This is a genomic window from Rhizobium sp. SYY.PMSO (assembly GCF_046840415.1).
In the GTDB taxonomy this organism is placed as follows: domain Bacteria; phylum Pseudomonadota; class Alphaproteobacteria; order Rhizobiales; family Rhizobiaceae; genus Rhizobium.
This window is the reverse complement of record NZ_CP177351.1, coordinates 1,469,698-1,527,368: the sequence shown is the minus strand read 5'-3', so window position 1 is coordinate 1,527,368 and position 57,671 is coordinate 1,469,698. Positions and strand designations below refer to the sequence as shown.

Annotated in this window: 45 protein-coding genes (2 of these 45 only partly in view); 25 read left to right on the top strand and 20 right to left on the bottom strand. The window is 60.7% G+C overall.

The annotated features are described in order from the left end of the window. The 6 genes in view from uxuA to ACJJVH_RS33585 are tightly spaced (at most 36 nt apart) and all read right to left on the bottom strand, a layout consistent with a single transcriptional unit that may run on beyond the window. Positions 1-518, bottom strand: partial view of a mannonate dehydratase gene (gene uxuA / locus ACJJVH_RS33610; RefSeq protein WP_112794603.1) — the 5' portion only. It extends 682 nt beyond the left edge of the window; only the first 518 of its 1,200 coding nucleotides appear in the window; it begins with the start codon at positions 516-518; its stop codon lies off the left edge, out of view. A 36-nt stretch (positions 519-554) separates the two neighbouring features. Beyond that, on the bottom strand, positions 555-1,280 hold the full coding sequence (locus tag ACJJVH_RS33605) for a cyclase family protein (protein ID WP_412066609.1): 726 nt from the start codon (positions 1,278-1,280) through the stop codon (positions 555-557). Position 1,281: 1 nt separating this feature from the next. After that, complete coding sequence (locus ACJJVH_RS33600; protein ID WP_113360154.1) at positions 1,282-2,217, bottom strand: ABC transporter permease; 936 nt, start codon at positions 2,215-2,217, stop codon at positions 1,282-1,284. After that, positions 2,214-3,179: an ABC transporter permease gene (locus ACJJVH_RS33595; protein WP_412066608.1), complete on the bottom strand. Its 966-nt coding sequence runs from the start codon at positions 3,177-3,179 to the stop codon at positions 2,214-2,216. The genes ACJJVH_RS33600 and ACJJVH_RS33595 overlap by 4 nt, the downstream gene beginning before the upstream one ends. Beyond that, entirely contained in the window at positions 3,172-4,632 is a 1,461-nt protein-coding gene (locus ACJJVH_RS33590; protein ID WP_113436973.1) for a sugar ABC transporter ATP-binding protein, read from the bottom strand. The genes ACJJVH_RS33595 and ACJJVH_RS33590 overlap by 8 nt, the downstream gene beginning before the upstream one ends. A gap of 10 nt (positions 4,633-4,642) precedes the next feature. Continuing rightward, positions 4,643-5,719 (bottom strand): ABC transporter substrate-binding protein, encoded by a 1,077-nt coding sequence (locus tag ACJJVH_RS33585; RefSeq protein WP_412066607.1) that lies wholly within the window; start codon positions 5,717-5,719, stop codon positions 4,643-4,645. A 286-nt stretch (positions 5,720-6,005) separates the two neighbouring features. Here ACJJVH_RS33585 and ACJJVH_RS33580 point away from each other — a divergent pair, with 286 nt between their 5' ends. Next, positions 6,006-6,680 carry a GntR family transcriptional regulator gene (locus ACJJVH_RS33580; protein WP_412066606.1) on the top strand — a complete coding sequence of 225 codons (675 nt, stop codon included), beginning with the start codon at positions 6,006-6,008 and terminating at the stop codon, positions 6,678-6,680. A 451-nt stretch (positions 6,681-7,131) separates the two neighbouring features. On the opposite strand, the gene ACJJVH_RS33575 is transcribed toward ACJJVH_RS33580, so the two are convergent. Further along, complete coding sequence (locus tag ACJJVH_RS33575; RefSeq protein ID WP_112794609.1) at positions 7,132-8,022, bottom strand: LysR substrate-binding domain-containing protein; 891 nt, start codon at positions 8,020-8,022, stop codon at positions 7,132-7,134. A gap of 135 nt (positions 8,023-8,157) precedes the next feature. Here ACJJVH_RS33575 and ACJJVH_RS33570 point away from each other — a divergent pair, with 135 nt between their 5' ends. From ACJJVH_RS33570 to fhuB, 12 genes are all read left to right on the top strand, one after another. Next, positions 8,158-9,708, top strand: a complete 1,551-nt coding sequence (locus tag ACJJVH_RS33570; RefSeq protein ID WP_412066605.1) for an ABC transporter substrate-binding protein — start codon at positions 8,158-8,160, stop codon at positions 9,706-9,708. A gap of 22 nt (positions 9,709-9,730) precedes the next feature. Beyond that, positions 9,731-10,612 (top strand): dihydrodipicolinate synthase family protein, encoded by an 882-nt coding sequence (locus ACJJVH_RS33565; RefSeq protein WP_112794611.1) that lies wholly within the window; start codon positions 9,731-9,733, stop codon positions 10,610-10,612. Positions 10,613-10,646: 34 nt separating this feature from the next. Beyond that, complete coding sequence (locus ACJJVH_RS33560; RefSeq protein WP_113360139.1) at positions 10,647-11,606, top strand: nucleoside hydrolase; 960 nt, start codon at positions 10,647-10,649, stop codon at positions 11,604-11,606. After that, positions 11,603-12,574: a nucleoside hydrolase gene (locus ACJJVH_RS33555; RefSeq protein ID WP_113360136.1), complete on the top strand. Its 972-nt coding sequence runs from the start codon at positions 11,603-11,605 to the stop codon at positions 12,572-12,574. The genes ACJJVH_RS33560 and ACJJVH_RS33555 overlap by 4 nt, the downstream gene beginning before the upstream one ends. Positions 12,575-12,578: 4 nt before the next feature. Next, a complete protein-coding gene (locus tag ACJJVH_RS33550) occupies positions 12,579-13,553 on the top strand; it encodes an ABC transporter permease (RefSeq protein WP_412066604.1) in 975 nt (324 codons plus the stop codon). Beyond that, positions 13,553-14,491, top strand: coding sequence for an ABC transporter permease (locus ACJJVH_RS33545; RefSeq protein ID WP_113360132.1), 939 nt, complete (start codon positions 13,553-13,555; stop codon positions 14,489-14,491). Before ACJJVH_RS33550 ends, ACJJVH_RS33545 begins: the two co-directional genes overlap by 1 nt. Before the next feature lie 3 nt (positions 14,492-14,494). Next, a complete protein-coding gene (locus ACJJVH_RS33540; protein WP_113360131.1) occupies positions 14,495-16,300 on the top strand; it encodes an ABC transporter ATP-binding protein in 1,806 nt (601 codons plus the stop codon). A 511-nt stretch (positions 16,301-16,811) separates the two neighbouring features. After that, a complete protein-coding gene (locus tag ACJJVH_RS33535) occupies positions 16,812-17,321 on the top strand; it encodes a sigma-70 family RNA polymerase sigma factor (protein ID WP_112794617.1) in 510 nt (169 codons plus the stop codon). A 76-nt stretch (positions 17,322-17,397) separates the two neighbouring features. Then, positions 17,398-18,345, top strand: coding sequence for a FecR domain-containing protein (locus ACJJVH_RS33530; protein ID WP_112794618.1), 948 nt, complete (start codon positions 17,398-17,400; stop codon positions 18,343-18,345). A gap of 177 nt (positions 18,346-18,522) precedes the next feature. After that, positions 18,523-20,907 carry a TonB-dependent siderophore receptor gene (locus ACJJVH_RS33525; protein ID WP_162751674.1) on the top strand — a complete coding sequence of 795 codons (2,385 nt, stop codon included), beginning with the start codon at positions 18,523-18,525 and terminating at the stop codon, positions 20,905-20,907. 155 nt (positions 20,908-21,062) lie between these two features. Then, positions 21,063-21,842, top strand: a complete 780-nt coding sequence (locus tag ACJJVH_RS33520; protein WP_162751675.1) for an ABC transporter substrate-binding protein — start codon at positions 21,063-21,065, stop codon at positions 21,840-21,842. A gap of 4 nt (positions 21,843-21,846) precedes the next feature. Continuing rightward, entirely contained in the window at positions 21,847-23,832 is a 1,986-nt protein-coding gene (gene fhuB / locus ACJJVH_RS33515; protein WP_113360126.1) for a Fe(3+)-hydroxamate ABC transporter permease FhuB, read from the top strand. Positions 23,833-24,150: 318 nt separating this feature from the next. Here fhuB and ACJJVH_RS33510 read toward each other — a convergent pair whose 3' ends face one another. Next, positions 24,151-24,477, bottom strand: coding sequence for a hypothetical protein (locus ACJJVH_RS33510; RefSeq protein WP_162751676.1), 327 nt, complete (start codon positions 24,475-24,477; stop codon positions 24,151-24,153). A 190-nt stretch (positions 24,478-24,667) separates the two neighbouring features. On the opposite strand from ACJJVH_RS33510, the gene ACJJVH_RS33505 reads away from it, so the two are divergent. From ACJJVH_RS33505 to ACJJVH_RS33450, 12 genes are all read left to right on the top strand, one after another. Beyond that, entirely contained in the window at positions 24,668-33,160 is an 8,493-nt protein-coding gene (locus ACJJVH_RS33505; protein WP_412066603.1) for a GH36-type glycosyl hydrolase domain-containing protein, read from the top strand. Between the two features lie 518 nt (positions 33,161-33,678). Continuing rightward, complete coding sequence (locus ACJJVH_RS33500; RefSeq protein WP_162746706.1) at positions 33,679-34,221, top strand: MarR family transcriptional regulator; 543 nt, start codon at positions 33,679-33,681, stop codon at positions 34,219-34,221. Next, positions 34,218-34,904, top strand: a complete 687-nt coding sequence (locus tag ACJJVH_RS33495) for an SDR family NAD(P)-dependent oxidoreductase (protein ID WP_113360123.1) — start codon at positions 34,218-34,220, stop codon at positions 34,902-34,904. Before ACJJVH_RS33500 ends, ACJJVH_RS33495 begins: the two co-directional genes overlap by 4 nt. 242 nt (positions 34,905-35,146) lie before the next feature. Further along, a complete protein-coding gene (locus ACJJVH_RS33490) occupies positions 35,147-36,802 on the top strand; it encodes a peptide ABC transporter substrate-binding protein (protein WP_412066602.1) in 1,656 nt (551 codons plus the stop codon). A gap of 61 nt (positions 36,803-36,863) precedes the next feature. Then, the gene (locus ACJJVH_RS33485; RefSeq protein WP_113360120.1) at positions 36,864-37,814 is read left to right on the top strand and encodes an ABC transporter permease; all 951 of its coding nucleotides are present in this window, start codon (positions 36,864-36,866) and stop codon (positions 37,812-37,814) included. Positions 37,815-37,824: 10 nt separating this feature from the next. Further along, positions 37,825-38,700 (top strand): ABC transporter permease, encoded by an 876-nt coding sequence (locus tag ACJJVH_RS33480; protein ID WP_112794627.1) that lies wholly within the window; start codon positions 37,825-37,827, stop codon positions 38,698-38,700. Continuing rightward, on the top strand, positions 38,697-40,367 hold the full coding sequence (locus ACJJVH_RS33475; protein WP_412066601.1) for an ABC transporter ATP-binding protein: 1,671 nt from the start codon (positions 38,697-38,699) through the stop codon (positions 40,365-40,367). The genes ACJJVH_RS33480 and ACJJVH_RS33475 overlap by 4 nt, the downstream gene beginning before the upstream one ends. Positions 40,368-40,441: 74 nt before the next feature. Then, complete coding sequence (gene solA / locus ACJJVH_RS33470; protein ID WP_412066600.1) at positions 40,442-41,608, top strand: N-methyl-L-tryptophan oxidase; 1,167 nt, start codon at positions 40,442-40,444, stop codon at positions 41,606-41,608. Between the two features lie 143 nt (positions 41,609-41,751). Beyond that, the gene (locus tag ACJJVH_RS33465) at positions 41,752-43,074 is read left to right on the top strand and encodes an NAD(P)/FAD-dependent oxidoreductase (RefSeq protein WP_412066599.1); all 1,323 of its coding nucleotides are present in this window, start codon (positions 41,752-41,754) and stop codon (positions 43,072-43,074) included. A 15-nt stretch (positions 43,075-43,089) separates the two neighbouring features. Beyond that, positions 43,090-43,437, top strand: coding sequence for a cupin domain-containing protein (locus ACJJVH_RS33460; protein ID WP_113384719.1), 348 nt, complete (start codon positions 43,090-43,092; stop codon positions 43,435-43,437). Positions 43,438-43,520: 83 nt separating this feature from the next. Further along, complete coding sequence (locus ACJJVH_RS33455) at positions 43,521-44,693, top strand: NAD(P)/FAD-dependent oxidoreductase (protein WP_412066598.1); 1,173 nt, start codon at positions 43,521-43,523, stop codon at positions 44,691-44,693. A gap of 63 nt (positions 44,694-44,756) precedes the next feature. Then, positions 44,757-46,088 carry an NAD(P)/FAD-dependent oxidoreductase gene (locus ACJJVH_RS33450; protein ID WP_113404581.1) on the top strand — a complete coding sequence of 444 codons (1,332 nt, stop codon included), beginning with the start codon at positions 44,757-44,759 and terminating at the stop codon, positions 46,086-46,088. A 186-nt stretch (positions 46,089-46,274) separates the two neighbouring features. Here ACJJVH_RS33450 and ACJJVH_RS33445 read toward each other — a convergent pair whose 3' ends face one another. The 12 genes from ACJJVH_RS33445 to ACJJVH_RS33390 form a co-directional block, all read right to left on the bottom strand. Beyond that, positions 46,275-47,186: an ABC transporter permease gene (locus ACJJVH_RS33445; RefSeq protein WP_412066597.1), complete on the bottom strand. Its 912-nt coding sequence runs from the start codon at positions 47,184-47,186 to the stop codon at positions 46,275-46,277. Beyond that, a complete protein-coding gene (locus ACJJVH_RS33440; protein ID WP_113384716.1) occupies positions 47,183-48,283 on the bottom strand; it encodes an ABC transporter permease in 1,101 nt (366 codons plus the stop codon). Before ACJJVH_RS33440 ends, ACJJVH_RS33445 begins: the two co-directional genes overlap by 4 nt. Then, positions 48,280-49,803, bottom strand: a complete 1,524-nt coding sequence (locus ACJJVH_RS33435; RefSeq protein ID WP_412066596.1) for an ABC transporter ATP-binding protein — start codon at positions 49,801-49,803, stop codon at positions 48,280-48,282. Before ACJJVH_RS33435 ends, ACJJVH_RS33440 begins: the two co-directional genes overlap by 4 nt. Before the next feature lie 7 nt (positions 49,804-49,810). Next, the gene (locus tag ACJJVH_RS33430; RefSeq protein ID WP_412066595.1) at positions 49,811-50,911 is read right to left on the bottom strand and encodes a BMP family ABC transporter substrate-binding protein; all 1,101 of its coding nucleotides are present in this window, start codon (positions 50,909-50,911) and stop codon (positions 49,811-49,813) included. 22 nt (positions 50,912-50,933) lie between these two features. After that, the gene (locus ACJJVH_RS33425) at positions 50,934-52,313 is read right to left on the bottom strand and encodes an amidohydrolase (protein WP_412066594.1); all 1,380 of its coding nucleotides are present in this window, start codon (positions 52,311-52,313) and stop codon (positions 50,934-50,936) included. 4 nt (positions 52,314-52,317) lie between these two features. Continuing rightward, positions 52,318-52,974, bottom strand: coding sequence for a glutathione S-transferase family protein (locus ACJJVH_RS33420; RefSeq protein WP_412066593.1), 657 nt, complete (start codon positions 52,972-52,974; stop codon positions 52,318-52,320). Continuing rightward, the gene (locus tag ACJJVH_RS33415; protein WP_112794639.1) at positions 52,971-53,816 is read right to left on the bottom strand and encodes an aromatic ring-hydroxylating oxygenase subunit alpha; all 846 of its coding nucleotides are present in this window, start codon (positions 53,814-53,816) and stop codon (positions 52,971-52,973) included. The genes ACJJVH_RS33420 and ACJJVH_RS33415 overlap by 4 nt, the downstream gene beginning before the upstream one ends. Then, positions 53,813-54,457: a Rieske 2Fe-2S domain-containing protein gene (locus tag ACJJVH_RS33410; protein WP_412066592.1), complete on the bottom strand. Its 645-nt coding sequence runs from the start codon at positions 54,455-54,457 to the stop codon at positions 53,813-53,815. Before ACJJVH_RS33410 ends, ACJJVH_RS33415 begins: the two co-directional genes overlap by 4 nt. Positions 54,458-54,594: 137 nt before the next feature. Beyond that, positions 54,595-54,879: an acylphosphatase gene (locus tag ACJJVH_RS33405; RefSeq protein ID WP_112794641.1), complete on the bottom strand. Its 285-nt coding sequence runs from the start codon at positions 54,877-54,879 to the stop codon at positions 54,595-54,597. Between the two features lie 498 nt (positions 54,880-55,377). Continuing rightward, complete coding sequence (locus ACJJVH_RS33400) at positions 55,378-56,205, bottom strand: shikimate dehydrogenase family protein (protein ID WP_112794642.1); 828 nt, start codon at positions 56,203-56,205, stop codon at positions 55,378-55,380. A gap of 312 nt (positions 56,206-56,517) precedes the next feature. Continuing rightward, complete coding sequence (locus ACJJVH_RS33395; protein ID WP_412066969.1) at positions 56,518-57,246, bottom strand: amino acid ABC transporter ATP-binding protein; 729 nt, start codon at positions 57,244-57,246, stop codon at positions 56,518-56,520. Positions 57,247-57,316: 70 nt separating this feature from the next. After that, positions 57,317-57,671, bottom strand: partial view of an amino acid ABC transporter permease gene (locus ACJJVH_RS33390; protein WP_112794645.1) — the 3' portion only. It continues 290 nt past the right edge of the window; 355 of the gene's 645 nt are visible here — the last part of the coding sequence; its start codon lies off the right edge, out of view — the gene reads right to left on this strand; it ends in the stop codon at positions 57,317-57,319.

Below are 57,671 nucleotides of genomic sequence, written 5' to 3'. Positions count from 1 at the left end.
AGATCTGCGATCTTTTCCTGCGTCATCGACGCAAAGCGTTCGCGGGCTAAATCGACGAGCTCGCCCGGGTAGTCTTCCACGGCCCGTTGCCGTTGCAGCACATGGAGATCGAAGGCGGCGAAGTCGACAAGGTCGAAGCGCATAGCGCGCGCGCCGCCCGGTGTCTCCCAGCGCAGTTCGGTGCGCGTCCAGTCGAGCACCGGCATGAAATTGTAGCAGACCGTTGAGATGCCGGCTCTGGCGAGCTGCCGGAGACTTTCCCTCCAGGCATCGACATGGGCTTTCCAGTCGCCGGTCATCGTCTTGATGCTTTCGGAGATGGGAATGCTTTCCACGAGCTCCCATTCCAGGCCGCCGGCACGAACCTCATCCTGGCGCTTGCGGATTTCCTCCATGGTCCAGGCCGTTCCGGTCGGCACATGGTGCAATGCGCTGACGATGCCCTGCGCGCCTGCCTGGGCTGCGTCGCGCACGCTCACCTTGTCGATCGGGCCGAACCACCGCCACATATGTCTCATCTGTCTTCCTCTTCTGGGCCAAGCATAGCCGCTGGCCTAAACGGGATTGTTCCGGCTGTCGGCGGCAAAGGCTGCGACAGCACGAAGGGGCGCCCCTGAACCGCTCGCTATCGGCAGGGGCAGCGTGATCAGGAAGGAAAAGGCGGGCAATTCGCCGAGCCTGGCGAAGTTCTCGCCGATCAGAACACCTGCGCCGAGCAGAAGCTTGTGCGCAGGGAAATCGACGCTTCCGAAGCAGTCGAGCGAAAGGCAGTCCGATCCCGCAATGCGGATCCCGCGCGCAAGCAGGTATTGGGTCGCCTCTCGCGACAGGCCGGGCCAGTCGCTCAGAAACTGCGGATGATCGTCCAATTCACTCCAGAAACGATCCCAGCCGAAATGAAAGAAGACCGCATCGCCGTTTTCGATGACGCCATGTGTTGCCTCGAAGACCTTGATCCGATCGACACCGACTGCCTCGTTCGGCGCACAGTCGCGCGCATCGATCTTGGCCATTCGGCCAAAGAATGTATGCAGGCTCACCGAATCGATCGCGCCGCCGCCGCGCACGAAATGCAGCGGCGCGTCGAAATGCGTGCCAGTATGCTCGCTCATGCCGATCGCATGATTGCAGGCGACATCACCGCGGTCATAGCTTTCAATGACTTCCTGGCAGAAGAAGGGGTGTGTCGGCCAGACCGGCATTGCCGGCGTCAGTCTATGCGTCAGATCCACGAGCGTCATGTCGCCGCCGAAGGTTCTGGCAAGGGTTGCGATATCCATCTCAGGCCGCCTTCGGCTGCGGCACCAGTGCGACGATCAGGATGATGAGCGCGCCGGTCAGGAGAAAGCGGACGCCCGCCTGCATCTGGAAGGTATTGAGCATCGTCGCCATCAGATTGAAGAACAGCGCGGCGCCCCAAATGCCGACCGCATTGGCCTGACCTCCGGCGACGCTCGTGCCGCCGAGGACAACGACGGCGATCGCTTCCAGCAGATAGGTGTCACCCATGTTGAGCGCCGCACCGCCGGAAAAGCCTGCCAGCAAGAACCCGGTAAGGGCGGCTGCGACGCCGCAGAACAGGTATGCCAGCAGTCGGACGCGGCGAACGGGAACGCCCGCAAGGCGCGCTGCCCGTTCACTCTGACCGACGGCGAGCAACCGTCGGCCCCAGACACTGCGGTGCAGTATGAGGGCAACCGCCACGGTCAGAAGGATGACCACGAGCGGCATGATCCTCAATCCGCCGATGGACCAGAAGGTGAAGGCTGACAGGGCCGCCGGAGGTTTCAGTGTCGCCTCTCCGCCAAGGTTGAAGGCAAGCGACTGGAAGACGAAGCTCCAGGCGAGCGTCGCAATGATCGGCGGCAGGCGGAGCAGCGTGATCGCAAGGAAGTTTGCCAGGCCCGCGAGGGCTCCGACGACCAGCGTGACGGCGAGGCCGGGCAGGATCATGTCGTTGCTGCCGTGCATGATCGACATTGAGAGATAGGCTGCCAGTGTCAGGACGGACGGCATCGACAGGTCGATATTGCCGGGACCCGAGGCGATGACCATCATCTGGCCTGTGCCGACAACGACACTGAAGGCCGCGAAGACAAGCGCCGAGGATAAAGTCGGCACGGCGCTTCCGAAGCCGGAATAGGCGATCGTCGCGATCCACATGACGAGGGCAACGATGAAGCCGTAGGTCCAGGGTTTCAGGGAAAGGCGGCTCATGATTTTTTCTCTGCAAGGAGGATTCGTCCGGCGAGCACGAGGAACAGGATGCCGCCCTGCGCGCCGATCTGCCATGTCGGCGGAACCTGCAGAAAGCTCAGCAAGGAGCCAGCCAACGCGAGCGTGAATGCACCGATCACGGTGCCTGCAGGCGAGACGATGCCGCCGGTGAACGAACCGCCTCCAAGAATGACGGCGCCGACGCCGAGCAAGGTGTAGGCGGGTGCGACATTCGGATCTCCCGAGGTCGTGAGACCGGTTAACGTGACGCCAGCGATAAGGCCCAGCAGGCCGGCGGCGGCATAGACGGTCGCGCGGATCATCTTGATCGACCAGCCTGCGCGCTGGATCGCACGGGGATTGCCGCCAGCGCCTCGCAAGATTGCGCCATAGGACGATCGGTTGATGATAATGTGACCGACCGCGGCCGCAAACGCGGCGAGAATGATGGGTAACGGCAGAACTGGCGGCTTCCAGGCCATGAAGCCAGTCAGCCAGGCGGGCGCCGAGCCGCCAGGTGCGGGCAGGATGATGATGGCGATGCCGAGCCATATGAACGACATGCCGAGGGTGACGATGATCGATGGCAGCTGGCGTAGGTGAATCAGGAGGCCGACAGCGGCATAGGCGATGATGCTTGCGATATAGATGGCGATCGCCAGAACGGGTGACGTGTCAAGGTAAAGCGCGGTCACACAGGTGACGAAGCCGACGAACGACCCGATCGAGAGGTCGATATCGCCGAGCATGATGACAAGCATCTGCGCGAGCGATGCAAACATCAGCGGCACGGCCAGCTTGAACAGAAGCATAAAGCCGAAGTAGCTCATCGCCGCTGGCCTGATCCAGAAGATCACCGCGAGCATCACGAGCAGGGCAACGGCCGGCAGGCCGACCTGCAAGGCCGGCGCCAGGCGCCTTCCGAGATCCCGGTTTCGTTGGGACATGGCGATGTCAGCCATTGGCGCCTCCGAAGGATGCTTCGAGGATACGGTTATGATCGATCTGATCGCCGGGAACTTCGGCCACCGCCCGCCCTTCTCGGAAGACATAAAGCCGATCGCAGTTCTTCAATTCCTCGAATTCCGTCGTATACCAGACAAAAGTACGGCCGCGGTCGGCTTCCTGGCGGATCAATTGGTAGACTTCCTGTTTGGTGCCAACGTCAACGCCGCGCATCGGATCATCGAGGAGGATGACCTCGGCATCCGACGCAAGCGCGCGTGCGAATAGGACCTTCTGCTGATTGCCGCCGCTGAGAGACAAGATGGGCGTGTCGATCGAGGGCGCCTTGACCTTGAGCCGACGAAACCAGGTCTCGGCGAGGTCCCGCGCCGAGGAACGTGACACGAAGCCTGCTCTTTGAAGTGCGTTGAGACTGCGAATCGTCAGGTTGTCGGCGATAGACCAGAGCGGCATGACGCCTTCGACACCGCGGTCACCGGCAACGAAGGCAACGGGCACTTTGCGCATTGCGCCATAAATGGCGCGAAGGCGCTCGCGCTGACCATGCCCGTCCAATCCGGCGAAGCCTATGACTTCGCCGGCCGATGCGTTGATCGGCTGTTCGGCGTCGTCTACGCCGGCGTGACTGACGACGAGCTTTTGCCGATCCCTGTCCTTTGCGGCCAGAGTGCGTTCGCTGTGGGTTTCGATGTTGCCCATCATGCCGACCAGGTCGGATCGCGTCAGGCCCGCGGCAGCGCGATCACCGACGATCGCGCCATCCATCATCACGACCACGCGGTCGCAGACGGTGAGGATTTCGTTCAGTCGATGGGTGATCAGGATACAGGCGATGTTTCGGGCGGCCGATGCCTTGATGAAGGCCAGCAGCTGCTCGGCGGGCTTGCTTCCGAGAGCGGAGGTCGGTTCGTCCAGGATGACGCAGCGAACCGTGTCGCCCGTCTCTGTGAACGCCCTTGCAATTTCGACCATCTGGCGCTCGCCGATCGAAAGATCAGCGATCTTGGCGTCGGCGTCTATACCGTGACCGGGGAAGATATCGTCGAGTGTGCGGGTGATAAGGCGGCGGGCCCGCTGCCGCCAGCCGAAGCCGCGCAGGCTGCGATGAATGATGCGCGTGTTTTCAGCGGCGGACAGGTTGGCACATAGCGACAGCTCCTGAAAGACGCAGCGCAATCCGCCAGCCTGTGCTTCGGTTGTTCCCCAGCGATCGACGGCGTGGCCATCATAGACGAAAATCCCCTCGGTGCGCTCGATCGCGCCCGAAAGAATATTCATCAGTGTCGATTTCCCTGCGCCGTTGTGGCCGACGAGACCGACCACTTCTCCGGCGGCAAGGGTGAAATCGACGCCGACAAGCGCGTGCACGGCGCCGAAGGTTTTCCGCACGCCGCGCGCCTCGATGACGAGGCTCGCGGCTACGCGGGCAGCTGCTTGGGAAGACAGCATTGCGATCGCCTTACTTTGGAGCGGGAACCACGGGCAGCGGTTGCTTGTTGACGTTCGCGTCGATGATCTTCGCGACAAGGCCCTGCGGGTAGTCGGCGTTGACGACACCGCCCTCGGGCGCAGCCCTCAGCCAGGCGTCCAGATCCGGCTGATGGATTTGAAGCAGCGGAACCTCGACGAATTTCGGCACTTTCTTGCCGGCCAGGATCTGCTGCGCGACCCAGAAGGCAACCTGCGAAACGGATGGCGTGGCGCCCAGCGAGAAGGTCTCGTAACCGCTCGCGTCGTGTTCCTGCTTCCACAGGGCAAGTTCGTCCTGGCGATTACCCATGATAATGATCGGCAGCTTGCGACCGGCTGCCTTGAAAGCCTGGGCGGCGCCATAGCCGTCGCCGCCCTGCGTCAGGACGGCATCGATCTGCGGCAGGGATGGAAGGATGCCGGAGACTTCCTTCTGCGCGACCGTCGCCGTCCACTGACCATAGACTTCACCGACCTTCTTGTAGCTGGGGTGATCCGCGAGCGCCTTCTTGACGCCCTCGTTGAGGCGTTTGTCGAAGCCGTCGCCCGCCATACCGCGGATTTCCAGAATGTTCGCCGGCTTGTCGCCCAGCTTGCCGGCAATGAAATCCAGTTCCGCTTTGGCATAGGAATCGAGATCGTAGTCGACGCGATATGCGCAGGGCTCGGTCACACCGCTAGCGAAGGCGACGACGACGATGCCGGCATTGCAGGCATCCTTGATTGCGCCGTTCAAGGCAGTATCGGAGCCGGCTAGCACGATGATCGCATCGTAGCCCTGGAGGATCAGGTTTTGAATCTGGGAAGCCTGTTCGGTAACAGAATTGTTCGAGCTGACGACTGCCGTGTCTGCGATCTTTCCATCGGCCTTGGCCTTGGCACCCATGCTTTCGAAGCTCTTGATCATCACCTGACGAAACGAATTACCGGCATAGGAATTTGAAAAGGCGATCTTCTTGCCGCTGGTGTCGCCGGTCGCGATGCCGTCCTGTGCTGCCGCAACGCCGGCCGTAATGGCGCTTGCCATAAACGCCGCGATCAGGGCCTTCATTCTTGAAGCTTGCATGTCCACTATCCTCCCAGGATATCCTTGAAATCGTTGTCGGCGATGGATGCGCTCGATCTGGTCGAATGCGCAACCCTCCCTCAAGGGCAGTGGATAGCTGCCTTCTATCGCCCGGTCGTTATTCATATACTACCATGGCAGTATGTCAACATAGGTGTGGATTGTTGCTCCGATTTATGCGATGCGATGGTCGAAAGAATAGATAGAGGGCGAGGCAATGGCCGGGAGACGACCGAACCAGATTAGCGGTGCAGGATCGACGGAGACCACTGCGGGATCGACCCAGATGCAGGCGATCAATCCCCGACAGCCGATCGCTGGACAGGTCTACGAGCGGCTGAGGCGCGCCATCACCACTTTGTCGATGCTGCCTTCGGAAGCGCTTAGCGAAAAGGAGCTGTCACTCCAGCTCGGAGTGAGCCGGACACCCGTTCGTGAGGCCTTGATCCGCCTCGCCGATGAAGGCCTGATCGACATCTTTCCACAGCGAGGTAGCTTCGTCGCACCGATCCGGCTGCGGGATGTCGAAGAAGCGCAGTTCATCCGCGAATCCCTTGAAGTTGCGGTGGCAAGGCGCCTGGCAGGTGGCTGCTCTCGACGGTTTCTCACGGAAATCAAGAGTAATCTCTACGACCAGGAAAAGGCGGTCAACGCCGAGGCTCTCGATCTCTTTCTGGAACTCGACGAGGCCTTTCATAAGAGCTTCTGTGAAGAGGCGGGGCTTTCGAAAAGCTGGCGTGTGATTCAGTCCGTGAAACTGCAGATGGACCGCGTTCGCTATCTCAGCCTTCCCGATCTCGGGCACCTGCGCGTTCTCCTCAATCAGCACCGCGCAATCGTCGATGCGGTAGAAGCGGGCGATTTGGAGCAAGCGGCTCACTCAATGGCTGCGCATCTCAGAGAAGTGCTTCGCACTGCGAAGACACTGAGCGAGCAACGGCGCGATCTCGTGGAAAACTGAGGGAGGGCAAACGCCGAAAAGAACTGTCGTTGACATTCTACCATGGTAGAGTTGCAATGCTTGGGCAGGGAAGCCGCTATCCGCCTTGCCGTCCGATTTCGAACTCTGCTTCTGGCAATGCGTGCATCCAGACCTTATTGCACAGCATGGCTTAAGGGCGATGAAGGTTATTCGCTGAGCAAACTTCATCTGAACTTGCGACAAGCGCTGGTCCGCGACGCATGAACCTGGTCCCACGGTGTGTCGGGTTGACGACGGGTTACGGGGCGCTCAGTCCTCTATTTGCAGTTTGATGTTATCTGATGTGGAACGAAATCGAACGCGCGGGCAATGCGTGTGCGGGATGAAGTTATACGCGAAGATGTATGAGGAGCAGGCTGCGCAAAGGGATGCCTGCCGACGGGTTTGGATGATAGGCTAAAGTCATTTTCGTTCGAGGCGGGACAGGGAGTTAGAGGGCGTCCGAGCGAACAAGCTCGCGCATCCGCTGGACGAGGTCGTCCAAAATCATGATCCGGTGGCTGCCGGATGGGCGGATTGCGAAATAGGATACTTCGATTTTCGGCTCGAAGGGGATCGCAACGATATCGGCGCCCGCCGATTGCAGGCTTGTGCGATCGACAATGCCCACGCCCATGCCAGCGGCGGCGAAATGGCAGCAATTGAGCATCGACGTTTCCATCGTGCTGGTCGGCTGGTGCTCTTGCCCCGAGAAAGCGCGATCCAGTGCCAGCCTGAGCGGAGAATTTCGTCCGGGGATCAGCACGCGCTCATCGATGAGGTCGGCGGGCCGTATGATATTTTTGGAGGCAAGCCTGTGCCCCGGCGCCATAGCGGCGACGGCATGGGAACTGTGCAGGGTCGCGGCATTCTTGTCGGCCATGCGCGGTGAGCCAAACACGAAGCCCAAATCGTAGCGGTTCTTGTCGACCATATCCCAGATGTGCCGGCTGTTTTCGACGTCAATGACAAGCGGAATATCGCGCCGGTTGCCAACGACATCGAGGATGGCTTGATGAAGATATGGCCGGACGAGCGACGTCACGCTTGCAATTCTGAGAACGGTATTCTTGTGCCGACGAATATCGTCGGCGGCCTGTGCGATCTGATCGAGGCCGAGATACAGCCGTTCGACTTCCCGGAAAAGCTGTGTCGCTTCGACCGTCGGCACGAGGCGGGCTCCCACCCGTTCGAACAGCGTGATCTCGAGGATTTCCTCCAGGTCGCGGATGAGACGGCTTACGGCGGGCTGCGTGACATTCAAGGCATCGGCTGCGGCCGTGATCCCCCCTGTCATCATGACGCTTCTGAAGGCTTCCACTTGTCTCGGTTTCAATCGCATCCCAATGCCCTTTCCATAACATTAGGGCATGGATCGAACACAAAATGCAATTTTTCTTTTTGAACCAGAGTGTTTAGTTGCAGAGAAAATCTGCTTGGAGAGTGCGGATTTCGCAAACGCCGGAGGAACACCAGCATGAAATTTCTAAAGGTCGCGGCTGTCTTGGCGGCATCCTTCCTTGTCCTGCCGCTCGCGAGCCGGGCCAGGGATCTGACAGTTGGTCTCGCAGCCTCCACGACATCGATGGATCCGCAGTTTTACGTCGTCGGCCCGAACAGCGCGATCGCGCGCAATATCTTCGATGGCCTCGTCAATCAGGATGAGAAGCAGCGGCTGCAGCCGGCACTGGCGCTGTCCTGGAAGACCGTCGACGACACGACCTGGGAGTTCAAGCTTCGTCCGAACGTGAAATTCCACGACGGCAGCGATTTTACCGCAGATGATGTCGTTGCCAGCATCAAGCGCGTGCCGCTCGCTTCCAAGAACAGCCCCAGCTCTTTTGCGGCCTATGTCAAGGCGATCACGGAGGTCACTGCGGTCGATCCGCTGACGGTTCGCATCAAGACCGATGGCCCGACGCCCCTGCTGCTGAACAACCTCAGCCGTATCGCGATCCTGCCGGCCAAGATGCAGAACACCACGACGGAAGAGATGAATTCCGGCAAGGGCGTGATCGGCACCGGCCCCTTCAAGTTCGTCTCCTGGACGCCTGACGATAACGTCGTGCTTGCCCGCAACGATGCCTATTGGGGCGAAAAGGCCGCCTGGGACAAGGTCACTTTCAAGGTATTCAAGAACAGCAGCGCCCGCGTTGCCGCGATGCTTTCCGGCGATGTCGATATGATCGAAAGCATCCCGACGGCGGACACGCGGCGGCTGCAGGCCTCCGACCAGTTGAAGGTCGTCAATGTTGCCGGAAACCGGATCATGTATCTTCATATGGATCAGGCGCGCGACGTATCGCCCTTCGCCAAGGGGCCCGACGGCAAGAACCCGCTCCTGAAGCCGGAGGTGCGCCGCGCGCTTTCCCTGTCGATCAACCGCGAAGCACTCGTCGACCGCATTATGGACGGGCAGGGTGTGCCCGCCGGGCAGCTCGTTCCGGAAGGCTATTTCGGCTATGATCCGTCCATCAAGGTCGATCCCTATGATCCGAACAAGGCAAAGGAGCTTCTCGCCAAGGCCGGTTATCCCAACGGGTTTTCGCTGACTTTCCATGCTTCGAACGACCGCTATCCGAACGATTCCAAGGTTGCCCAGGCGATCGGCCAGTTCTTCAGCCGTGTCGGCATCAAGACCGAGGTCGCGACCTTGCCGGGCAGCGTCTATTTCACGCGCGCCTCCAATCTGGAGTTCAGCTTCATCATGGGCGGCGCGGCGGTCGAAACGGGCGAGGCATCCGGCGTGCTCGGCCCGATCCTGGAGACCTTTGGCGACAAGGCCGGACAGGGAAATCGCGGACGCTATTCGAACCCGGAGTTCGACAAGACGCTGAACGAAGCACGCTCGACGCTCGATGACGGCAAGCGCGAGGAGCTTCTTCGCAAGGCGACCGAGATCGCAATGAACGATCTTGGCGTCATCCCGATCTTCTACCTCGCCAACACCTGGGCGGTGAAGAAGGACCTTTCCTATCCCGGCCGCTCGGATGGCTACACGCTGCCCTATTATGTGAAGCCGAACTGAGCGGGCGAAAGGGCGATCGAACATGTCTTTCCGCGGCGTATTTCCCTACCTCGTCTCGCCGATCGATCATTCCGGTCAGGTGATGAAGGGCGTGTTGGCCGACCTCGTGGATCACCTGATCGCTTCGGGGGTTCATGGCCTGACGCCGCTCGGCAGCACCGGCGAATTCGCCTATCTGAACTGGGATCAGCGCCGCAGCGTCGTCGATACGGTGATTGCCGCCAGCCACGGACGCGTTCCCGTGGTCGCCGGCGTCGCATCGACATCGACCAGCGACGCTGTCGCCCAGACCGAATACATGGTCGAGGCGGGAGCCGACGGCATCCTTGCGGTCCTGGAATCCTATTTTCCGGTCAGCGACGAAGGTGTCGAGGCCTACTTCACGGCCATTGCCAAGGCGGCGAAGGGCCGGCCGGTGGTGCTCTATACCAATCCGCAATTCCAACGTTCCGACTTGAGCCTGCCCGTTATCGAGCGGTTGAGCCGGGTCGATAACATCCGCTACATCAAGGACGCTTCGACCAATACGGGGCGGCTACTCTCCATCATCGAGCGCACCCAGGGCCGCATGGAAGTGTTCGCAGCCTCGGCCCACATTCCGGTCTGCGTGATGATGATCGGCGGTGTCGGCTGGATGGCCGGTCCCGCCTGTGTCGTGCCGAAGCAGAGCATCGCGCTCTACGAGGCCGCGAATGCCGGCGATTGGGCAAGGGCGATGGATTTGCAGCGGCCGCTCTGGCGGGTCAACGAGATCTTCGCGAAATACTCGATCGCCGCCTGCATCAAGACGGCGCTGGAGCTGCAGGGCTTTCCTGTTGGCGCCCCCATGCATCCGCAGCTTCCGCTTGGCGAGGCTGCGCGAATTGAGATCGCAGATGTTCTTCGCGAACTCGGCGCCCTTTGACATCGCATTTTCCATCTATTGAAGGCATTTCACCATGAAGCCGATTTCGATCATTGTCGATTGCGACCCGGGAATTGACGATACGATCGCACTTCTGACCGCATTCGTGTCGCCGGAACTCGATATACTCGGCATCACGCCGGTCTGCGGCAATCAGCCGCTGGAGCGCACCGTGCGCAACGCCCTTCAGGTGTGCGAGCTCGGCGGTCGTGTCGAGATCCCGGTCTTTGCAGGCTGTTTTCGCCCAATGTTGCGCGAGCCGATCCACGGCCAGTTCCACGGCAAGACCGGGCTTGGCAATACGGTCTTGCCGGAGCCTGAAAAGACGGCGGAGAGCAAATCCGCGGTCGATTTCCTCATCGACACCTTGAGCGAGGCAGCACAGACAGGCGAGCGCATCACGCTCTGCTGCCTTGGGCCGATGACCAATATCGCCGTCGCCCTCAGGATGAAGCCGCAGATCGCCGATGGCATCGAGCGGATCGTCATGATGGGGGGCGCCTATCGCGAGCCGGGCAACCGGACGATGACCTCCGAATTCAACATATTGGCCGATCCGCATGCGGCGCATGTCGTCTTCTCAAGCGGAATACCGCTCGTTGCGCTGGCGCTCGATGCGACGCATCAGGTGATGCTGAAGCCGGAGCATGTCGCCGAGTTCGCGCGCGTCAGCGGGCGCATCTCGCAGACGCTTGCCGAGCTGATGGCCTTCTGGGATCGCAACGATGTGCGCCGCTACGGTTCGCGCGGCGGCCCGCTGCATGATCCGCTGGTGATCGCCTACATCCTTGCCCCGCATCTGTTCGCGACCGAAAAGGCCCGCGTCTTCGTGGAGCACGAAAGCGAACTCTGCATGGGCCAGACCATTGCCGACTGGTATGGCAAGAGCGGTCTCGAGCCGAATGCCGACATCGTCACGAAGGTCGATGCCGAGGGCGTGATCGCCTTCTTTCTCGAGCGTTTGTCGCGCTATGCCGAAAAGGCCATCGCATGACACGTCATAAGGTCATTATCGATGCCGACCCGGGCGTGGACGATGCCGCGGCCATCCTGATGGCGCTCGCATCGCCGGAAATCGACGTGCTCGGCCTGTCGATCGTTGCCGGTAATGTTCCCCTTCGCGATACGGTGCTCAACGCCTGCAAGATCGTCGGCCTCAGCGGCCGCGACGACGTGCCGGTTCATGCGGGAGCTACCGGGCCGCTGGTCCGCGATCAGGTTTTTGGCAAATATGCCAGCATCGGCGCCTTTGACGATGGCTTGGTCAGGGCCGGCGACATCGGCGCTTCCAGCGAGCATGCCGTCCATTTCATCGTGCGCTCCGCGCGCGAAGCGGCAAAGGCCGGCGATCAGATCACCATCTGTGCCATCGGGCCGATGACCAATATCGCCTTGGCGCTCATCCAGCATCCGGACGTGGCATCCGGCATCCGGCAGATCGTTTCGATGGGCGGAGCCTTCACGGCGCTCGGCCACCGCACCCCCTGGGCCGAGTTCAATATCTATGCCGATCCGCATGCCGCCGAGGCCGTTTATCGGTCCGGCGTACCGATCGTCATCATGCCGCTCGACATGACGTTTCAGGCCCTGTTTACCTCGGAGCATTTCAAGCAGTTTCGGGCGGGAGGCGAGGCGGGGAATGCGCTTTTCAATCTGTTTTCGACCTTCGACCGCAGCGATATCGGGCGCTTCGGCAGGCCGGGCGGTCCGATCCACGACGCCACGACGATCGCCTGGCTCATCCGTCCGGATCTGTTTCGCGGCCGCGAAGCTTTCGTCGGTGTGCAGGTGACGGGCCTCACCATGGGCTACACCTATGCCGACTTTTACGGAAAGATGGATCGCCCGCCGAATGCCACCGTTATCACCGAGGTCGACGAGGCCGGGTTCATCGCACTGCTGATCGAGCGCGTCGTCCGCTATGGGCGGAACGGGTTCGGGAAGACAGCGCAGGGAGGTTGAAAACATGGGCGGATATTTGCTGAGCCGGTCGATCCAGACCATTCTTACGCTGCTCGTCATGTCGGTTCTGGTCTTTGCCGGGCTCTATCTCGTCGGCAATCCCGTCGACGTGCTCTTAAGTCCTACGGCAACGCCGGCGGAGCGTCTTCAGGTCATTCAGTCCTTCGGACTCGACAAGCCGGTCTGGGAGCAATACTGGCTGTTTCTCACACGCGCGCTGTCGGGGGATCTCGGCAATTCCTTCGTCTATAATCAACCGGCGCTGACGTTGATCCTTCGCCGCATGCCGGCAACCTTGGAGCTTGCCTTCGTCGCGCTCATCATGGCGCTGGTCATCGGCATACCGCTCGGCGTCTATGCCGGCCTGAAGCCGAAGGGCCTGATCTCGAAATCGATCATGACCTTCTCGATCCTCGGCTTCAGCCTGCCGACCTTCTGGATCGGCCTCGTGATGATCATGCTGTTCAGCGTCCATTTCGGCTGGCTGCCAGCCTCCGGCCGGGGCCAGACGGTGCCGGTTTTCGGGGTGCCGCTCAGCCTCCTCACCTTGGACGGCCTCTCCCATCTGGTATTGCCGGCCTTCAATCTGGCGCTCTTCAAGATTTCGCTCGTCATCCGCCTGACCCGCGCCGGCGTAATGGAGACGATGCAGCTCGATTTCGTCCGGTTCGCTCGCGCCAAGGGCCTGACCGAGCGGCGGATCGTCACCGTGCATGTGCTGAAGAACACGCTGATCCCGCTGATCACCGTGATCGGCCTCGAACTCGGATCGTTGATCGCCTTTGCCGTCGTGACCGAGACGATCTTCGCCTGGCCCGGCATGGGCAAGCTCATCATCGACGCGATCGGCGTGCTCGACCGACCGGTCATCCTCGCCTATCTGATGATCACTGTCGTTATGTTCAGCGTCATCAACCTGCTGGTCGACATTCTCTATTCGATCGTCGATCCCCGCGTTCGTCTCGAAGGGAATTCGTAATGGCCGACAATAGCTCGAACGCTGGTTCGGTGCATGCGGGCGAGGCGGGTGCAGACAAGGCCGTCTCGCGTTCGCCCTTCCGGCAGACGATGTCGGCCCTTCTGCACGACAGGCTTGCGCTGGCAGGGCTGATCCTCGTCGCCATCTTCGTGGTTGCGGCAATATTCGCGCCGCTGCTCGCCCCGCAGAACCCCTATGACCTGTCCCAGCTCGACATTCTCGATGGGCGTCTGCCGCCCGGCTCGCATAGCACGAGCGGCATGCTTTACCTGATCGGTACGGACGATCAGGGTCGCGATCTGATGAGCGCGATCCTGTACGGCTTGCGTACCAGCCTGCTCGTGGGGATATCGAGCGCCGCCGTGGCGCTGGTCATCGGCGCTTCGATCGGGCTCGTCAGCGCCTATGTCGGCGGCCGCCTCGATGCCTTCCTGATGCGAATAGTCGATATCCAGCTAAGCTTCCCCGCCATTCTCATCGCGCTGATCTTTCTGGCGATCCTCGGCCAGGGCGTCGACAAGATCATCCTGGCGCTCATCGTCACGCAATGGGCCTATTATGCCCGCACGATCCGCGGCTCGGCGCTGGTGGAGCGCAAACGCGCCTATGTGGACGCGGCCCGCTCGATGGCCTTGCCCGATGGCAGCATCCTCTTTCGCCATATCCTGCCGAATTGCCTGCCGCCCCTGATCGTGGTTGCCACGATGCGCGTGGCCTATGCGATCATGCTGGAGGCGACGCTCTCCTTCCTCGGCATCGGCCTGCCGGTCACGCAGCCGTCTCTCGGCCTGCTGATTTCCAACGGCTTCGAATATATGCTCTCCGGCGATTACTGGATCAGCTTCTTTCCGGGCCTGGCGCTTCTTCTGCTCATCGTCGGGATCAATCTTATCGGCGATGCGCTGCGTGATATCCTCAATCCACGGCGGGAAGGCTGAGCCATGACCAAACCGATCCTTTCGATCTCCAAGCTCAACACGGCCTTTCGCGTCGGAGGCGAATGGCGCAATGTCATCCGCGATATCAGCTTCGATATCGGCCCGAAGGAAACCGTTGCCGTCGTCGGCGAATCCGGCTCCGGCAAGAGCGTCACGGCAATGTCGATCATGCGGCTTCTGTCGCCGGCCAATTCGAAGATCACCGGCAGGATCGAGTTCGAGGGACGCGATCTCCTGTCGCTGCCGCTTGCCGATATGCAGGCGATCCGCGGCAATCGGATCGGCATGATCTTCCAGGAGCCGATGACCTCGCTCAATCCCGTCCTGAGGATCGGCCGGCAGATCACCGAGGTTCTGGTGCAGCATCGCGGCATGTCGCAATCGCAGGCCGAGGCCGAAGCCGTGCGCCTGCTCGAAAAAGTGCGCATTCCCTCGGCAAAATCGCGCCTCGATGAATATCCGATGAATTTTTCCGGCGGCATGCGCCAGCGCGTGGTGATCGCGATCGCGCTTGCCTGCGATCCGAAGCTTCTGATCGCCGACGAACCGACGACTGCGCTGGACGTGACCATTCAGGCGCAGATTCTCGGCCTGATCAAGACGCTGCAGGAAGAGGAGGGCATGTCAGTCCTCTTCATCACCCATGATATGGGCGTCGTTGCTGAAATCTCAGACCGCACGGTCGTCATGTATCGCGGCGAGCAGGTGGAGACGGATAAGACGGCCGCGCTCTTTGCCGGCGCCAGGCATCCCTATACGCGCGCGCTTCTCTCGGCCGTGCCGCAGCTCGGCTCGATGACCGGGACGGACCGGCCATTGCGCTTTCCGCAGGTGGATATGGCGACCGGCGCGGTGCAGCCTGTGAAGCCGACCGAGGATACGGTAAGGCTCAATCAGCCGCCGATCCTGAAGGTCGACAACCTCATCACCCGTTTTCCGGTCAAGCGCGGTTTCCTGCGCAGGACCGTCGGCAACATCCACGCCGTCGAGGGTGTTTCGCTCGAACTCCGGCAGGGCGAAACCCTGTCGCTGGTCGGCGAATCCGGTTGCGGCAAATCGACGACCGGACGTTCGATCATTCGTCTTACCCCGGCAATGTCCGGCGAAATCCGTATCGACGGCAAGGATGTCCTGAAAGCCGGCAAGGACGATCTTGCCAATATCCGGCGCGAAGCGCAGATGATCTTCCAGGACCCGTTCGAAAGCCTCAATCCGCGCATGCGTATCGGCCAGGCGATCGCCGAACCGATCATCGCGCATGGGCTGGCAAGCGCCTCGCAGGCAAAGGGTCGCGTCGGCGACCTTCTCGAACGGGTCGGCCTTTCGGCATCGATGGCGGATCGCTTCCCGCACGAATTCTCGGGCGGGCAGCGCCAGCGTGTGTGCATCGCCCGCGCACTCGCGCTCGAGCCGAAGCTTCTCATCGCCGATGAATCGGTTTCCGCGCTCGACGTCTCCGTCAAGGCGCAGGTCATCAATCTCATGCTGGACCTGCAGGAAAAATACGGACTTGGCTATCTCTTCATCAGCCACGACATGGCCGTGGTGGAGCGCATCAGCCACCGTGTTGCGGTGATGTATCTTGGTGAAATCGTCGAAATCGGGCCTCGACGGGCGGTTTTCGAGAATCCGCAGCACGACTATACCAAACGTCTGATGGCGGCGGTCCCTGTTGCCGACCCGACCCGCCGTTCGACGCGCCGTATCTCCAATGAGGAGATCGGAAGTCCGTTCCGTGTTGCAAACTATGAGCCGCCAAAACGCACCTATGAACAAGTGAGCCCGGGACATTTTCTCCGGGTTGCCTGAATGGGGAGGCAATCGCCGGGCAGCGCGAACAGCCACCGGGGTTAAAGCAATTCCAGGAAAAGTGCATAGCGTTTTCCGTCCGGATTTGCGTCAAGGCAAAAGGAGAGAGCGTTTTCGCGCTTCGAAGAAAAGCGGAAGCGCTCTGGGTGAGGGTATCCTTCCACGCCGCTTTCGTCTCGATCCCGCATCTCCCGCTTAACAGGCGGAGGATTGTGTCCGGGAAATTATGGAGCCATGGCGGCATGCCGTATGACCGGAGAATTGTTGCGTATTAGTCACTGGCGGGAACAAACGTTATGTCTGGCGGCAACCGGGCGATGCGGGCAAGTCCGGATCGGTCCGGGCTTATCCCATGAAAAAACATGATATTTCCAATCATATTTTTATCCGGCTGTCGGATTTCCAATCGATCGGTCCGCTCCTGAACTATTGCAGAGCAGGAAAATCCTGATTAGTCGCTGACCGCAGCGGAGCAGCTGATGCAATATTTTCGCGCTGGCGGGACGTGACTATGAGTTGGGATTTAAACGGTCTCTTTAGACGGCATGCCAAGGAAGTCGTACGCTTTCTGTGCCGGCGTGGCATGAACAGGGAAGCAGCTCACGATCTCACGCAGGATGCGTTCGTGCGATTGCTGGCCTACAATGGCCGTTCCGATCGCAGCGCCGGCAATCCGAGGGCGCTTCTTTTCCATGTCGCCCGCAATCTCAGTATCGATTTTTACCGGCGGGAGCGCCTCGTCCAGTATGCCGACCTCACGGATGAAGAGTTTTTCGCGATTCCCGATCTCAGTCCTTCGGTCGAAACGATCGTCTACGATCAGCAGCGTCTTGCAATTACCGCTGCCGCGCTCGCAGAGCTTCCCGAACGCACCCGGCTCGCGTTCGAACTGCACCGTCTTGGCGATATGACGATCAACGAGGTTGCCGAACAGCTCGAATTGTCGTCGACACGGACATGGACTTTGATTCGGGAGGCCTACCACCACATCAGGCAGCGCCTTCAGGCCGCCGCCGACTGAAGTGCGGATAAATTGAAGCGCTTGTTCGTTTCCATCTATAGTGCCCAACCGATCCAGCTTACCGACAAGACCACTCATGCAGCAAGACACAGGCGACGATGATCGATTGTTCGAAGAGGCGATGAATTTGATCATCCGCCTGCAGAACGATCGCAGCAATCCCGTTGCGCTAAACATGATCCGCCATTGGCGCGCAATGAGTCCGGAGCACGAGCGCATATGGGCGGAGGTACTGGAAATCCACGCCATGTCCGGAAAAGTTCTCACGGATCAGTATCAGCTCGAATCCGCACCTGGGATTTCCCGACGCAAATTGATGCTCATGGGGGCGCTCCTCCTCGGGACGGCTGCAACCGGGGGGCTGGCCGGTCCGGGGCTCATCGCAAGGGCAAGTGCCGATTTTGCCACGACGACGGCCGAGATCAAACGCGTTGCCTTGCCGGATGGAAGCGTGCTGACGCTCGGCCCGGATAGCGGGATCAAGGTGGCGTTCAGCGAGCGGCGGCGAGACATACGATTGCTCTATGGCATGGCGTTCGCGGAGGTTGCCAAGGATGCCGATCGTCCCTTCTCCGTTGGCGTGGATGAGATCACGGCAACCGCGCTCGGAACCGCCTTCGATGTCAGCGATGACGACGGCTTCGTGACGATATCGGTCGATCACGGCCTGGTGCAGGTCGATGCCTCGATAGTCGACCGGGCGCAACTTTCAGCCGGTCAATGGTTGAGGGTCGATACGAACGGGAAACGTTTCGATCGCGGCGCACGCAACCTCGGGCAGATCGCCGTCTGGCGCGACGGCATGATCGTTGCCGACAACGAGCCGATCTCGGCCGTCATTGCCAGGATTACCCGCTGGCAGTCCGGGAAAGTACTGGTCGCCGATCCGGGCCTCGGGTCCCTGCCCATTAGCGGGGTGTTCGATCTCAATCAGCCGCTCAGGGCACTCGAAGCCGTCGTCCAGCCTTATGGCGGCAGGGTACGTCAGATTTCTCCGTGGCTCACCGTCATTACAAAAATCTGATTTTTTTCCTCAGGAAAAGAGAAAATCCAGCGGCCACGCTCGTCTCCATCCATAGGGCGGCACATACCGAGCTTGAGCAGGCAAAGCACGCTCTTTCGCATCTGTATGAATTGGAGTGGTTTAATGGGGCGTGGATTGGCTTTTCTGCTTCGGGACAGGAATAGCGGCGGAGCAGGCTTGGCTGCGTTGATGGTGTCGACCATGTCGGTCGGCCTGGGTGTCATGCACACAGGCCCGGCGCTTGCGCAAACGACAGCCGAGGTCAACTTCTCGGTGCCGGCGGGGTCGCTGGATCAGGCGCTTGCCGCCTTCGGCAGGCAATCCGGTCTTCAGGTCACCTATACCCCGTCGATCACAGCAGGCAAGAAGTCGCCCGGCGCATCCGGACATCTCTCCCCCGATCAGGCGCTTGCCCGAATCCTCAAGGCATCCGGCCTGTCTTTCTCATTCACCAATTCCACAACGGTCGCGATTTCGGCGGCAGCGGCGGGGGGCACCGTCGACAGCACCGGTGCGACTGCGTTGGCACCCATTGAAATTCGGAGCGGCAAGGAAAGTGCGTGGGGGCCGGTAAACGGACTGGTCGCGACGCAAAGCGCTTCGGGCACGAAGACCGACACGCCGCTCGCCGAAACGCCCCAGTCGATATCGGTCGTTTCCCGCAAGCAGCTTCAGGATCAGGCGGTGCGCAACGTCGGAGAGGCGCTGCGTTATTCGCCGGGCGTGCTTGCGGAAGAGTACGGAGGCACGGATGCGCGTATCGACCGTTACATGATACGTGGTTTCCCCGGCACCAATCCCTATCTGGATGGCCTGACCACCAACACTTACTACACGCTGCTGTCGCCGAAGATAGAACCCTATGGGCTTGAGCGGGTCGAGGTGTTGAGCGGGCCGGCATCATCGCTCTACGGCGCGAATAGTCCAGGCGGCCTCGTTGCCGCGGTCAGCAAACGTCCGACCGATACGCCGCTGCACGAATTTCAATGGCAGGTCGGCTCGCCGAAGGGCGTATCGGGTGCCTTCGATTTCAGCGGGCCGGTCAGCGACGACGGAACTCTCCTGTATCGCTTGACGGGTATTGCGCGGACGGCAAATACCCAGGTCGATCACGTCGACACCAAGAACTACTACATTGCGCCCGCCTTCACCTGGAAGCCGGATGAGGATACGACCTTTACCTTCCTCTCCAAGTTTCAACGATCGAACGACGGCGGCCTGGTGCAGAACCTGCCGGCATTGGGCACGCTCTACGGCGCGTCGTTCGGCAAGATTCCAACCAGCCTGTTCACCGGAGAGCCCGATTTCAACGATATTACCCGCTCCAGCAGGTCGGTGGGCTATTCGTTCGAGCATCGTTTCAACGACGTTTGGACGGTGCGCCAGAATTTGCGCTATTCCTATACGGATACGGATATTCAAGAGATCGGGACCTCGGGGTTCATCCCCGGAACCACTCAACTCGACCGCTGGACTTTGGGTGCAAGCGCCAATCTTCATGATCTTGCGGTGGACACGCAGGCGCAAGCCAAGTTCGATACCGGGCCGCTCGATCATACGCTTCTGTTCGGCGTCGATTATATGCGTTCGCACAGCCGTTGGTATGAGAGCGACGGATCGGCGTCGCCTCTCGATGTGCTCGATCCGGTCTACGGCCAGCCTTTCACCGTACCGGCGGTCGATTTCGCGACCGACGATCATCTCCGGCAGACAGGGGTCTATGCGCAGGATCAGGTTGCCTTCGGCAATTGGCGCGTTTCCGGCGGGCTGCGTTACGACTGGGCGAAGACCAGCGACACGGATCTGGTTTCGGACGGCAATCCAACCGTCGAGAACGACGACAAGAAACTGACCGGGCGCTTCGGCCTCCTTTATCTTTTCGACAACGGGATCGCTCCCTACTTCAGCTATTCGACCTCGTTTCAGCCGTCGCCCGGGCTGAATTCGACGACCGGCGATGCGTTGAAGCCGACCACCGGCAAGCAATACGAGGTCGGCGTGAAATATCAGCCGTCCGGCTACAACAGCTACATGACGGTTGCCGCTTATAATCTCGACCAGACCGATGTGACGACAACCAATCCCGGCCCGCCGGTGACCTACGCACAGACCGGAGCCATCCGTATGCGCGGCTTCGAAGTGGCGGGGGTCGCCGATCTGGACAACGGCCTGAAGCTGATCGCGAACTACACATACAATAACGGAGAGATCACCAAGGACGATGATCCGTCTCTACGTGGAAACCGGCCGAAGGACGTGCCGAAAAGCATGGCCAGCCTGTGGCTGGACAAGACCATCGAAAGCGGCGCAGCCGAGGGGCTTGGGTTCGGCGCGGGTGCGCGCTATGTGGGCAGCCGTTACGGCGACAACGCCAATACGCTGAAGATCCCGGATTATTTCCTCGTCGATGCCTCCATCCACTATGATTACAAGGATTGGCGTTTCGCGCTCAACGGCACCAATCTGTTCGACAAGAAATATGTCGGCACCTGCGATGACGATACGTTCTGCTACTATGGAGAGCGCAGGGCGGTGCTGGGCACCGTCTCGGTAAAATGGTGATCCGGGACCGGTCCCGGCCCGGCAGTGCCCCGCAGGCAAACGGTCGGATGGGAAACCCGTTGGGACGCCGGCGATTTATCGCCGGCGCAGCCGCAACTCTGATCGGGTATCCCCTGACGTCGAAGGCGGCGCCGCAAGAACGCAGAATCGCCTCCTTGAACTGGGCGATCAGCGAGACACTTTATGGCCTGGGCATCACGCCGATCGCCGCGGCCGAGACGGCGTCCTATGATCTGGTGGTGGGGCAACCAAGGACACCGGCCACGACCGTCGACATCGGGCTGCAGGGTGCACCGAATTTCGAATATATCGCGCAACTGTCTCCCGACATCATCCTTATCCAGACCTGGCAGGAGTCGCTGCGGGCACCGCTTGCGCGATGCGCGCCGGTCGAAACCATTGGCATTCATACCGGGGAGGGCGACGTCTATCGGCATGCCTGCGATGCGGTCCGCAAGATCGGAGCCCTGACCGGACGTGTAGTCGAATCGGAAACATTTCTTGCAGGTGTGGAGGCCAGGTTCGCGTCGTTGCGAAAGAGCATGCAGGCCAAGCCGATGGTTCCACTGTATCTCGTACAGATGATCGACGACAATAATCTCACGGTTTTCTCGCGGGGAAGCCTGTTCGACGCCGCTCTTTCCAAGCTCGGCCTCGTCAACGCATGGCAGGGCGAACCCACTTTGCTGTGGGGAGGGGCCGTCATCGGCATCGAGCAACTCGCGACAGATCCCAAGGCCCGGATAATACTCATCGATTCTCCCGGGCTTGCGCCGGAGGAAGCCCTGACGAAGAGCCCGCTGTGGGCGACATTGCCAGCGGTTCGATCGGGTCGCTTTACCAGGATCCCGTCATTCTGGGGGTTTGGAGCGCTGCCGACGACTATCCGTTTCGCAGAAACGATCGCCTCCAGCCTCGAAGGCATCCCCGGATGATCGCATGAAACCGCGGGCTCAATCCTCCAGCGCAAATGCACTTATCGTCGGCGGTCTATTGCTTGCGCTGGCTCTCGTGCTGACGGGGTTCAATCTCAAAGCCGCATTTCCGCAGCTTGGATGGCACGATCTGGCGCAGCGAGCCCGCGAAGGGGATCTGCCTGCAGCCATCGCATTCTATAGCGCATTGCCGCGTATCGCCGTCGCCATGCTCTGTGGTGCCGGGCTCGCATTGTGCGGAACCATCTATCAACAAGTGCTGCGTAATCCGCTGGCCGAACCTTCGACACTCGGGGTCTCTTCGGGTGCCTATCTTGCGGTATCGGCCTTGTCCTGGCTGCTGCCAGGGCTGGGGATGCCGGAGAGAATTCTTATCGCCATGGCAGGAGCGGGGCTCGCCATGGCGCTGGTGCTGATCCTGGCCTGGGGTCACGGATTGTCGGTTCTTGCACTGTCCCTAAGCGGATTGACCTTGAATCTCGTGTTCGGCTCACTTGCGTCGATGATCATCACATTCCATCGCGATGGCATGGTGTCATTGTCATTCTGGGGCTCGGGAGCGCTTCGGCAGAATGACTGGGGGGCAGCCGAAACCCTGGTATTCACCCTTCTTCCTGCTGCCGTGGCTCTTCTTCCAGCCACACGGTCGCTCTCATTGTTCAGTGTCGAAGATGAGATCATGGCAGGACTGGGCGTCTCTGTTCGAGCCTTTCGGTTGCTGGCACTCATATTGGCCACATGGATTGCCGCCGTCATCGTCGCCTGCGTGGGGATCATCGGCTTCGTCGGGCTCGCCGCCCCTTGGCTTGCTCATCTGTTTGGAGCCCGGCGAATGGCGGCGCGCCTATTGGTGTCCGCAACGACCGGTACGGCGCTGCTGCTGGCAACCGATCAACTGTTAATTGCATCCGGTCCCATGGCGCAGTCGATTCCTGCCGGCTCATTGACGGCTTTGCTCGGCGCACCGGTGCTCCTGTGGCTATTGCGCAAGCCAAGGGCGACGCCGCCGACGGCCGCCGCGGGTGCCTCCGTTTTTTCGATCCCGCGTGCGCCGACCATGCCCGCCGTTCTTGTTCTGGCGATTCTTGGCATAGCGGCGGCCATGATGATCGGACGGGACGCTCATGGCTGGCATATCCTCGATTATGATCGATTTGCAAAGGTTCTCCCCTGGCGGTGGCCGCGCGTGCTGGGCTCGGCCGCGGCCGGAGCAGCTTTGGGGATTGCCGGCTCCAGCCTGCAACGATTGACCGCCAATCCGATGGCAAGCCCTGAAGTTCTCGGCGTTTCAAGCGGTGCGATCCTTGGCGCCCTGCTTGCCATGTTCATCGCTTCGCCGGATCTGCCAGTGACCCAGAACATCGGAGCCGTCGCCGGTTCGGGAGTGGTGGTTGCACTTTTGGCGCTGTCTGCGCGCCGCGGCAGATCTGCGGCAGGGCATGTTCTGATGGTCGGGATAGGTCTTGGCACGGTACTCAGCGCGATCTCGAGCGCGATCGCACTCCTACCCGACCCGCGTTTCCAAATCCTCCAGCTCTGGATTGTCGGATCGACGGATGGCATCTCGCCGCTCTCTGCCGTTTTTATGGCTGTCGTGGCAATGGCCGGTCTCGGCGCTGCATGTCTTCTAAGGCGCTGGCAGGCGATGCTGCAGCTCGGCGCGCCCTTTGCCATCGCCGGCGGCGTCGCCGTCGGACGGGCGCAGATGGCTATGCTGATGCTCGTGTCGGTGCTTTGTGCAATTGCAACGCTGATCGTGGGCCCCCTGAGTTTCATCGGACTGATGGCGCCGCATCTTGCCGAAAAACTCGGCGGCAGGCGGGTGGTTTCTCACCTGCTTCTTACGGCGATTCTTGGTGCGCTGATCATGGTTCTCGCAGACTGGCTGGGGCGAAACCTTTCGTTTCCCTACGAGATTCCCGCAGGTCTGCTCGCCACATTGATTGGAGGGCCTTATTACCTATGGCTTTTCCACAAGCGTGCCACCTGAACGCACCAGGGCACCGAGACGTGTCCCTCTGAAGTTCCTCGCCCGGCCGATGGTGAATGGTCATGGGGGACGATTTACGCCAAATCCGCCAATTGTTATCAGGACCTTGAATCGGGTCGCAATTCATATCTTTCCAAGAGCAAAAAGCCAGGTGAGCTCCTTTTGAGCGAAACTCAAGCAAGATTACGCCGGGGTCGATACGGATCTTCCTGAGAATATCCTGAATATTGAGTCAGTATATCCAGAAGCTCTCTACCCATCATGGGAAGCGCAGGATCTGCGCCTGCACAGCGGCTCTCAGCCCAGCGCGCACGCTCCTCAGGCGACAGGCGGATTGCTATAGCCATCGGGCGATAGGCCCGCTTTTGCTTTGGTAGAAATCATTGGTAAGCTAAGCAAGTCGACACCGAAGATCGGCGTCGCCATCCGGCTCATCCTTGAATTGCTCGATATTTTCAAACACATGAGAAAGGGTGGGCCAATCACCGCCATTACAGCTCTTCCTGCAAGACGTTCAATTTGTTCGTGAACTTTGCAGGATAAAAATGGAACCATTCGGGCACCATGGGTATTGCCCTTGCCGAGCGGCCCTGACGGTCGACAATATGCCCGGTTGGGAGTGCCGATCTTGAAGAAGATAGACATAAACGCAGCGAAGATTGCCGAACGCGTCGATCGATTAATCGTGCGTTCAGGGTGTTAAAGCTAGTTAAGCGGCAACGATTGCCCCGGTTGCTGTCAAGCGGGTGGGGTGCTGTAACGAAGATCTCAGGCTCCCGGTTGTCGTTTCCAGAACCCCGGATTCCGGAAACGACGCGACAAAAGCGAAAGACACATGTCGTCTAAAGATACTGTCAACGATTCTGCCTCAACCTCCCAGATGGATCATTCGGATCGCGAATTCGGCATCCGCGCCGCTCTTTTGTCAAACGATCAGCTGAGGGCCAGGGCTGCAAAATTTGCCGAGAACCGGACGCTGGATTTCGTTCAGTTCAAAGACTTCGATTTTTATCTCCGCCATAAAGAGAACGAGACCGAGATTCTCCGGGTCTATCGTGCCGCCGCGACGGATGTCGACGCCGGTGAGAGCATCACGCCGGCCGCCGAATGGCTGCTCGACAATCACTACATCGTCGAGGAAGCAATTCAGGAAGTTCGCCGTGACTTTCCGAAGAAGTTCTATCGCGAACTGCGCAAGATCAAGCTCGATGGGACGGAGGTGCCGCGCACGCTCGCACTCGCCTGGCTTTACATGGCGCATGCGCACAGCAATATCAGCAATGCCGGCATGACGGCGGTGACGGAGGGGTTTCAGGATCGCGAAACTCTGCGGATCGGCGAACTCTGGGCTCTGCCTTCGCTGGTGCGCTACGTACTGATCGACAATCTTCGCCGGGTGGCATCGCAGATCGACAAGAGCCGTCAGATGCGTGCGGCCGCCAATGCGGCGGCCACCGAGGCGATTGCGCTCGGCGATGCCGGCGCGGCGCAACATCTGGAGACGCTGGCCGCCAACATCGACGACACGACCTTCGTCACGCAGCTGCACTATCGTCTTCGCAATGCGCTCGAGCCAACGGAAGCCGCGCTGAACTGGCTCGAAGGCAAGCTTGCCGCCAGGGGGACGGATGCGGAAACCGTCATGTCGGCCGAGCAGACCCGCCTTGGCGCAGCCAATGCGCTCATGGGCAGCATTATCAAGAGCCTGCGCGAGATCAACGACACCGACTGGTCCGAATGGGTCGAAGAGGTCAGCACCATCGACAAGCTGCTCTGGCAGCAGACGGATTATGCCGAGCTCGATTCCGGCTCGCGCAACAGCTATCGCCGCCAGATCGAAAAGCTCGCAAAACGCTCCGACAAGACGGAAATGGATATTGCCGAGGCGGCCGTCCGGCTGACCGAACGTGCAAAAAGCGAGCAAAGGGACGGATCTGCGGGCAACGTCGGCTACTATTTCGTCGGTAACGGGCGCCCGGCGCTCGAGGCGGAGATCGGTTTCCGGCCGACGCTTGGCCTGCGCTTCATGCGCATGGTCCGCAAGCTGAACTGGCTATCGATCGCCATTCCCGTGCTCTTCCTGACATTGCTGGCACTGATTCTGGTCGAATGGGTGTTCGTCGACACCGGCATGCCGCTTTTTGCGACCGTTGTTCTGCTGCTGATGTTTGCGCTTCCTGCATCCGAGGGCGCGACGGGCCTCTTCAATTTCTTTGCCACGTTCTTCATTACCCCGGATCGCCTGGTCGGCTACGAGTTCAAGAAGGGATTGCCTGCGGACGCGCGCACGCTCGTCACCATCCCCTCCCTGATCGGCAGGCGCGAGCATGTCGACGAACTCGTCCGCAATCTCGAGGTGCATTATCTTGCCAATGCTCGCGGCGAGATTTATTACGCTCTCCTGACCGACTGGCCGGACGCGGAAGAAGAACAGACCGCCCGCGATCTCGAAGTCCTCGACTACGCGCGAAGCAAGATCGCCGAGCTGGAATCGCGTTACTCGGAGGAAGGCAGGCAGCGCTTCTATCTCCTGCATCGCCGCCGGCAGTATAACCCGGCCGAGGGCGTCTGGATGGGTTGGGAGCGCAAGCGCGGCAAGCTGCATGAACTCAACATGCTGTTGCGCGGCAGCCCGGACACGAGCTTTATTCCGGGCGTCGATGTGGTGCCGGCGGACGTCAAGTACGTCATGACGCTGGACAGCGATACGCGCATTGTTCGCGATACCGTGACGAAGCTCGTCGGCAAGATGCACCATCCGATCAACCGGCCGGTTTTCGACGACAAGAAGCAGCGCGTCGTCGATGGCTATGGCGTGCTGCAGCCGCGTGTGACGCCGTCGCTGACGACGGGCAAGGATGCATCCGCCTTTCAGCGCGTCTTCTCCGTCAATCGTGGTCTCGATCCTTACGTCTTTGCGGTTTCCGATGTTTATCAGGACATCACCGGCGAGGGCAGCTTCACCGGCAAGGGCCTCTACCATGTCGATGCCTTCGAGGCTTCGCTGAAGGGCCGGATCAGCGAAAACTCCATCTTGAGCCACGACCTTCTCGAAGGCTCGATGGCGCGATGCGGGCTGGTGACGGACTGTGAGCTGGTCGAGGATTTCCCAATCCGCTACGAGGTCGAAGTCTCGCGTCAGCATCGCTGGGCACGCGGCGACTGGCAGCTTATTCCGTACATTTTCGACGATCGCCGCGGCATCACCGCGCTCGGCTGCTGGAAGATGCTCGACAATCTGCGCCGCTCGCTGACCCCGATCGCCTGGCTCCTGGCATCCGTTCTCGGCTGGTACTGGATGGATCCTCTCGGCGCGCTCGTCTGGCAGATCCTGCTGATCTTCAGCCTGTTCGTCGCTCCGACATTGTCGCTGATCAACGGCATCATTCCGCGAACAAGCGACATCATCCTGCAGGCGCATCTCCATACCATCCGGAAAGATATCGAGAATGCCAATGCCCAGGTGGCGCTGCGCATCATCTTCATTGCCGACATCGCCTGCGTCATGGCCGATGCGATCGTCCGTTCGCTCTACCGCATGTTCGTCAGCCGCAAGCTGATGCTGCAGTGGCGTACTGCCGCCAGCGCGCAGGCCATGGCCCAGACCACGATCCTCGGCCACTACAAGGTCATGTGGCGCGCGCCGCTGCTGGCCATCCTGGCGCTGATCTTCGCGGCCTCTTCCGGCGATATCGCCTGGCTGGTCGGGCTTCCTTTCGTCCTTCTCTGGGTGCTGTCGCCGGCCATCGCCTGGCTGGTCAGCCAGACGGCGGAAACGGAAGATCGTCTCGTCGTTCCCGATGAGGTCCGCAACGAATTGCGCAAGATCGCAAGGCGTACCTGGCGCTATTTCGACCACTTCGTCGTTCCCGATCAGCATTTCCTGCCGCCCGACAACGTTCAGCAGACGCCGCATGCCGTCGTGGCCATGCGTACGTCCCCGACCAATATCGGCGTCTATCTGCTGTCGGTCATTTCGGCGCGTCGGTTCGGCTGGATTTCGTTCGTAGACGCCGTCGAGCGCATCGAACAGACGATCGAAACGGTTGAAAAGCTGGAGAAATATCGCGGACACCTGTTCAACTGGTATCATACGGATACGTTGAAGCCGCTGGGCCGCAAATATGTTTCGTCGGTCGATAGCGGGAATTTCGCCGGCCATCTCATTGCCGTTTCATCGGCATGCCGTATCTGGGCCCAGTCTCCTCTTGCCCATATCCATACCGATCTCGACGGCATCGGCGATGTCGCCGCAATTTTGCGCGAGGTGCTTTCGGAACTCGATGGCGATACGCGGTCGAACCGATCGCTCCACGACCGCCTCGACGGCCGTATCGCCGAGCTCGAAGCCGCGGTCGCGACCGGCAAGCGCGAGAAAGAGTTCTCCTCGGGTCTCATCGAACGATTTGCCGGACAGGCACGGGAAATCCGCGAACTTGCCGGAAGCCTCGACAGGGAAGTCAAGACCACGCAGAGCGACGAGGTCGTCCATTGGGCGGAGAAGCTGGTCGAAACCTGCGAACTCCATCAGGTCGACAAGGCTTTCGATGTCTCGCAGGCATCCGACATCGGCGAAAGGCTGATGCGGATCGGCAATCGCGCCCGCGAAATCGCCTTCGATATGGATTTCAGTTTCCTCTACCGTCCGGAGCGCCGGCTGCTGTCGATCGGCTTCCGCGTCGAGACGGAAGAAGTGGATGCCGCCTGCTACGATCTGCTCGCCTCGGAAGCTCGTCTGACGAGCCTCTTCTCCGTGGCGAAGGGTGATCTGCCGACCGAGCACTGGTACAAGCTCGGCCGCCACGTCGTGCCCGTCGGTACGCGCGGTGCGCTGGTCTCCTGGTCCGGCTCGATGTTCGAATATCTGATGCCGCCTCTCGTCATGCAGGAGCGCAGCGGCGGGATTCTCAACCAGACCAACAATCTGATCGTTATCGAGCAGATGAACTATGCGCGCAAGCTTGGCACGCCTTGGGGCATCTCGGAAGCGGCCTTCAACGCTCGCGATCACCAGATGAACTATCAGTACAGCAATTTCGGGGTGCCGACGCTGGGCCTGAAACGCGGCCTCGGGCAGAACGCCGTGATCGCTCCCTATGCCTCGCTGCTGGCCAGCCAGTACAATCCGGTCGCAGCCCTCGAAAACCTCAACCGGTTGCGGGCCGTCGGCGCGCTCGGCATGTATGGTTTCCATGATGCCGTCGATTTCACGGCAAGCCGCGTGCCCGAGGGCAAGCAATGCGCGGTGGTCTACAACTACTATGCGCACCATCACGGCATGTCGATTGCCGCTGTCGCCAATGTGGCTTTCGACGGCTTGCTGCGAGAGCTGTTCCACGCGGATCCGGTGATCGAGGCTGCCGAACTGCTGCTGCAGGAAAAGGCGCCGCGCGATATTCCCGTCATGGCCTCGAAGCACGAAACCGATGCGCCCGCGACCATCCAGGGCGACCTGATGCGCCCCGAAGTGCGTCGTCTGGAAGACCCGGCATCGCGCGAGCGCGAGTTGCTGCTGCTGTCGAACGGCCGTTACTCGACCATGCTGACGGCGACCGGCTCCGGTTACAGCCGCTGGAAAAACCTCTCCGTCAATCGCTGGCGCGCCGATCCGACCGAGGATCGCTGGGGGTCGTTCGTCTTTTTGCGCGACACGGCATCCAACGAGTGGTGGTCTGCCACCGCAGAGCCGCGTTCGATTGCCAACGAGCACGTTCGGGTAAGCTTCAGCGACGACAAGGCGGAGTTCACCAAGACCGTCGGCGATCTGACGAGCGAAATGGAAGTCTTCGTTGCAAGCAATCACGACGCCGAAGGCCGCCGCCTGACGATCAGCAATACCGGCACGGAAGACCGGGTCATTGAAGTCACCTCCTATATGGAGCCGGTGGCAACGCTCGATGCGGTCGATACGGGCCATCCAGTCTTTGCCCGTATGTTCCTCAAGACCGAAATCGCCGCGAATGGCGATGCGATCTTCGTCGAGCGCCAGAAGCGCGGCGTGACGGATCCCGAAGTCGCCATCGCCCATCTGATCGTCGATACGTCGGGCGAAGATCTGCCGACCCACTACGAGACGGATCGCATGCGCTTCCTCGGTCGAGGGCGCACGCTGACGGAAGCCGCCGCTTTCGACGCCGGCGCGCAGCTTTCGAATAGCAGCGGCTTCACGATGGACACCTGCCTGTCGCTGCGCCGGACGCTTCGCGTGCCGGCCGGGGAGAAGGTCAGCGTAACCTTCTGGACCATTGCCGCCGCCGAGCGTGGCGAACTTGAAGCAGCGGTTGAGCACTATCGCCAGCCGGAAAGCTATGCCCAGGGTCTGGTTCAGGCATGGACGAGAACGCAGAGCCAGCTGCGCCAGATCGGCGTCAATTCGAAGGAGGCGGCGGCCTACCAGCGCTTTGCCCGCTACATCATCTATCCCGACATGGCACTGCGCGCCGACAGCAAGGCGGTCCGCGAAGGCCTGAGGTCGCAGTCTGTCCTCTGGGGCGCGACTTTGTCCGGCGATGCACCGCTGATGACCCTGCGCATTACCGACGAGCTCGGCACGGATCTCGTCAAGGAGTTGCTGCGTGCGCAGGGCCTCTTGCAATCGCGCGGGGTCGAGGTCGATCTCGTTATCTTCAACGAGCGCGCCGGTGAGGCGGCTGCCGAAATGCAGCGCACCATCGACCAGCTCTGTGACGCAGCGCGTCACGCCAGCGAGGTCGCCGGCATCCAGCGCAACATCTACGTCCTGCGCAAGGATCTGACGGCTCCGGAAGCCTACGACGCCATCATCGCCGCCTCGCGCGTCGTGTTGCGCGGTCGCGACGGCAGCCTCATCGACCAGGTGCAGAAGGCCAGGTCCGTTTCCGGTTCGCCTGCGCTGCTCGGGCAGTGGGGCGACTCCACTCTGGTGCCGCGCATGGTGCGCGACGCCGCCGAGGCTCTACCCGTCGACGGCAGCGATCTTGCCTTCTGGAACGGCTATGGCGGTTTCGCGGCCGATGGCAGCGAATATGTCGTGCGCCTGTCCGGCGGCGAGCAGACGCCGCATCCGTGGGTCAACATCATCGCCAATGAGAGTTTCGGCTTCCATGTCTCGGCTGAAGGCGCTGCCTTCACCTGGAGCCAGAATTCCCGCGACCATCAGCTGACGCCCTGGACCAACGACATGGTGACCAACCGGCCGGGCGAGGCCTTCTATCTGAAGGATCTCGACCGTGGCTCCGTCATCGTGCCGTATGCGGCGTTGGCGCAGCGCTCCGACACGCGTTTCGAAGTCCGCCACGGCCTCGGCTACTCGGTCTTCTCGACGGTTCAGGACGAGATTTCCCTGGAGGTCACGCAGACCCTCGACATGGAAAAGCCCGTGAAGCTGACGCAGCTGCGCATCCGCAATGATGCGGAAGAGGCACGCAAGCTGCGCCTTTACGGCTATGCCGAATGGATTCTCGGCAACAACCCGACCAAGAGCAAGCCCTTCATCATATCGAGCTTCGACAGCGCGAGTGGTGCGGTCTTTGCGAAAAATCCGTTCAGCGTGAGCTTCGGAACCCGTGTCGCGGCATTTGCGGCAAGCGAAGCACCGTCGAGCGTTTCCACCAGCCGCCGCGAATTCATCGGCCGGCACGGAACGATCCAGCAGCCGCGCACGGTCTCCGCCGGCTCGCGGCTCTCCAATGCCGTCGACCTCGATGGCGATCCGGCAGCCGCCTTGGCATTCGATCTGACGATCGAGCCGGGCGAAGTGCGCGACATCTGCTTCTACATGGGGGACGCCGCCTCGCAGGAAGAAGCGGCCGCTCTCATCGCCGACATCCGCTCCGTCGGCTTTGGCGAGGTTCTTGAGAAGACGCGTGGGTTCTGGAAGAATTTCACCGGCAAGACGCGTGTCTCCACGCCGGACCAGCGACTTGATTTCATGGTCAACAGCTGGCTGCCCTATCAGACCTATAGCTGCCGCATCATGGCCCGCACCGCCTTCTATCAGTCGAGCGGCGCGTGGAACCTGCGCGACCAGCTGCAGGATTCGCTGGCCTTCCTGCTGCATTCGCCTGAAATCGCGCGCAAGCAGATCCTCAATACCGGCCGCCGACAGTTTCCGGAAGGCGACTTCCAGCACTGGTGGCTGGCAGACAGCGGTGCCGGCGTCCGCACGAACATCTCCGACGATCCGGTCTGGCTCGCCTATGCCGTCGACCAGTATTGCACGGTGACCGGCGACAGCTCGATCATGGACGAGATGCTGCCCTTCGTCGAAGGCGCGCAGCTCAGCCCCGGCCAGTACGACGCATTCCTGCAGCCGCGTGTTTCCGACGAGACCGCATCGCTGTACGAACACGCCGCGCTCGGCCTCGATCTCGCGATCAAGCGCACGGGCGTCAACGGCCTGCCGTTGATGATGAGCGGTGACTGGTGCGACAAGATGGATCGTGTCGGCATGGCCGGCCGCGGCGAGAGCGTGTGGCTCGCCTGGTTCCTCGCGGGCGCCTTGCGTCGCTTCATCGCCTATGCCGAAACCCGCGGCGACAAGCAGCGCGTCAGCCGCTGGTCGGATCATCTCGCACAGCTCAAGACCGCGATCGAAACGGCCGGCTGGGATGGCGAATATTATCGCCGTGGCTATTACGACAACGGCGCGCCTCTCGGCTCCAGCCAGTCGGCGGAAGACAAGATCGACTCGATCGCGCAATCCTGGAGCGTGCTCTCGGGCGAGGGCGATGCCGAGCGCAGCAACATGGCCATGAACGCTGTCCTCGACAAACTGGTCGATGACGAGGGCAAGCTTATCCGTCTGCTGACCCCGCCCTTCGTCAAGCCGGTCAATGATCCCGGTGTGATCAAGGCCTATCCGCCGGGCGTCCGCGAGAACGGCGGCCAGTATACGCATGCCGCCATGTGGGCGACTCTTGCCCTTGCCCGAATGGGCCGAGGCGAAGACGCCTGGCGCGCTGTCGAAATGCTGAACCCGATCAACCACGCGCTCGATAAATCCGCCGCGGACATCTATCGCATCGAGCCCTATGTGATCGCCGGTGACGTGTATGGAGAAGGCGACCTTAAGGGCCGCGGTGGCTGGAGCTGGTATACCGGCTCGGCCGGATGGTTCTATCGCACGGCAATCGAAGGCATACTGGGCATCCGCACCGAGAACGGACGCCTCCACGTCAGGCCTGTCCTGCCGGCGGGCTGGAACGGCTACTCGGCCGGGCTGGAGCTTCCCGGCGGCAGATACGATGTTTCGGTTTCGAGAGCGGATGGGGCAGCCGGATATTCGGTTTCGGTCAACGGGACCGTGATCGACGACCTGGAAGAGGGATATTCGCTCGCGTCCTCGTGAGCGAAGTCCCGTTGTCAATCGAAGTCTGCAATGTGATTTCCTGTCGCTTGCTGCGGAAATGCCAAGCGACAGGTGTCCGCGCCCGAGCCGATGCGGACGCATGTCATAATAGTCCGGGAGCCGATAGCCCGGTGAGTTGCCAGGACGCAAAGTCCTGTTGTCGTCGCAAGGTCTGCCAGCGGCGGGATCACTTTACCATCGATGCCGGCCGATCGCCGATATAGCGGCGGAAGGACAGCACGAGCGTTTGCAGGTCTTCATCGGACCGAGCAGAGCGGCGCGGGCAGGGCAGCCTTGTGATGGCACCGATCCCTATCGCCATGGCTGCAAGCATGATGGCCAGCACTGCAATTTGCGTTCGCTCAGACGCTTGGCAGGCCGAGGAAGCTTGTCCTTTATCAGCCGATCACATTCCTGCTCAGAAAATCATCAGTCTTCGATGAAAGACAAAAAATATGCGATTCAGGGGCAGGGTACTTGACATCCTCAATCATAATGTAGTTGAGTTAGTCAATCAAATGGAGGCGCAATTGCCTGGAGACGGCGAAAGACAGGAAGAGCTTTGGCCGGGTGAGGGACTGGTTCTGTCACCGGAGGCGTTGGATCTCGATGTACTGAACGACACGTTCAGCTTCTTCGTGCGTAGCTTAAGTATCGAGGTCAGCCGCGATTGGGATGCGCGGATCAGCGATATCGATGAGATGCGGGGTACAGGCAAGGTGACGGCTTTGTTCCTGATCAGCAAATATCCCGGCATACATCCTTCGGTCATTGCGCAGGTGAGTTCGAAGGATAGGGCCGAGATCGCGCGCCTGCTGACGGGGATGGAAAAGGCCGGTCTGATTTATCGCAAGGCCGGACGCAAGGACTCACGTTCCTGGTCTCTCTTCATCACGGAAAAAGGAGAGAGTCTGCTGGGCGAGATTCGTCAGCGCGTCCGGGATTCCCGGCGTTTTCTGGCCGACATTTCAGACGATGAATACGATCAGGCTATGACCCTGCTCAGAAAGATCTACTGGCGTTTGGTCATGACGCCGCGTCCACCAGGAGGCCAGCCATGAAAGAAGGCAGGGTTGCTCTCGTTACCGGGGCGGGAAGAGGAATCGGGCGGGCGGTTGCCGAACGGCTTTTGGCCGACGGCTGGGCTGTTTCTCTCGGTTTGCGGCGTGGCCTGGAGGATTGGAGTGACCATAACGTCCAGACGGTCGCCTATGATGCTGCCAAGGGTGGCGAGGAGTCCTGGGTGGGGGCCGCCCTCGACCGGTTCGGACGTATCGATGCAGTCATCGCCAATGCCGGGGTGATGATCCCCAAGTCGGTGGTCGAGATCGACGACGAGGATCTCGACGCAATGTGGACCGTCAACGTACGGGCGCCGCAACGCCTGGCTCGCGCGGCTTTTGCAGCGCTTGCCAAATCGGGAAGCGGGCGCATTGTCATCGTCGCCTCGCTGTCGGGCAAGCGAGTGGCATCCCCGCAATCGTCGGCCTACGCACTAACCAAGCATGCCGCCGTCGCTCTAGCCCACGGATTGCGTCAATCGGGCTTTGATAAGGGAATTCGTGCCACTGCAATTTGCCCGGGTTTCGTTTCGACGGACATGGGGCGGTCGTTGATGCCGGACATGGCGGACATGACCACCCCTGGCGAGATCGCCGATCTCGTCGCCATGGCCATCAATCTGCCGAACCGGGCAAGTGTCGCGGAAATCGCCGTGAATTGCAGGGCGGAGCAGTCGTTCTAGGATCTTGCACGCTCCGAAATGAGTAGCGTGCGGAATGCAGTTGGAAATCCGAATACAGCCGAAGCTATTTCGGATGTTCGTCCATAACAGAAGTCAGGCATGGCACGCTGCTGTGCAAACTGACCTTGAGAGGCGTTTGCCTTTCTCCCTGGGAGCAGGAAATGCCTCGTCCGCGCTTTGGACGGGGATAGTGCCGTGCAACGACACGTCGTGCGAAAACTCTATAATAAAAGGGAACAGAGATGACATCGACCAACAGTCCGTTTCATGCGAGCAGACGTCAAATGCTCGCGATGCTAGGCATTGGCGCTGCAGGAACTGCGATGCCTGGCCTATTCAGTGCAGGGACAGCCAGAGCGAAGGAGGCTCCGAAAGGGCAAATAGTCTTGGGCTTCTCGCAGGAGCCAACGGTGTTCAACCCGCACCTTCTCCACATCGAAGTCGATGAAGGTGTGTACTTTGCGATCTTCGATCCTCTCTTCGGCATCGATGAAAAGGGAGAGTTCTTTCCCTGCCTGGCGGCAGAAGTGCCCTCTGTCGCGAATGGCGGTATTTCCAAAGACGGCTTGACCTGGCGGGTAAAGCTGCGCGATGGCGTGACCTGGCATGATGGCAAGCCGTTCACGGCCGAAGACGTCAAGTTTACGATCGAGCTTCTTGTCAATCCGAAGTTCAATAGCTGGCGGCATACGGGGCATGAACTGGTACGGGATCTCACAGTCGTCTCTCCAACGGAGCTGACATGGACGATGGACAAGCCCTATGCTCCTTATGCATCCATCCTCGCATCGACATTTATCGTGCCGAAGCATGCATTCGATGGTCAGGCCGATCTGAACAACACCCCCTTCAACAATGCTCCGATTGGTACTGGCGTATACAAATGGAAGAAGCGGGTTGCCGGCGATTACATCGAGCTTGAGGCCAATAGTTCTTATTACGGTGATGGCCCTCACGTTCAAAGCCTGATCGTCAAATACATCCCGGATCTGACCGTGATGTACACGCAGTTCAAGACGGGCGACATCGATGTGACCGGCCTGCAGGGAATCAGCGCGGAACATTACGACGAGGCATCCAAGCTGGCTGATCGCACGGTCGTCAAGGCACCCGGCAGTCCGGTCGAGACATTCTCGTTGAATCTCGGTCTGCCTGTATTTCAGGACAAGGTCGTGCGCCAGGCCCTGTATCTCGCAATCGACAAGCAGTCGATCATTGATGCGCTCTACTATGGCCTTCCGGCTCAAACCGAAAGCTACATGCCGCAGCAGGGCTACTACTACAATGCGGAGTTGCCGAAGCACGAATTCGATATCGACAAGGCAAACGCGCTCCTTGATGGAGCCGGGTGGGCGAAAGGCGCCGATGGCGTGCGCGCCAAGAATGGCCTGCGCCTTTCGTTCGAGAATTCCACCACATCAGGCAATCATCTTCGCGAACAGATGCAGCAGTTCATTCAGCAGACATTTACGCAGATCGGCGTTGAAATGAAGATCCGCAATTTGCCGCCTGCCGTCATGTGGGGCGACAACTGGATGATGTCGCAATTCCAGAGCGCAATCGCCGGCATCGTCTTCCTGACCAGCGGAGACCCCGACACCGCGGACTATTTCAGCTCGAAGTCCATTCCGGCTCAAGGCGGTTCGGGACAAAACACCTGGCAGTGGAAGAACGAGGAGATCGACAAGCTCCTTTCCGACGGCGCGAAGGTATTCGTTCCGGATGAACGCAAGAAGATCTACCTCAAGATGCAGGAGATCGTACGCGAAGAGCTTCCGTTCCTGCCGCTGTATCAGTTCACGGATCTGCGGGGCTACAAGAAGGGCTTCGACGGCATGGTTCCGAACGTGAACGTGCGCATCGATACGTGGAACGTCAATCGCTGGCGTTGGAGCTAAACTGTCCGTCGGGCCGAAAGGCCCGACCATTCCCAGCCTTAGCTAAAACGGAGATCGACTTATGGCGCGTTTCCTGCTCGGCAGATTGGGCCAGAGCCTTGTTCTGCTATTCGTTATTTCGCTGATCGGCTTTTGCATATTGATGCTGGCTCCGGGCGGGCCGATGTCGAAGTTCGCACTCACACCCGGCATCAGCAAGGCGGATCTGGATCGGATTGCACATCAGATGGGGCTGGACCGCCCCATCCTGGTCCAATATTTCGATTGGCTTTGGGGCCTTGTTCGCGGCGATTGGGGGCGGTCGTTCCGAGACGGGCGTCCGGTTCTTGCAATCATCGCAGAACATCTGTTCGCAACCTTGCTCTTGATGGGAAGCTCGACCGCCATCGCGATCGGCCTCGGTACGTGGATCGGGATGAAGAGCGCCATCAAGCGCTATTCTATCTTCGATTATACCGCGACGATCGGCACCATGATCGCGCTCTCGATCCCGACCTTCTGGTTCGGTTTGGTGGCGATTTATATATTCTCGCTCGATCTCGGCTGGTTCCCGGCCGGCAACATGTACACGGTGGGCGATGAATCCGCCTTGGATTATCTGCATCACCTCGTCCTTCCCTCGGTCGTTCTCGCGCTCGTCAACATCGCAATCTGGAGCCGCTACATGCGCTCCTCGATGCTCGAGGCGATAGGACAGGAATTCGTGAAGACCGCACGGGCGAAGGGTGTTGCCGAGCGCACGATCATGCGACGGCATGTAGCCAGGAATGCCATGTTGCCGATGATTACGCTTGCCGGAATGCAGGTGCCGCAGCTTCTCGGCGGTGCTCTCGTGGCCGAGACGGTTTTCACCTGGCCGGGCATGGGGCGCCTGTTTCTCGACAGCCTGGGTTACAGCGATTACCCCGTGATCATGGGGTTGCTGATGTTCTCCGCGATCCTGACGGTTCTCGGCAGTTTCATGGCCGACGTTCTGACGGCCTTCATCGATCCTCGGATACGGCTGGCGTGAGGGCAGAACAATGGCAATAACCACAGATGTTTTCGTTCCCTCGCGATCGGGCAACCGTGTCCTTGCACGTTTCATGCGCCATAAACTGGCGGTCATCGGCTTCGTGGTCGTCTGCCTGCTGATCCTTGCGAGTGTGTTCGGACCGGGCCTGATCCCATACGACCAGCTTCATATCGACCTCAGAGCCAGAAACGCACCGCCGTTTTCAGGCGCGCATATTTTCGGGACCGATCCGCTCGGGCGTGACGTTGCCGCGCGCCTGTTCATGGCGGGTCGCGTTTCGCTGGCAGCGGGGGTTGCGGCGATGGTCATCTCGACGATTGTCGGAACGGTCGTCGGGACCATATCGGGTTACTACGGCGGCCGGGTCGGCGCGGTGCTCATGCGCATCGTCGATGGATTTCTGGCCTATCCCAGCGTTTTCCTGATGCTGACGCTCGCCGCCTTCATCAAGCCCAGTCCTCTCATGATCACCGCCATCATTGCCGCAACCAGCTGGATGCAGGTGGCACGCGTCGTGGACGCCGAGGTTCGCTCCCTGCGGCATCGGGAGTTCGTGCTGGCCGCAACCATGCTCGGTCTCACGCCGAACCGGGTTATGTTCCGTGAAATCCTGCCGAACGTCATGGGTCCGGTCATTGTTTCGGCGACGCTGACGATTGCCAATGCAATCCTGCTGGAGGCCTATATTTCCTTCCTGGGCTACGGCATTCAGCCGCCGCTGCCCTCCTGGGGAAATATGCTGAACGGAGCGCAGCAGTATCTTCAGACCGCGCCCTGGCTTGCGATCGTGCCGGGGATTGCGATCACGCTGGCTGTAACCGGCTTCAATTTCATCGGCGACGGTCTCCGTGATGCCCTCGATGTGCGGGGTGACGTGAAATGATGTCCCTGCTCGCCAATCACGAAACTGAGGCTGCAGCCCCGAAAGCGGAGGGTCTTGTGAAGGCCGTGCTGACCATCGATAATCTCTCCGTTTCCCTGCCGCATATTGCCGATCGGCCATACGCAATCGAGAACATATCCTTTACGCTCGAGTCCGGTGAAATCCTTTGCATCGTCGGAGAGTCCGGATCGGGAAAATCCGTGACCGCCAATGCGGTCATGGGGCTTCTTCCGCCGCCGCTCAAGATTGAGAGCGGAACGATCAGATTGCACGACCGCGACATCACGGCATCGACGGAAAGGGAACGCACGAGCCTGAACGGTCGCGTCGTGTCCATGATCTTCCAGGACCCGCTTTCGGCGCTCAATCCGTTGATGACGATCGGCCGCCAGATCGAGGAGGTCATGCTCACCCATCCTGAGGCTGCGCAATTCAACCGCTGGACGCGTGTGATCGAATTGCTCGAGATGGTCGGTTTGCCAAATCCGCCGACGATCGCGCATCAATATCCATTCCGGCTGTCGGGTGGTCAGCGCCAGAGGGTCATGATCGCCATGGCGCTCGCGCTTGACCCCGATATCCTCATCGCGGACGAACCGACCACTGCACTCGACGTCACCACGCAGGCGCAAATTCTGGACATCATCAGGCGGCTGCAGCGCCAGAAGAAAATGTCTGTCCTGTTCATCACTCATGATTTCGGGGTGGTCGCCGATATCGCCGACAGGGTGATCGTCATGGAGAAGGGCCGGCTTGTCGAACAGGGGCTCGCCAAACAGGTTCTTCGTGCCCCCAGAGAGCCGTATTCGCAACGGTTGCTGGCAGCGATACCGACGATGCGCACCGAGCCGAAGCCTGCCGTCCGGGAGGATAGTCCCGTCGTGCTCGATGTCCAAGGCGTGTGCAAGTCTTTCAGGACGAAGGGGGGCCTGTTTGGCAGGACGCGCGTCGTCCATGCGGTTCAGGGCGTCAGCCTGACGCTGAGAAAAGGTGAAACCGTCGGCATCGTCGGCGAATCCGGATCGGGCAAGTCGACGTTCGGCCGGATGGTGATGAAACTGCTCGATAGCGATTCCGGCCGCATCATTCTGGACGGCGACGATATCGTGCCGATGAAGGAATCGCGATTCCGGGCGAAACGGCCCTATATCCAAATGGTCTTTCAGGATCCGTTTGCCTCACTCAACCCTCGCCATTCGATCGAGCATTCCCTGACCTGCGGTCCGATGACCTTCGGAATGTCACGCACGGAAGCCAGGGACAACGCATTCAGGCTTTTGAAGCGGGTAGGCTTGCCGGAACAGGCAATGGATCGCTACCCGCACGAGTTTTCGGGTGGTCAGCGCCAGCGCATCGGCATTGCCCGGGCGCTCATGTTCAATCCTCTCTTGCTGATTGCCGATGAAGCCGTGTCCGCGCTTGACGTTTCCATCCAGGCTCAAGTGCTGCAATTGTTGGCGGAGCTTCAGCAGGAAACCCGCGTGGCGATGCTCTTTATCACCCACGATCTGCGTGTCGCAAGCCAGATCTGCGATCAGATCGCGGTCATGCAGCACGGCCGCATCGTGGAGTTTGCGCCCGCATACGAGCTGTTTGAGGCACCAAGAGATCCTTACACGCAGACCCTCGTTCAGGCCATTCCGGGATGGCGCACCTCGTCGTCTTGAGAGTGATTGCGATCAGGCAACGAAATTTAATCGCTGAAACGACCAGCGCGCCAATGGGAACAGGAGACGGAGCGATGACGTATGATGCCGACATCGGCGTGGTGGGGCTGGGAGCCATGGGATGTATGACCGCCTGGCGTCTCGCCAAACGCGGCGTGAGCGTTCTGGGATGGGATCGTTTGGCCCCCGGCCACGACCAGAGCGCCTGCGGCGGCGAAAGCCGAATATTCAGGACGGCCTACAAGGAGGGACCTGCTTACGTTCCGTTATTGATCAAATCGCGTGAACTCTGGCGCGAGCTCGAGGGCGAAACCGGGATCGACCTTCTCCATCTCGTCGGCGCATTGTCGATCGCGCACGAAGACAGCGACTACATGAGCAATGTCATTGCCTCCTGCCGCGACTACGAGATCGACCACGAAGTCCTGTCTCCAGTCCAGGTGAAGGAGCGATATCCCGTTCATACGCTTGACCGCGGCGAAGTTGCCGTCCTTGACCGTTGGGCCGGCTATGTGCGTCCGGATCGCGCAACGATGACAGCCGCACGGCGCGCCGAAGCGCTGGGGGCCGTGCTGCACCGATATACGCCGATCCGCGACATTCAGTTCGGGGCGGATGGAGCGACGGTCTGCTCCGATACCAAGGAATGGCGTGTGCGAAAGCTCGTGCTGACGCTGGGTCCGTGGACACGCCATCTTCTTCCTGCAACCGCCGAAAGCCACAAGCTGGTGCGGATCGTGCTTGCCTGGTATCGCACGGAAAACGACGCTCGGTTTCGCGCCGATGTCTTTCCCGTCCTCCTGCGTCTTTCGGGCGGCCTCGATTTCTGCGCGTGGCCGATCATCGACGGCGATACGATGAAGGTCGCTCGAAACGGATCGCATGGCATCTTCGACGATGCCGCGAAGCTCGACCGCAACGTCAGCCCGGAATGGTTCGTCCGCTGGCGGCGGATGATCAGGGACTATCTGCCCGGCGTCATTCCCGATCCTGTCCGCATCGGCGCCTATATGGACAGTTGGACGGAGAGCGGCAACGCGGTCATCGACACCCATCCCGATTGTTCCAACCTGGTGACGCTCTACGGCTTCTCCGGGCATGGCTTCAAGCTGTCGCCGATATTCGGCGAGATTGCCGCGAAACTGGCGCTGGAGGAAAAAACCGAACACGACCTGTCGATCTTCAAATCACCGAAGCTCGGACCCTTCGGCGCCATCCCGTGCGACGCGATGGCGCCATGAAACCAGCAATCACTTTCCATCGCCGCGGATCGGGTTGAACCCGTTCACGGATGACGGCGCTCGCCGCCAAATCCTTACGCGTTCGGTCGCAAGCGGCCGCACGCGCCGGGAATGCCAGTATTCACTTTCTGAGGGGACTTCATGTGACACGCTTTGCTCCATTCGATGAATCCTATTGGTACGCATCGGCTCCGCCGGCCCCGGAAACCGGGAGGCTCGCCGGCGAAAAGACCGCCGACGTCTGTGTCGTCGGCGCCGGCTATACGGGTCTGACGACCGCGATCGAACTTGCCCGCAAAGGCGTGTCGGTTGCCCTCATCGAGCGGCAGGAGGCCGGTTACGGCGGATCCGGTCGAAATGCCGGCCATTGCAGTCCCACCTTCTCCTACTATACCCTTGAAAAGGTGCGCTCGCTGTTGGGCGAACCTTGGGCCGAGCGGCTGATCCGGCGTCAGACGCGGGCTGCGGACAAGGCCCGCGAATATATCAACCGGTATGGCATCGACTGCGAGTGGGTGCAGAATGGCCTGGTCATCGGGGCGATGCGGCCCGGGCACATTCCGGCGCTGCAGCACAAGACCGAAAGCTACAATGCCGTCGGCGCGAAGACGCGCATGCTCGACCGCGACGAGGCGATCGCCATCACCGGCTCGCCACGAATGCATGGCGGCTGGATCAACGAGGACGGCGCCCATCTGCATCCGCTGAAATATGCCCGTGGCCTGGCGCATGCGGCCATCTCCGAAGGGGTCGCTCTCCATACCGGCTCACCCGCCAACAACTGCGAGCGGCAGGGTGCCAAGTGGAAGGTCAGGAGCGACAGCGGCCATGTGATTGCCGACAAGGTGATCTTTGCGACCGGCGCCTACACGGTGGCCGGTTGGCCCGGCCTCGAAAAAAGCTATCGCATTCTGCCGATCTATGTCTGCGCCACCAACCGCCTTTCTGATCGGACGCGGGAGAGCGTGCTGCCACGCAACAATTCGATGATCGACGGGCGCGGCGATTTTTATTGCTACAAGTGGACGGCCGACAACCGCATCGTCGCTTCCATGTTCATCCTGGGCCAGCGGGGCAGGGACGCCGCCTATACGAAAAAAGTCATGGCCGACAAGCTGAAATGGCTTCATCCGCAGATCAGCGAGGAGATTACCTGGGACTATTACTGGTTCGGCGAACTCGACATGCAATACCGCACCGTGCCGCGGCTGTACGGATTGGCGCCCGGTGTCGTCGCGCTGACCGGTCTTTCCGGGCGCGGCGTGCCGACAGGCACGATGCTTGGCGGCATCCTGTCGGACTGGGCCGTCGGCATGCCCGAAAACGACCTGGACCTGCGCATCGAACCGCTGCATCAGGCGCCGCGCTGGATGGACTATGCGCCCAACTACAAGCTGCGCGAGATGCGTATCGTCGACAATTTCATGAGCAAACGCGGCAATATCGAACTCCCGCCGCACCACTGAGGGAAAGGACAGGACATGACCATCTATCAGCGTATAGACGATGAGGCCGGCCGCAGCGAGGCGGCAGTCGCCACCAACGGCGCACGATCCTGGCGCCGCATGATCTGGGTGGACGAGGGCGAGGCCGATGCGGCCGCCAAGGTCGCCGTCTGGAGCGCGCAGCCGGGCCTTTACGCCTATCCGGCCCGCCCGCTCGCCGAAAGCTTCGTCGTCATGGAAGGCGAGGCGGATTGCCGAATTGCTGGCGGAGACGTTCGCAGGATCGGTCCCGGCGATATCGTCAACGTGCCGGTCAACGCTCCGATTTCGCTCGAGGTTCTAAAGCCTTTCCGCAAATTTGCGATGGTGGTTCCGAAGGCTTGACGGCATGCCGGGCCGCGTGGATGACATGCGGCCCGACCTCTATGGACACGCCATGGCGACAGGCCAATCAGCAGGAGCGCAAGATGGATAAATTCGACGTTGCGGTTATCGGCGCAGGCATCACCGGCGTCGCGACGGCCTATGCATTGGCGAAGGGCGGCGCCAAGGTCGCCTTGATCGACCGGTTCGGACCCGCCGCCATGGCGTCCGGCTGGACGCTTGCCGGCGTACGCCAATCCGGACGCCATCCGGCAGAGCTTCCGCTGGCGATGGAGGCGGTCGAAATCTGGCGGACGCTGCATGAAGAACTCGGCGCCCCGACGCAATACAGGCGCAAGGGAAACCTGCGGCTCGCCCGTAATGCCGATGAGTATGAGCAGATTCGCGCCATGGTCGCCAGCCAGCAGGCCTCGGGGCTTGATCTTACCTTCCTGCCCGGCAATGCCGATGTGCGCGCCATCGCGCCGGCGGTTTCGCCCGGCATCGTCGGGGCGTCCTTCTGCGCCACGGACGGTCATGCCGATCCGCAGGCGACAAGCGCGGCCTATATGGGCGCGCTGAAGCGGATCGGCGTCACGATCGTCATGGCGGAAAAGGTCGAGGCGATCGGTGTCACGGCCGGCAAGGTGAGCGGTGTGCGGACATCCGCGCGCAGCATGGCCGTCGACGGCGTCGTTCTGGCGGCAGGCGTCATGGGCAACGAACTTATGAAGCCGCTTGGGGTCTCCGTACCCATCGAGACGCCGATGGTCGCCGTCATCCGCAGCGTACCGATCGCGCTGGTCCTGGAGCAGGTCATCGGCGTCTCCGGGGGCGACTGGGCCGGGCGCCAGCAGGCCGACGGCCGGCTGCGGATCACCAGCGGCGCGCTTGCCTGGAACGGCGTCATGGATACGGTCCAGACCGATGCCGGCCCGCGGCCGGTCATCCGTCCACCGCTGTCCAGCCTGCGGGAGATCATCGAGAAACTCGACCACCTGCTTCCGGGCCTTGGCGCGACGCCGATTGAGGAGTGCTGGGCGGGGCTTCTTGATCTGACGCCGGATGCAATACCCGTTCTCGACCGCGTTCCCGGCATCGAGGGTCTCGTCGTCGGCATGGGCTTTTCCGGCCACGGTTTCTGCCTCGGTCCGGTAACCGGGCGGATCCTCGCCGATCTGGTCAGCGGCCGCGCGCCCTGTCACGATTTGTCCTCCTTCACCTTTGACCGCTTCCGCGATACCGCCGCCGGCGGCCGGCTGGAGCTTCACGGCTAGCCGCCGATCCCGTAAAGCATCCTCTTCACTCTGCACATTCCTCAATCACGGAGCCTCATCGCAATGCCCGGTCCTTTTGTCGTCCCGTTCCATGGAGATACCGACCTTCCGGAAAAGGTCGATGTCGTCGTCATTGGCGGCGGTATCATCGGCGCCTCGACGGCGTTGGAGCTCGCAGAGCGCGGGCTGAAGGTGGCGCTGTGCGAGAAGGGCGGGATCGGCCACGAGCAGTCCAGCCGCAACTGGGGCTGGGTGCGGATCACGCGCCGCGACCCGCGCGAAGTGCCGCTGATGGCCGAGGCGCTGCGCATATGGCCCGGCCTGAACGAAAAGCTCGGCCGCGACGTCGGCTATAACCGTGCCGGCATCACCTTCACCTGCCTGACGGAGAAGGAGGTGGAGGATAATCGCAGCTGGATGAAGAACCTCGAAGGCTACCAGATCGACACGAGGATGCTGACGCCCGAGCAATTCGCGGCGATGAACCCCGGTTCGCGGCTGGATATCAAGGGGGCGCTTTTCACCTCGGTCGATGGCCGGGCGGAACCGCAACGGGCAGCGCCGGCTATCGCCGAGGGCGCGCGCGACCGCGGTGCGCATGTTCTCACCGAATGCGCCGTGCGCGGCATCGACCTGAAGGCGGGCAAGGTCTGCGGCGTCTTCACCGAGAGAGGATATATCGCCTGCGATGCGGCCGTCCTTGCCGGCGGCGCCTGGTCGAGCCTCTTTGCCGGCAATGCCGGCATCAGGCTGCCGCAGTTGAAGGTGATCAACTCGGTGGTGCGCACTAAGCCTTTCGAAGGCGGGCCGGAATCGGCGATCTGGACGAACGGCTTTGCCATCCGCAAGCGGCAGGACGGCGGCTACACGGTCGCCAACGGCCTGGAGAACATCGTCGATGTCGTTCCCGACAGCTTCCGCTTCCTGCGTGATTTCCTGCCGGCACTGGGGGCCGAGTGGCGTTCGCTGATCCTGCGAGGAGGAATGGCGTTTGTCGACGAGATGCGCATCCCCAGAAGATGGAAGATGGACGAGGCATCCCCCTTCGAATATTGCCGCGTCCTCGATCCGAAGCCGTCCTTCGACCTTCAGGACAAGGCGCTCGCCAACCTGCGCAAGGCGTTTCCGGCCTTCGAGAAGGCGGAGGTCGCGCAAAGATGGGCCGGCAAGATCGACGTGACGCCGGATGCCGTCCCCGTCATTTCGCCGGTGGAGCAGACGCCCGGCTTCTACATTGCCACCGGTTTCTCCGGCCACGGTTTCGGCATCGGCCCGGCTGCGGGCCGGCTGATGGCCGATCTCGTCACCGGCGCGCCGCCGCTCGTCGATCCCCACGATTTCCGCTTCAGCCGCTTCAGCGATGGATCGAAAATCAGTATCATCAGCGGCTTTTGAAAGCGGAACCCGTAAGCGGGGTTTCTCCGGCATGGCACTCGAATAGCGCCGCCGTCTTGTCGAGCAGAATGGTTTATTGTCCGTTGCGCGACCGACGGCAATCCCGGCGGTCATATGCAGCCTGCAACGGCATGCGATTGCAACCCTGCTGTCGTCCGCCGGGCCGATAAGCCGTCCTATGCCATTTTACCGCTCAAGCGGCTCGCCGAGCGACGCGACGCCGTTGAGCCTTAGCAAGCGGCGATCCGCGGAGATGATGCCGAGGACGACAATCGTCACGAGATAAGGAAGGCATGCAAGCAATTGCGATGGGACGGAAAGTCCGGTCGCCTGTGCCGCAAGCCCCATCAGCGATACCGCACCGAACAGGCAGGCACCCAGGAAAATCCTGGATGTCAGCCAGGTTCCGAAGACAACGAGGGCAATGGCAATCCAGCCCCGCCCGGCGATCATGCCGTCCGCCCAGAGCGGCGTGTAGATCGTCGAGGCATAGGCACCGGCAAAGCCGGCCATCATGCCACCGAACGTAACTGCGGCGAAGCGGATCGAGACAATGGGATAGCCGATGGCGTGCGCGGCTTTCGGATTTTCACCGACGGCGCGGAGGATAAGACCGACTTTGCTATAGGCAAACAGCGCCCATATGCCGATCGTCACGACGAGCGAGATCCAGACGACGATATCCTGGCTGAAGAGGCCTCCGACGACCGGAATTTGTGAAAGCCCGGGAATTGCGATCTTTGGCAGCGTCGTGACGGTCAGGCTCTCATAATTCTTGCCGAACAGCGCGGAGAGGCCCTGGCCGAGAATGCCGAGCGCAAGACCGGCTGCAACCTGGTTCGCGTTGAAGCCCAGCGTGACACCGGCAAAAATCATGGAGAGGAGCGCGCTTCCGAAACCGGCCGCAAGGAAAGCGAGAAAATGGCCGCCGCCATGATAAACGACAATGAACGCAATGGCGGCGCCAACTGCCATCGAGCCTTCCACGCCGAGGTTCAGGACGCCCGCGCGCTCAGCGACGAGTTCGCCCAGGGCTGCCAGCAGAAACGGCGTTGCGGCTGCCAGCATGCCGGCAAGAATGAACTCGATGGCGCTCATGATGCGCTCCGAACGGATATGGGACGCCAGACGATGCGATAGCGCACGAAGGCGACGGCGATGAGATAGATGAGGAGCAGGCTGCCCTGAAACACGCGGACGGCTGCGATCGGCAGATTGGCGGAGACCATGGCGTTATCGCCACCGATATAGAGCGCTGCCATGACGATCGCCGAGATGACGATGCCGATCGGGTTGAGGCCGCCAAGATAGGCAACGATGATTGCCGCGTACCCATATCCGGTCGAAATTGACCGCTGGAGCTGACCAAGCGGGCCGGCCACTTCAGCCGCACCCGCAAGTCCGGCCGCCGCCCCGCCAAGGATCAGCGAAAGCCAGATTGCCCAGCTCTCCTTGAAGCCGGCATAGCTCGCCGCCCGGGGAGCCAGGCCGCCGACCTGCAATTTATACCCGGCGAAGCTCTTCTGCATGAAGATCCATGCCGCGACCGACAGAGCGGCAGCGAGGATAAGCGAGACGTTGACGCGGGTTCCCTCAAACAGGATCGGTATCGTCGCATCGTACTGGAACATGACCGATTGCGGGAAATTGAAGCCGTTCGGGTCTTTCCACGGGCCGAGAAGAAGATAGTTGAGCAATTGCGCGGCAACGAAGCTTAGCATCAGCGAGACGAGGATTTCATTGGCGTTGAACCTGACGCGCCAGAAGGCGGTGAGAGATGCCCATAGAGCGCCGCCGAGGGTGCCGAGCAGCAGCATTGCGGGCCACATCCACTGGCCCGTTGCCTGCGGCATCCAGATGGGTATGGCGGAGGCGAAGATTGCGCCAAGAATGAATTGGCCTTCGGCGCCGATGTTGAAGACCTTCGCGCGAAAGCCGATTGCGAGCCCCTGTGCGATCAGAAGCAGGGGGCCGGTCTTCAGCAACACTTCCGAGAATGAGGCCCATGAGATGAATGGTTCGATCAGCATGGCATAGATCACGGCCGCCGGATCATGACCCATGACGATATAAAGGCCGAGATTGAGTGCGATGGTGACGATGAGGGCGATCGGCGGCGCGAGCAGCTTTGCCGCGAACGAGGCTCGATCGCGGCGGACCAGAGCGGGGAGGACTGCGGAAAAGGAGCTGCTCATGCGGATACCTTTTCGCGTTGAGGCTGCGCACCGATCATGTACCGGCCGATGTCTTCGGGTTTCGTATCGCGGGTGACAAGTGGCGGGCTCAGCGTGCCGTGGTAAAGGACCTGGATGACGTCGCTGAGCTCGAACAATTCCTCGAGCTCTTCCGATATGACGAGAATTGCCATGCCCTGATTGCGCAGCTCGATCAGCCGCTTGCGAATGGCGGAGGCCGCGCCGACATCGACGCCCCAGGTCGGTTGCGCAAGAAACAGCAGTTTCGGAGCGAGCATGATTTCGCGGCCGACGATGAATTTCTGCAGGTTTCCCCCCGAAAGCGACCCGGCTTCAGCCTCCGGACCGCGCGTGCGCACGTCACAATCCCGGATGCATTCGTTTGCGAAGCCGGTTGCCTTCGTATTGTCGATGAGGCCATGCTTGACGAGCTTCAAGGGATGGGCCGTCAGCAGGCTATTGAGCGTCAGCGACATTTCGGGAACCGCGCCGTGCCCGAGCCGATCCTCCGGAACAAAGGCAAAGCCGAGCTTTCGCCGACTGGCGGCATCGAGATTGCCCACATCCCGTCCCATCATGAAGATCTGGTCGCGCCTGTCGCGGGGCAGGGTTGTTTCCCCCGAAACCAGTGCGGCAAGCTCCTTCTGTCCATTTCCCGAAATGCCGGCAATGCCCAGAATCTCGCCGCTGCGCACGCTGAGGCTGATGGTGGCAAGCGGTATGCCGAAAGGATCGTCCGGCCGGTAATCGAGGCCAATGATCTCCAGGCGCTTTTCGCCCTCGACCATAGGCAAAGCGGGTATTGCTTCCGGCATGTCGCGGCCGATCATCATGCGGGCGAGACCATGGGCGTCATGCTCGCGCGGATCCACATGCCCGGTCACGCGCCCACCGCGCAGGATCGTGGCACGGTCGCACAGAGACTGGATCTCCTCCAGCTTGTGCGAGATGAAGAGGATCGATACGCCGCCGTCGCGCAGCCGACGCAGCGTATCGAACAGCTTCTCGACGGCTTGCGGCGGCAGGACCGATGTCGGCTCGTCGAGGATCAGCAGTTTTGGATCGGTCATCAGGCAGCGGATGATTTCCACCCGTTGCCGCTCGCCGACCGACAGCTCATGCACATGGGCCAGCGGATCGACTTCAAGTCCGAATTCATCGCCCAGCGTACGGATGCGCCGCACGAGTTCGGCCCGGCGGCCGGAGACGATCAGGCGAATGTTTTCGACAACCGTCAGACTCTCGAACAGGGAGAAATGCTGAAAGACCATCCCGATGCCGGTACGCCTCGCCTCCGCGGGGGAGGCAAGGCTGAGCGGCTTTCCATGCCAGGCGATAGTTCCGTCGTCCGGCTGTTCGACTCCGTAGATCAGCTTCATCAGGGTCGATTTGCCGGCGCCGTTTTCTCCGAGGACAGCATGGATCGAGCCCGGTGCTACATCCAGATCGATATGCTGGTTGGCATGGACCTGGCCATAGCTTTTGGAAATGCCGCGCAGCGACAGGAGCGGGATGGTCATGACCTGATTACTTCGGCAAAGGCGTCTTCACACCTTTGACATGCCAGTCCATCGCGACGATCTGCGCATCCGTGAGTGTCGCGCCGGCAGCCACGCCTTCGCTGCCGTCGGCCTTGGCGATCGGACCTGTAAACGGCGAAAAGTTGCCGCTTCCGATCTTCGCCTCGACCTCCTTGATCTTTGCCATCGTGTCCGCCGGGATCGCCGGGTTCCAGTCGACGACTTCGACGACCTTGTCCGCGACGCCGAGGAAGGCATTGGCACCTTTGAAGGTCCCGGCGAGATGGGCGTCGACCGATGCCTTGAAGAAAGGCGACCAGTCCGTGGAGATGCAGCCGAGATAGGTTTTCGGCGCGTATTTCTTCATCGATGAGTTCAGGTTGAAGGCATAGACACCGGCAGCCTCGCAAGCGGAAATGACCGAGGGCGTATCCTGCGCGTTCGAGAAGATCACGTCGCACCCCTGCGAGATCAAAGCCTTGGCCGCCTCCTGCTCCTTGGCCGGATCGAACCAGGAGTTGACCCAGACGACCGATACCTCGATGTCCGGCTTCACGGCCTGCGCTCCGAGCGTGAAGGCGTTGATTGACGTGATCAGTTCGGGAATCGCAAAGGCGGAAACCGAACCGAGCTTGCCCGTCTTGGAGACTGCGGCTGCCGCCATGCCGAGCAGATAGGTCCCTTGAAAATACTTGGCGGCGAAGGGCGAGAAATTCGGTGCGACCTGGAAGCCGGAGGCATGCAGGACGGTTATCTTCGGGTTGCGGCGGGCAATCTGAAGCGCGCCGTTCTGATAGCCGAACGAGCCCGCGATCAGGAAGTGATTGCCGTCGGCGACCGTCTTGTTCATGATGCGGTCCGCGTCCGGGCCTTCGGCAATGTTCTCGATCACCGTCACCTTGACCTTGTCGCCATAGGCGGCCTTGATGGGCTCGAGGCCCGCAGCCAGCGCATGTCCCCAGCCGACATCTCCGATGGGCGAGGGCACGACGAGCGTGATGCCGAGAGGTTCGCCGGCGGCGAAAGCGGAGCGGCCGGTAAAGGCCGTTACGAGGCCTGCAACGGCCGCGCTCTTCATCAATGTTCTGCGGGTCAGATTTTTCTGCATCCCAGTTCCCCTTTTTGGTTTTTCAGAATTCTACTGTCGCAAGCGCTGCCTCGGCCGCGGCAAACAGCGCGGCTTCGTCCAGTCCCGTGAATTCGCCGTCCTGCCAGGCGATACGTCCGTTGATCATGGTCAGATCGGTGGGCATGCCGATTCCGACCTTGGCAATCAGGCTCAGCGGGTCATGCCGCGTCCCGACATAATCCATCCGTCGCGTATCGATCGCAAAGAGATCGGCCGCCATGCCCGGAGCGAGACGACCGATATCGGTGCGCCCGAGCAGGCTTGCGCCTCCGCTTGTCGCATAGTGCAGAAAATCGAGCGGGGCGGGGACGGGGTGCCGACGCGTCGAGGCTGTCAGGCACTGCAGCATGTAGGCGGAATGGATGCAATGCATCAGGTTCGAGTTGTCGTTCGATGCCGCTCCGTCGCAACCAAGGCCAATCCGCAAGCCGAAAGCCTGCATCGCCGGAATATCGGTCACTTCCGCGCCGACCAGGTAGACCGGCTCCGGGCAATGGGAAACGCCGGTTCCGCTTGCCGCCATTTTGCGCAACTCGTCGTGCGTCAGCTCCCAGCAATGGGCATAAAAGGTATCCGGGCCTGCAAAGCCCAATTCGGCGCAGTAGTCGACCGTGCGCATGCCATGCCGCGCCTCGATGACGGGGCTTTCGCCTTCGCCGACATGCGTATGGAGCTGCACGCTGCGATCGCGCGCCAGCGAGACCGACTCGGTGAAGGTTTCGCGGTAGCAATTGACCGGCTGGCAGGGTGCGATCACCACCTGACGCATGCTGAAGGGGCCGGCATCGTGATAGCTGTCGATCAGCCGTGCGCAATCGGCGATGAATTCATCCGTGGTTTCGAGCATGGCGTCCGGGATCGTCGAGCCTTCGGACTTCGGCAGGGTATTGCCGCCGCGCCCTGCGTGAAAGCGCATTCCGAGCAATTCCGCCGCTTCGAACTGGCGATCGATCAGCCGCTTTCCCGCGTGGCGGGGAAAGCAATATTGATGGTCGAAGGCGGTCGTGCAGCCGTGCTTGATCATCTCGGCCATTGCGGTCACTGAAGAATGATAGAAGCAATCCTCCGTCAGCCGCGAAAAGATCGGATAGATCCGGTCCAGCCATTCGATGACGGAAAGCTTCGTCCAGTCGAGATCGGCCCGATTTCGCACGAAACACTGAAAGAAGTGATGATGGGTGTTGACGAGCCCCGGATAGACGAACCAGCCGGATGCGTCCTTGACGATGGTGTTCTCGGGTAATGCGTTCAGCGACAGGTTCTCCCCGATCGCCTGGATCGCCGGGCCCTTCGTGAGCAGGTCGACGTTTCGCCGCACGCCCGGTCCACTGCCTTCATCGACGATAACCGCCGCACAATTCTTCAGGAGATAGCCGGTCATTCCATTATTTCTCCCCTGCCGGATGCGGATCGGGTTTCAGTTCGTGCAGGCGATGGATGCCGGGCATCTCGATGAAGCCCGGCAGGCTGCGGATGGCGCGCATCCAGAGCCGGATCAAGGGGTAGGGATCAAGCGAGATGCCGCCGTCAGGCGCGAGTGCCACGTAGGGGAAGCAGGCGATATCGGCGATGGTCGCCCGGTTTGCCGCAAGGAATTGCATGCCGCGCTCGCTCTGTTCGAAGAGGCCTGCTTCAAGTTCGCGCAGTGCCGCGATCCCCTGAACCCGCAAAGCCTTGATGTCCCCAGGACGCAGAAGCATTTCGTGAAGCCGCGCGCCGCCAAGGTTCGCCGTCAGGCGATGCGAAAAGGAGAGCCATTGCTGCATGCGCGCCGTTTCCCGCGGTGAGCCATGACCCAGCCATTCCGGCGCAGCATCGGCGGCGAGATAGGCAAGCATTGCCGAGGACTCTGTGAGCACGAGATCGCCGTCTTCGAGGATCGGAATGGAGCCCGCCGGATTGAGCGCCAGCAGCTCCGGCCCGCGATGCTCGGCCCCGGGATGGAAGTCGACCGGCCGGATTTCGAGCTTGATGCCCAGGATGGCGGCCATGAGCCGTACCTTGTAGCAGCTGGGCGACAGAACATAATCGTGGAGTTTCATTGTGCGACCAACTGTGCGCCGTAGGTATAATTGTGGCGCTTGAGCCATCGCCGGTAAGCGACCGAAGTGAGGTCGGCCCTTGTCGGGATTTCCATGCCGGGATCGAGCGGAAGAAGCGCGGGTATCTGGTTCTCGAGGATCGAGCGATCCTGCAGGAAGATCGTCTGCTGAAAGTGGATGAGATCCGTCATCGGCGTTTCGTCATCGAAGAGCGCCATCCACGGCCACACGTCGCATACGTCTTCGGCAAGAGGCTGGACGAACAGGGTTATGACGTCCCATTCGCTGGGTCGCGGAGGGCATGTCTTGTAGAGTACCGAACAGGTCGGTGCCGGCACGCGGTACATGTACTCGGTGGTGATGCCGCCAGTTGCCGATTTTGCAGCCTGCGGCTGGTAGAACTTCACCTGCGTTGCCCATACCTCATCCTCGCTCTCGCGAATCTCGACCTTGTAGTTTTCGACCTCGGTGTGCGGCTCGGCACCGAGGATATCGGTGTGGACGAAGGGGAAATGCGCGATGTCGAGGAAGTTCTCGACCGCGCGAAGCGGCGAGCAGCGCACGCGCACCACGCCGACATCGACGAAGCGGCGCCCCGGCTGATCGGCCTCCGGAATGGCGAAAAGCTCCTTCTCCGGCTTTCCGAGGGAGGACCAGACATGGCCATACCGGACGCAAACGGGGAGAGCTCTTCCCTCGGCGGTCGCCACCCGCGCATTCCCATCCAGATCGCGCGCGACCTCGATCGCCTCGCCCATCAGCCAGGTCTTGCTTCCTTTCTCGCCGAGCTGGCTGAAGAGGCCGACCGGATACCATTCGTCGATCATCGCGCCGCCTTTCATTCCGCAGTCTCCCTATGGCGCTCTTCCGCCGCGCGGCGAAGGGATTCGACAATCCGGGACGCCGCAACGCGGTCTGCCGGACTGCGATCCTTTTCGATCATGAGAAGAATGAGCGTATGCTTCTCCTGGGGCGCCAGCAGCAGCCCGATCCAGGGAAATTCAGGCAGACAGATCAGCCCGTGCTTGTCGATCTTCGCTCCGGCCGCATCCTCGATCGCCGCAATATCCGTTTCCACCGTTAGCGAGCGCAGCGGTATGAGCCCATTGAGCTTCGGAGGCTGCGTTGCCGGTTGCCCGACGGCCACCCACAAGATGCCATCAGCCTCTTCGACCTGCCGGACGGCGACACGGATGGTTTCCGGCGGAACCAGATCGGGATGGGCGGGAATGCGAATGCATGCGCCCGAGAGGGAATAGCTCCATCCGTGATAGATGCAGGACAGGGCCTCGCCGCGAACGAAGCCATGCGACAATCTCATTCCGCGATGCGGACAGCGATCGGACGATGCGGTTGCGCGGCCCGACTGACTGCGCCACAGGGCAATCGGGCCAATCGAAGTCCAGGCCGGTATGACGGTTGCTGGTGGCAGATCAGCGGAAAGGGCGACTGGCGCCCAGGATTCCGGCCCATCATGTGGCATGGCCTTCACTCTCTTCATTTCACCAATGGCTTAGCGCCACCGGCCATAGGCAGGCGCCTATCCCTGCATCCCTTAGCTTCCGGAGGTTTGCATAAATAATTCGCATTGGCAACAATGATTAAATAAAAGGCAAAGAATCAGGAATCCCTAAGATGGGATGTTTCCGGATCATTCACGACCCTGCGCTGAATCTCTTCGACCCAGACGTCGATCGGTCCAAGTGAGCAACCTATTTCCAACATGTCGATTAGTTCGACAGGCCCGGTAACCTCAAGCTCGATCCGGTCCGCGTCAGAATGAACGAATGTCTGTGACAGCCCGAGCTTGCTGGCGTGGCGTTGTATCCACGGAAGAAACGAGGCTGAATTGATATTGCCGAGAATTGTCACATGTTCGCGCAACTCGTCCAACCGTAGCGACATAAGCCGGGACCTTTGATTGTCTTAGAGGGGCCAGAATAGCCAATGGAAATCTCTTGGCCAAGAGCAAGGTCTTGCTCGCAGCCTGGACGTATCGTGGACAAATAATCAACAGCAACTGCAAGGGAACCGCCGTGTCGACATCGGGCATAATCGAAAAATGATCATTCCCGACTTATTGCCGGATATCAGATTTCCGTCTCCTTTCTACACCACCGACTCCTAAGGAAATTGTAGTTTGACTATAGTCTTCATTTATTGCTTTCAGGCAGCGAGCGGTTGGCGGCCAAGTTTGGCCCAGTCGGCATTCAATCGCCGATCTGAGCAGAGCGAAGTTCAGCTTCGCTACGGCTATCTGATATTTCGGCAGGTGCTATAAAATCCATAGTATGGTATAATTCAGACTGAATTGCCGTACCGGGCAGCCGGTTCAATTCCTTCCAAGGACGTTCATTTTGCAGTATTGTGGTCGATGGTTTTTGTCGATCAAGAGCGACGCCACTAAAGCTTTGCTATCTGCCTTAAGTGATCCGCGGTCGTTGCGGCAAATCCGAAGAACTCGAGATATGCCGGTATCTGTTCAAACAGCATATCGGTTCCCACCTGATACCGGCATCCCCGCTCACGCGCGGCGGCCAGAAATGGTGTAACTTCCTCCTTCATCACCACTTCGCCGACGAAGGTCTCGGGCGAAAGGCGCGTCATATCGAGCGGCAGTGGATCGTCCTTGTGCATGCCGAGCGGCGTGGCATTGATGACGATGTCGAAACCTCGGGGATCGTTGGTGCCTTTTGTAACCTGCACGGCAGGGTAATAGGTATTGAGGCGGCTTTTCAGCCCTTCCAAGGCCGCTTTGTTGTCGTCGTGAAGAGCGAGATGGGTAAGGCCGGCGCCGGCAAGCGAGGCCGCGATCGCCGAGCCCACGCCGCCGGCGCCGATCATGAGAGCTTTGGCGCCCGATATCGGCTGGCCCTTGCGAGCCAGGCCGCGCACGAAACCTTCGCCATCGAACATGTCGCCGATCAGCCTGCCATCCGTGCCGAGCTTGACGGCGTTGCAGGCTCCGGCAACGCGGGCATTGGTGGAGATCTCGTCCAGGAGGCCCATGGTGGTAATCTTGTGGGGCATTGTGATGAGCGCGCCGTGGATGTTGGACAAGCGGAAGACGAGTTTCAAGAAATCGGGGTAATCCGCCGGCCTGCAACCCATCGGCACGACAACGGCATCGATGCCCTGCTCGTCGAAATAGGGGTTGTAGATCAGCGGTGCCTTGAAGCTTTCTGTCGGGTAGCCAAGATGGGCGATCAACCGGGTGGTGCCGCTAATCATCGATATCGCCTTTCGAGTTCTGTCGTTCGGCTCGATCGGGCCGAAGCCGTAACCATTGGCCGAGGGATCGCCAACGTGTCAGCGGTGCCGCCAATCCGGCGGCAAGCCCAGGTCCGCCAAGGAAAGGAGTGGTTTTCGCCCGAAGTCATCTCCCGGCTCAAAGGCGAGGGCAGGGCATCCGAGGGGGCGCTGATGGCGGGATTCGTTCGCGGCTCGGCGAGCATATGCTCGATACGGCGCCTGCCAATCAAGCCGGCACCCGTCACCGCGATCCACAAACTTTCCGGCAACAGCCCCGGCATCGATCCGATCCTAATTGCGCAAGATTTCGCCGAGGAACTTGCGGGTGCGCTCGTGGCGAGGACTGGTGAAGAATTCTGCCGGTGCGGCTTCCTCGACGATGGCGCCGCTTGCCATGAAGACCACCCGGTTGGCGACCTGGCGCGCAAAGCCCATTTCATGCGTCACGCAGATCATCGTCATGCCTTCCTCGGCAAGACCGATCATCGTGTCCAGCACCTCCTTGACCATCTCGGGATCGAGCGCCGACGTCGGCTCATCGAAGAGCATTATCTTGGGGCGCATGCAGAGTGCACGGGCGATCGCCACGCGCTGCTGCTGGCCGCCCGAAAGCTGCACGGGATATTTGACCGCCTGTTCGGAAATCTTGACGCGGGCGAGCAACGCGCGCGCCCGCTCTTCCGCTTCGGCCCTCGGAAGGCCGAGGGCGCGCATCGGCGCGAGCATGCAGTTTTCCAGCACGGTAAGATGCGGGAAGAGGTTAAACTGCTGAAAGACCATGCCGACCTCGCGCCTGACGGCATCGATGGTTTTCGCCCGATCGCCGAGCAGGATGCCGCCGACGCGAATCTCGCCCCGCTCGTAAGTCTCCAGACGGTTGATGCAGCGGATCAAGGTCGATTTTCCGCTGCCGGAGGGACCGCAGAGAACGATGCGCTCACCCTTGTGGACTTCGATATTGATGTCCCGCAGGGCCTGGAAGGCGCCATACCATTTCTCCACATGGCTCATGGTGATCATTGTTTCAGCGGAGGGGGCAGGAACTGCTGTCATAATGTCGATTCCTGAATACGATCGGGTGAGATCGCGGCTATCGCGCATGGATGGCATTGAAGCGCCGTTCCAGGCGCGCGCCGATGATCGTCAACGGGCAGCACATCAGGAAATAGAGGGCGCCGACGATGCCGAAGACAGTCAACGGCTGGAAGATCTGGTTGGAAATGATGTTGCCGGCACGCGTCAGCTCCGTGAAGCCGACGATGGAAGACAGCGACGTGCCCTTGATGAGCTGCACCAGGAAACCGATCGTGGCCGGCAGGGAGATGCGGATTGCCTGCGGCAGGATTACATCCTTCATGCGCGAAACATATTTGAGGCTGAGCGCCTTGGCCGCCTCCGTCTGGCCGCGCGGCACGGCCTCGATCGAACCGCGCCAGATCTCGCCG

Excerpts from the sequence above, each read along its gene's own strand:
- ACJJVH_RS33605 (WP_412066609.1), bottom strand. The coding sequence starts at position 1,280 with ATGGATATCGCAACCCTTGCCAGAACCTTCGGCGGCGACATGACGCTC.
- ACJJVH_RS33600 (WP_113360154.1), bottom strand. The coding sequence starts at position 2,217 with ATGAGCCGCCTTTCCCTGAAACCCTGGACCTACGGCTTCATCGTTGCC.
- ACJJVH_RS33595 (WP_412066608.1), bottom strand. The coding sequence starts at position 3,179 with ATGGCTGACATCGCCATGTCCCAACGAAACCGGGATCTCGGAAGGCGC.
- ACJJVH_RS33590 (WP_113436973.1), bottom strand. The coding sequence starts at position 4,632 with ATGCTGTCTTCCCAAGCAGCTGCCCGCGTAGCCGCGAGCCTCGTCATC.
- ACJJVH_RS33585 (WP_412066607.1), bottom strand. The coding sequence starts at position 5,719 with ATGCAAGCTTCAAGAATGAAGGCCCTGATCGCGGCGTTTATGGCAAGC.
- ACJJVH_RS33580 (WP_412066606.1), top strand. The coding sequence starts at position 6,006 with ATGCAGGCGATCAATCCCCGACAGCCGATCGCTGGACAGGTCTACGAG.
- ACJJVH_RS33575 (WP_112794609.1), bottom strand. The coding sequence starts at position 8,022 with ATGCGATTGAAACCGAGACAAGTGGAAGCCTTCAGAAGCGTCATGATG.
- ACJJVH_RS33570 (WP_412066605.1), top strand. The coding sequence starts at position 8,158 with ATGAAATTTCTAAAGGTCGCGGCTGTCTTGGCGGCATCCTTCCTTGTC.
- ACJJVH_RS33565 (WP_112794611.1), top strand. The coding sequence starts at position 9,731 with ATGTCTTTCCGCGGCGTATTTCCCTACCTCGTCTCGCCGATCGATCAT.
- ACJJVH_RS33560 (WP_113360139.1), top strand. The coding sequence starts at position 10,647 with ATGAAGCCGATTTCGATCATTGTCGATTGCGACCCGGGAATTGACGAT.
- ACJJVH_RS33555 (WP_113360136.1), top strand. The coding sequence starts at position 11,603 with ATGACACGTCATAAGGTCATTATCGATGCCGACCCGGGCGTGGACGAT.
- ACJJVH_RS33550 (WP_412066604.1), top strand. The coding sequence starts at position 12,579 with ATGGGCGGATATTTGCTGAGCCGGTCGATCCAGACCATTCTTACGCTG.
- ACJJVH_RS33545 (WP_113360132.1), top strand. The coding sequence starts at position 13,553 with ATGGCCGACAATAGCTCGAACGCTGGTTCGGTGCATGCGGGCGAGGCG.
- ACJJVH_RS33540 (WP_113360131.1), top strand. The coding sequence starts at position 14,495 with ATGACCAAACCGATCCTTTCGATCTCCAAGCTCAACACGGCCTTTCGC.
- ACJJVH_RS33535 (WP_112794617.1), top strand. The coding sequence starts at position 16,812 with ATGAGTTGGGATTTAAACGGTCTCTTTAGACGGCATGCCAAGGAAGTC.
- ACJJVH_RS33530 (WP_112794618.1), top strand. The coding sequence starts at position 17,398 with ATGCAGCAAGACACAGGCGACGATGATCGATTGTTCGAAGAGGCGATG.
- fhuB (WP_113360126.1), top strand. The coding sequence starts at position 21,847 with ATGAAACCGCGGGCTCAATCCTCCAGCGCAAATGCACTTATCGTCGGC.
- ACJJVH_RS33510 (WP_162751676.1), bottom strand. The coding sequence starts at position 24,477 with ATGTCTATCTTCTTCAAGATCGGCACTCCCAACCGGGCATATTGTCGA.
- ACJJVH_RS33505 (WP_412066603.1), top strand. The coding sequence starts at position 24,668 with ATGTCGTCTAAAGATACTGTCAACGATTCTGCCTCAACCTCCCAGATG.
- ACJJVH_RS33500 (WP_162746706.1), top strand. The coding sequence starts at position 33,679 with ATGGAGGCGCAATTGCCTGGAGACGGCGAAAGACAGGAAGAGCTTTGG.
- ACJJVH_RS33495 (WP_113360123.1), top strand. The coding sequence starts at position 34,218 with ATGAAAGAAGGCAGGGTTGCTCTCGTTACCGGGGCGGGAAGAGGAATC.
- ACJJVH_RS33490 (WP_412066602.1), top strand. The coding sequence starts at position 35,147 with ATGACATCGACCAACAGTCCGTTTCATGCGAGCAGACGTCAAATGCTC.
- ACJJVH_RS33485 (WP_113360120.1), top strand. The coding sequence starts at position 36,864 with ATGGCGCGTTTCCTGCTCGGCAGATTGGGCCAGAGCCTTGTTCTGCTA.
- ACJJVH_RS33480 (WP_112794627.1), top strand. The coding sequence starts at position 37,825 with ATGGCAATAACCACAGATGTTTTCGTTCCCTCGCGATCGGGCAACCGT.
- ACJJVH_RS33475 (WP_412066601.1), top strand. The coding sequence starts at position 38,697 with ATGATGTCCCTGCTCGCCAATCACGAAACTGAGGCTGCAGCCCCGAAA.
- solA (WP_412066600.1), top strand. The coding sequence starts at position 40,442 with ATGACGTATGATGCCGACATCGGCGTGGTGGGGCTGGGAGCCATGGGA.
- ACJJVH_RS33460 (WP_113384719.1), top strand. The coding sequence starts at position 43,090 with ATGACCATCTATCAGCGTATAGACGATGAGGCCGGCCGCAGCGAGGCG.
- ACJJVH_RS33455 (WP_412066598.1), top strand. The coding sequence starts at position 43,521 with ATGGATAAATTCGACGTTGCGGTTATCGGCGCAGGCATCACCGGCGTC.
- ACJJVH_RS33450 (WP_113404581.1), top strand. The coding sequence starts at position 44,757 with ATGCCCGGTCCTTTTGTCGTCCCGTTCCATGGAGATACCGACCTTCCG.
- ACJJVH_RS33445 (WP_412066597.1), bottom strand. The coding sequence starts at position 47,186 with ATGAGCGCCATCGAGTTCATTCTTGCCGGCATGCTGGCAGCCGCAACG.
- ACJJVH_RS33440 (WP_113384716.1), bottom strand. The coding sequence starts at position 48,283 with ATGAGCAGCTCCTTTTCCGCAGTCCTCCCCGCTCTGGTCCGCCGCGAT.
- ACJJVH_RS33435 (WP_412066596.1), bottom strand. The coding sequence starts at position 49,803 with ATGACCATCCCGCTCCTGTCGCTGCGCGGCATTTCCAAAAGCTATGGC.
- ACJJVH_RS33430 (WP_412066595.1), bottom strand. The coding sequence starts at position 50,911 with ATGCAGAAAAATCTGACCCGCAGAACATTGATGAAGAGCGCGGCCGTT.
- ACJJVH_RS33425 (WP_412066594.1), bottom strand. The coding sequence starts at position 52,313 with ATGACCGGCTATCTCCTGAAGAATTGTGCGGCGGTTATCGTCGATGAA.
- ACJJVH_RS33420 (WP_412066593.1), bottom strand. The coding sequence starts at position 52,974 with ATGAAACTCCACGATTATGTTCTGTCGCCCAGCTGCTACAAGGTACGG.
- ACJJVH_RS33415 (WP_112794639.1), bottom strand. The coding sequence starts at position 53,816 with ATGAAAGGCGGCGCGATGATCGACGAATGGTATCCGGTCGGCCTCTTC.
- ACJJVH_RS33410 (WP_412066592.1), bottom strand. The coding sequence starts at position 54,457 with ATGCCACATGATGGGCCGGAATCCTGGGCGCCAGTCGCCCTTTCCGCT.
- ACJJVH_RS33405 (WP_112794641.1), bottom strand. The coding sequence starts at position 54,879 with ATGTCGCTACGGTTGGACGAGTTGCGCGAACATGTGACAATTCTCGGC.
- ACJJVH_RS33400 (WP_112794642.1), bottom strand. The coding sequence starts at position 56,205 with ATGATTAGCGGCACCACCCGGTTGATCGCCCATCTTGGCTACCCGACA.
- ACJJVH_RS33395 (WP_412066969.1), bottom strand. The coding sequence starts at position 57,246 with ATGATCACCATGAGCCATGTGGAGAAATGGTATGGCGCCTTCCAGGCC.